This window comes from Streptomyces sp. x-19 (genome assembly GCF_046549115.1).
In the GTDB taxonomy this organism is placed as follows: domain Bacteria; phylum Actinomycetota; class Actinomycetes; order Streptomycetales; family Streptomycetaceae; genus Streptomyces; species Streptomyces albulus_C.
The window spans coordinates 280,152-336,645 of sequence record NZ_JAJPWK010000004.1 but is presented as its reverse complement, the minus strand read 5'-3'; the positions used below and the strand labels follow the sequence as shown (position 1 = coordinate 336,645).

47 protein-coding genes and 4 pseudogenes (2 of these 51 only partly in view) are annotated in these 56,494 nt (G+C 70.9%); 25 read left to right on the top strand and 26 right to left on the bottom strand.

What is annotated here, in order from left to right; genetic code table 11:
- The 3 genes from ACLJT4_RS14085 to ACLJT4_RS14075 all read left to right on the top strand — a co-directional run.
- Positions 1–708: the 3' portion of an MFS transporter gene (locus ACLJT4_RS14085; RefSeq protein ID WP_411122643.1), read on the top strand. It extends 576 nt beyond the left edge of the window; 708 of the gene's 1,284 nt are visible here — the last part of the coding sequence; the start codon falls outside the window, past its left edge; it ends in the stop codon at positions 706–708.
- A 547-nt stretch (positions 709–1,255) separates the two neighbouring features.
- Entirely contained in the window at positions 1,256–1,504 is a 249-nt protein-coding gene (locus ACLJT4_RS14080; RefSeq protein WP_411122642.1) for a hypothetical protein, read from the top strand.
- A gap of 355 nt (positions 1,505–1,859) precedes the next feature.
- A complete protein-coding gene (locus tag ACLJT4_RS14075; protein ID WP_233660133.1) occupies positions 1,860–2,087 on the top strand; it encodes a DUF6458 family protein in 228 nt (75 codons plus the stop codon).
- A 403-nt stretch (positions 2,088–2,490) separates the two neighbouring features.
- Here the strand turns inward: ACLJT4_RS14075 and ACLJT4_RS14070 are convergent, their stop codons facing one another.
- Positions 2,491–2,715, bottom strand: coding sequence for a hypothetical protein (locus tag ACLJT4_RS14070; protein ID WP_411122641.1), 225 nt, complete (start codon positions 2,713–2,715; stop codon positions 2,491–2,493).
- A gap of 585 nt (positions 2,716–3,300) precedes the next feature.
- A pseudogene (locus ACLJT4_RS14065) lies at positions 3,301–4,357 on the bottom strand (glutamate synthase-related protein); the annotation flags it as partial.
- A gap of 163 nt (positions 4,358–4,520) precedes the next feature.
- Here ACLJT4_RS14065 and ACLJT4_RS14060 point away from each other — a divergent pair.
- The gene (locus ACLJT4_RS14060; RefSeq protein WP_411122640.1) at positions 4,521–4,697 is read left to right on the top strand and encodes a hypothetical protein; all 177 of its coding nucleotides are present in this window, start codon (positions 4,521–4,523) and stop codon (positions 4,695–4,697) included.
- A gap of 194 nt (positions 4,698–4,891) precedes the next feature.
- Here ACLJT4_RS14060 and ACLJT4_RS14055 read toward each other — a convergent pair whose 3' ends face one another.
- From ACLJT4_RS14055 to ctaD, 3 genes are all read right to left on the bottom strand, one after another.
- Positions 4,892–5,455: a type 1 glutamine amidotransferase domain-containing protein gene (locus ACLJT4_RS14055; protein WP_411122639.1), complete on the bottom strand. Its 564-nt coding sequence runs from the start codon at positions 5,453–5,455 to the stop codon at positions 4,892–4,894.
- A gap of 428 nt (positions 5,456–5,883) precedes the next feature.
- Positions 5,884–6,273 carry a cytochrome c oxidase subunit 4 gene (locus tag ACLJT4_RS14050; protein WP_411122638.1) on the bottom strand — a complete coding sequence of 130 codons (390 nt, stop codon included), beginning with the start codon at positions 6,271–6,273 and terminating at the stop codon, positions 5,884–5,886.
- Complete coding sequence (ctaD, locus tag ACLJT4_RS14045; RefSeq protein WP_411122637.1) at positions 6,270–7,988, bottom strand: cytochrome c oxidase subunit I; 1,719 nt, start codon at positions 7,986–7,988, stop codon at positions 6,270–6,272. Before ctaD ends, ACLJT4_RS14050 begins: the two co-directional genes overlap by 4 nt.
- 764 nt (positions 7,989–8,752) lie before the next feature.
- On the opposite strand from ctaD, the gene ACLJT4_RS14040 reads away from it, so the two are divergent.
- Positions 8,753–9,655, top strand: coding sequence for a Rieske 2Fe-2S domain-containing protein (locus tag ACLJT4_RS14040; protein ID WP_411122809.1), 903 nt, complete (start codon positions 8,753–8,755; stop codon positions 9,653–9,655).
- A 117-nt stretch (positions 9,656–9,772) separates the two neighbouring features.
- Here the strand turns inward: ACLJT4_RS14040 and ACLJT4_RS14035 are convergent, their stop codons facing one another.
- From ACLJT4_RS14035 to ACLJT4_RS13990, 10 genes are all read right to left on the bottom strand, one after another.
- On the bottom strand, positions 9,773–10,900 hold the full coding sequence (locus ACLJT4_RS14035; RefSeq protein WP_411122636.1) for an enolase C-terminal domain-like protein: 1,128 nt from the start codon (positions 10,898–10,900) through the stop codon (positions 9,773–9,775).
- A gap of 11 nt (positions 10,901–10,911) precedes the next feature.
- Complete coding sequence (locus tag ACLJT4_RS14030; RefSeq protein ID WP_411122808.1) at positions 10,912–12,705, bottom strand: thiamine pyrophosphate-requiring protein; 1,794 nt, start codon at positions 12,703–12,705, stop codon at positions 10,912–10,914.
- Positions 12,706–12,748: 43 nt separating this feature from the next.
- Positions 12,749–15,865, bottom strand: coding sequence for an FAD-binding and (Fe-S)-binding domain-containing protein (locus ACLJT4_RS14025; RefSeq protein WP_411122635.1), 3,117 nt, complete (start codon positions 15,863–15,865; stop codon positions 12,749–12,751).
- A gap of 346 nt (positions 15,866–16,211) precedes the next feature.
- The gene (locus ACLJT4_RS14020; protein WP_411122634.1) at positions 16,212–16,988 is read right to left on the bottom strand and encodes a glycosyltransferase; all 777 of its coding nucleotides are present in this window, start codon (positions 16,986–16,988) and stop codon (positions 16,212–16,214) included.
- Complete coding sequence (locus tag ACLJT4_RS14015) at positions 16,985–17,602, bottom strand: class I SAM-dependent methyltransferase (protein WP_411122632.1); 618 nt, start codon at positions 17,600–17,602, stop codon at positions 16,985–16,987. Before ACLJT4_RS14015 ends, ACLJT4_RS14020 begins: the two co-directional genes overlap by 4 nt.
- A complete protein-coding gene (locus ACLJT4_RS14010) occupies positions 17,599–18,366 on the bottom strand; it encodes a PIG-L deacetylase family protein (protein WP_411122631.1) in 768 nt (255 codons plus the stop codon). Before ACLJT4_RS14010 ends, ACLJT4_RS14015 begins: the two co-directional genes overlap by 4 nt.
- Positions 18,363–19,397, bottom strand: coding sequence for an acyl-CoA dehydrogenase (locus tag ACLJT4_RS14005; RefSeq protein WP_411122630.1), 1,035 nt, complete (start codon positions 19,395–19,397; stop codon positions 18,363–18,365). The genes ACLJT4_RS14010 and ACLJT4_RS14005 overlap by 4 nt, the downstream gene beginning before the upstream one ends.
- Before the next feature lie 404 nt (positions 19,398–19,801).
- Positions 19,802–20,017 carry a CBS domain-containing protein gene (locus ACLJT4_RS14000; RefSeq protein WP_411122629.1) on the bottom strand — a complete coding sequence of 72 codons (216 nt, stop codon included), beginning with the start codon at positions 20,015–20,017 and terminating at the stop codon, positions 19,802–19,804.
- 206 nt (positions 20,018–20,223) lie between these two features.
- The gene (locus tag ACLJT4_RS13995) at positions 20,224–21,861 is read right to left on the bottom strand and encodes a cytochrome b (RefSeq protein ID WP_411122628.1); all 1,638 of its coding nucleotides are present in this window, start codon (positions 21,859–21,861) and stop codon (positions 20,224–20,226) included.
- 345 nt (positions 21,862–22,206) lie between these two features.
- A complete protein-coding gene (locus ACLJT4_RS13990; RefSeq protein WP_411122627.1) occupies positions 22,207–23,163 on the bottom strand; it encodes a TIGR03557 family F420-dependent LLM class oxidoreductase in 957 nt (318 codons plus the stop codon).
- Positions 23,164–23,632: 469 nt separating this feature from the next.
- On the opposite strand from ACLJT4_RS13990, the gene ACLJT4_RS13985 reads away from it, so the two are divergent.
- The 6 genes and pseudogenes from ACLJT4_RS13985 (at position 23,633) to ACLJT4_RS13960 (ending at position 27,549) form a co-directional block, all read left to right on the top strand.
- Positions 23,633–24,190, top strand: coding sequence for a hypothetical protein (locus ACLJT4_RS13985; RefSeq protein ID WP_411122626.1), 558 nt, complete (start codon positions 23,633–23,635; stop codon positions 24,188–24,190).
- A gap of 43 nt (positions 24,191–24,233) precedes the next feature.
- Complete coding sequence (locus ACLJT4_RS13980; RefSeq protein ID WP_411122625.1) at positions 24,234–24,692, top strand: hypothetical protein; 459 nt, start codon at positions 24,234–24,236, stop codon at positions 24,690–24,692.
- A gap of 140 nt (positions 24,693–24,832) precedes the next feature.
- Positions 24,833–25,399 carry a hemerythrin domain-containing protein gene (locus tag ACLJT4_RS13975; protein ID WP_411122624.1) on the top strand — a complete coding sequence of 189 codons (567 nt, stop codon included), beginning with the start codon at positions 24,833–24,835 and terminating at the stop codon, positions 25,397–25,399.
- On the top strand, positions 25,396–26,088 hold the full coding sequence (locus tag ACLJT4_RS13970) for a UdgX family uracil-DNA binding protein (RefSeq protein WP_411122623.1): 693 nt from the start codon (positions 25,396–25,398) through the stop codon (positions 26,086–26,088). Before ACLJT4_RS13975 ends, ACLJT4_RS13970 begins: the two co-directional genes overlap by 4 nt.
- A gap of 152 nt (positions 26,089–26,240) precedes the next feature.
- Positions 26,241–26,939, top strand: a pseudogene (locus ACLJT4_RS13965) (ATP-binding protein); the annotation flags it as partial.
- A gap of 298 nt (positions 26,940–27,237) precedes the next feature.
- The gene (locus ACLJT4_RS13960; RefSeq protein WP_411122622.1) at positions 27,238–27,549 is read left to right on the top strand and encodes a hypothetical protein; all 312 of its coding nucleotides are present in this window, start codon (positions 27,238–27,240) and stop codon (positions 27,547–27,549) included.
- An 85-nt stretch (positions 27,550–27,634) separates the two neighbouring features.
- On the opposite strand, the gene ACLJT4_RS13955 is transcribed toward ACLJT4_RS13960, so the two are convergent.
- The 3 genes from ACLJT4_RS13955 to ACLJT4_RS13945 all read right to left on the bottom strand — a co-directional run bounded on the left by ACLJT4_RS13955 (position 27,635) and on the right by ACLJT4_RS13945 (position 37,226).
- Positions 27,635–28,522: a thioesterase II family protein gene (locus ACLJT4_RS13955; protein ID WP_411122621.1), complete on the bottom strand. Its 888-nt coding sequence runs from the start codon at positions 28,520–28,522 to the stop codon at positions 27,635–27,637.
- Positions 28,519–36,237, bottom strand: a complete 7,719-nt coding sequence (locus ACLJT4_RS13950) for an SDR family NAD(P)-dependent oxidoreductase (protein WP_411122620.1) — start codon at positions 36,235–36,237, stop codon at positions 28,519–28,521. Before ACLJT4_RS13950 ends, ACLJT4_RS13955 begins: the two co-directional genes overlap by 4 nt.
- Positions 36,238–36,380: 143 nt before the next feature.
- Positions 36,381–37,226, bottom strand: a complete 846-nt coding sequence (locus tag ACLJT4_RS13945; protein WP_411122619.1) for a class I SAM-dependent methyltransferase — start codon at positions 37,224–37,226, stop codon at positions 36,381–36,383.
- Between the two features lie 253 nt (positions 37,227–37,479).
- Between ACLJT4_RS13945 and ACLJT4_RS13940 the strand changes: the two genes are divergently transcribed.
- The 6 genes and pseudogenes from ACLJT4_RS13940 (at position 37,480) to ACLJT4_RS13915 (ending at position 40,655) form a co-directional block, all read left to right on the top strand.
- Positions 37,480–37,650, top strand: coding sequence for a helix-turn-helix domain-containing protein (locus ACLJT4_RS13940; protein ID WP_411122618.1), 171 nt, complete (start codon positions 37,480–37,482; stop codon positions 37,648–37,650).
- Positions 37,651–37,701: 51 nt separating this feature from the next.
- Entirely contained in the window at positions 37,702–37,974 is a 273-nt protein-coding gene (locus tag ACLJT4_RS13935; RefSeq protein WP_411122617.1) for a helix-turn-helix domain-containing protein, read from the top strand.
- Positions 37,932–38,252: pseudogene (locus ACLJT4_RS13930) on the top strand (transposase); the annotation flags it as partial. The gene ACLJT4_RS13935 and the pseudogene ACLJT4_RS13930, both read left to right, overlap by 43 nt.
- 83 nt (positions 38,253–38,335) lie before the next feature.
- Positions 38,336–38,482: a PmrA gene (locus ACLJT4_RS13925; RefSeq protein ID WP_411122616.1), complete on the top strand. Its 147-nt coding sequence runs from the start codon at positions 38,336–38,338 to the stop codon at positions 38,480–38,482.
- Between the two features lie 249 nt (positions 38,483–38,731).
- A complete protein-coding gene (locus tag ACLJT4_RS13920) occupies positions 38,732–39,667 on the top strand; it encodes a zinc-binding dehydrogenase (protein ID WP_411122615.1) in 936 nt (311 codons plus the stop codon).
- 70 nt (positions 39,668–39,737) lie between these two features.
- Complete coding sequence (locus tag ACLJT4_RS13915; RefSeq protein WP_411122614.1) at positions 39,738–40,655, top strand: cupin domain-containing protein; 918 nt, start codon at positions 39,738–39,740, stop codon at positions 40,653–40,655.
- 994 nt (positions 40,656–41,649) lie between these two features.
- Here the strand turns inward: ACLJT4_RS13915 and ACLJT4_RS13910 are convergent.
- Positions 41,650–42,486 carry a HipA family kinase gene (locus ACLJT4_RS13910; protein ID WP_411122612.1) on the bottom strand — a complete coding sequence of 279 codons (837 nt, stop codon included), beginning with the start codon at positions 42,484–42,486 and terminating at the stop codon, positions 41,650–41,652.
- Positions 42,487–42,612: 126 nt separating this feature from the next.
- Between ACLJT4_RS13910 and ACLJT4_RS13905 the strand changes: the two genes are divergently transcribed.
- Positions 42,613–42,831: a hypothetical protein gene (locus ACLJT4_RS13905; RefSeq protein WP_411122611.1), complete on the top strand. Its 219-nt coding sequence runs from the start codon at positions 42,613–42,615 to the stop codon at positions 42,829–42,831.
- A 99-nt stretch (positions 42,832–42,930) separates the two neighbouring features.
- Here ACLJT4_RS13905 and ACLJT4_RS13900 read toward each other — a convergent pair whose 3' ends face one another.
- The gene (locus tag ACLJT4_RS13900; protein ID WP_411122610.1) at positions 42,931–43,944 is read right to left on the bottom strand and encodes an NADPH:quinone reductase; all 1,014 of its coding nucleotides are present in this window, start codon (positions 43,942–43,944) and stop codon (positions 42,931–42,933) included.
- 670 nt (positions 43,945–44,614) lie between these two features.
- Between ACLJT4_RS13900 and ACLJT4_RS13895 the strand changes: the two genes are divergently transcribed.
- The 3 genes from ACLJT4_RS13895 (at position 44,615) to ACLJT4_RS13885 (ending at position 47,929) form a co-directional block, all read left to right on the top strand.
- A complete protein-coding gene (locus ACLJT4_RS13895; RefSeq protein WP_411122807.1) occupies positions 44,615–45,676 on the top strand; it encodes a S8 family serine peptidase in 1,062 nt (353 codons plus the stop codon).
- A gap of 229 nt (positions 45,677–45,905) precedes the next feature.
- The gene (locus ACLJT4_RS13890; RefSeq protein ID WP_411122609.1) at positions 45,906–47,201 is read left to right on the top strand and encodes a C2 family cysteine protease; all 1,296 of its coding nucleotides are present in this window, start codon (positions 45,906–45,908) and stop codon (positions 47,199–47,201) included.
- A 119-nt stretch (positions 47,202–47,320) separates the two neighbouring features.
- The gene (locus ACLJT4_RS13885; RefSeq protein WP_411122608.1) at positions 47,321–47,929 is read left to right on the top strand and encodes a GNAT family N-acetyltransferase; all 609 of its coding nucleotides are present in this window, start codon (positions 47,321–47,323) and stop codon (positions 47,927–47,929) included.
- A 315-nt stretch (positions 47,930–48,244) separates the two neighbouring features.
- Here ACLJT4_RS13885 and ACLJT4_RS13880 read toward each other — a convergent pair whose 3' ends face one another.
- From ACLJT4_RS13880 to ACLJT4_RS13865, 4 genes and pseudogenes are all read right to left on the bottom strand, one after another.
- Positions 48,245–49,303, bottom strand: coding sequence for a tartrate dehydrogenase (locus ACLJT4_RS13880; RefSeq protein WP_411122607.1), 1,059 nt, complete (start codon positions 49,301–49,303; stop codon positions 48,245–48,247).
- A gap of 73 nt (positions 49,304–49,376) precedes the next feature.
- The gene (locus tag ACLJT4_RS13875; protein WP_411122806.1) at positions 49,377–50,279 is read right to left on the bottom strand and encodes a LysR family transcriptional regulator; all 903 of its coding nucleotides are present in this window, start codon (positions 50,277–50,279) and stop codon (positions 49,377–49,379) included.
- A gap of 66 nt (positions 50,280–50,345) precedes the next feature.
- Positions 50,346–50,531 (bottom strand): annotated as a pseudogene (locus tag ACLJT4_RS13870) (TetR family transcriptional regulator C-terminal domain-containing protein); the annotation flags it as partial.
- 259 nt (positions 50,532–50,790) lie between these two features.
- Complete coding sequence (locus ACLJT4_RS13865) at positions 50,791–52,029, bottom strand: MFS transporter (protein WP_411122606.1); 1,239 nt, start codon at positions 52,027–52,029, stop codon at positions 50,791–50,793.
- A gap of 72 nt (positions 52,030–52,101) precedes the next feature.
- On the opposite strand from ACLJT4_RS13865, the gene ACLJT4_RS13860 reads away from it, so the two are divergent.
- Complete coding sequence (locus ACLJT4_RS13860) at positions 52,102–52,857, top strand: DeoR/GlpR family DNA-binding transcription regulator (protein ID WP_376557969.1); 756 nt, start codon at positions 52,102–52,104, stop codon at positions 52,855–52,857.
- A gap of 103 nt (positions 52,858–52,960) precedes the next feature.
- On the opposite strand, the gene ACLJT4_RS13855 is transcribed toward ACLJT4_RS13860, so the two are convergent.
- Positions 52,961–53,953, bottom strand: a complete 993-nt coding sequence (locus tag ACLJT4_RS13855) for a LysR family transcriptional regulator (protein WP_411122605.1) — start codon at positions 53,951–53,953, stop codon at positions 52,961–52,963.
- A gap of 83 nt (positions 53,954–54,036) precedes the next feature.
- Between ACLJT4_RS13855 and ACLJT4_RS13850 the strand changes: the two genes are divergently transcribed.
- Positions 54,037–55,008: an EamA family transporter gene (locus ACLJT4_RS13850; RefSeq protein ID WP_411122604.1), complete on the top strand. Its 972-nt coding sequence runs from the start codon at positions 54,037–54,039 to the stop codon at positions 55,006–55,008.
- A gap of 57 nt (positions 55,009–55,065) precedes the next feature.
- Here the strand turns inward: ACLJT4_RS13850 and ACLJT4_RS13845 are convergent, their stop codons facing one another.
- Positions 55,066–55,563, bottom strand: a complete 498-nt coding sequence (locus tag ACLJT4_RS13845; RefSeq protein ID WP_411122603.1) for a MarR family winged helix-turn-helix transcriptional regulator — start codon at positions 55,561–55,563, stop codon at positions 55,066–55,068.
- 130 nt (positions 55,564–55,693) lie between these two features.
- Between ACLJT4_RS13845 and ACLJT4_RS13840 the strand changes: the two genes are divergently transcribed.
- Complete coding sequence (locus ACLJT4_RS13840) at positions 55,694–56,320, top strand: UbiX family flavin prenyltransferase (protein ID WP_411122602.1); 627 nt, start codon at positions 55,694–55,696, stop codon at positions 56,318–56,320.
- Positions 56,321–56,379: 59 nt separating this feature from the next.
- On the top strand, positions 56,380–56,494 hold the start of the coding sequence (locus ACLJT4_RS13835) for a UbiD family decarboxylase (RefSeq protein WP_411122601.1). It continues 1,397 nt past the right edge of the window; the window shows 115 of its 1,512 coding nt (coding positions 1–115); its start codon is at positions 56,380–56,382; its stop codon lies beyond the right edge, outside the window.

The window sequence follows — 56,494 nt, the reverse complement described above, 5'->3', positions numbered from 1 at the left end:
GCCCCGCCCCCCACCGCGACCTTCTCCGACAACGGGTACATGCGGCACCTCCGCGACGGCTTCCGGTTTCTGCGGCACGACCGGCTGCTGTTGGCGCTGACCGCCATGCTGCTGGTCACCAACGCCATGGACGGCGGGTTGAACGGTGTCCTCTACCCCGCCTACGGTGCGCGCGTGCTGCACAGCAGTACCCTGCTCGGTGCATTGATCACGGCGTCCGGTGTCGGTGCGCTGACGGGTGCGACGCTCTACGGCTGGACCGGCCACCGGTGGTCGCGCAGAGCGGTCTTCGCCCTCTGCTTCGCCGTCGTCGGTGCCCCCCGCTTCCTGCTGCTGGCCGTCGGCCCTCCGCCGGCGCTCCTGCTGCCCGCACTGGTGATCTGCGGCCTCGGTTCGGGGATGCTCACCCCCGTCATGATGGCCGTGGTCTACGACCGGATTCCGTCCCGACTGCAGGGCAGAACCCTCAGCCTCATCGTCGCCTGCGCGCTGGCGGCCATCCCGGTCGGTCAACTGGCCGCGGGCGTCCTGCTCGACCACGTGGGACTGGCACCCGCTCTGCTCGTCTTCGGTTGTACCTACCTCGTCGCCACGATGTTCCCGTTCACCTTCCCCGTCTGGCACGAGATGGACACCCGACGTTCCCCCCAGGGACCCGAAGCGAACGACGGCGGTGCGCGGGCGACGGCGCAGTCCCGCCCGGACTGATGGCTCAGGACCGCCGATCCCGCTCCGCCGCCCAGCACGGCGAGGACGCGGGCCACGGCCACGGCCGCTGGCGCCGTTGGCGAATCCCCAAGAATGAACGCGATATTGACCTCATTGACCTCAGCGATCTCCAGGCCCAGTACGTACAGGGAGCGCAGGCACAGGTTGGCCGCGTCGTAGCCGACGGGGGCGCTGCCCCAGCCCTCCCAGTCCACCAGGGTCAGGGTCGGGCCGGTGAGGTTGGCCCAGTGCAGGTCGCCGTGGGCGGTGCTGAAGGTGATCTCGTCGGGGTGATGCTGGTGTATTCGGGCACGCGGCGGCGGATGTACTGCTCGCGGACCGCCCGGCGGGGGTGGGAACGACTGCGAAGTGCTCCAGGGCCTGGTGCAGGCCCTGCCACCACACATCCGGCAACTGAACGTCGCCGACGGCAACGGGGCTGCGAGAGATCGGCGGTGCGGTGAGGAGTTCGGAGAGTTCGACGCGGTAGGAGAAGCCGTCGGCAGACCAGTCGGCCACGTCGATCAGTCGCGGCCGCGGCCGCGCCATGACGGCTGGCACTGACACCTCGGCTTCCTTCGGGCCCTGCCACAGCTTCCCGCCGGCTTTGCCTGCCGGCTCGCTGACCAGCCGCAGCCATGCGGGGCCGGGCGGGGTCGACTGCGACGTCCTCATCGTGCCCGGCGCGGACCTGCGCATGGTCACCTACACGGCAGCGACCGGAAGCAGCGACGCGGGGAAACTGGACCTTCTTCGCGTCACAGCTGGCCGCCGTACCGCCACCGCGCTCCCCTGACCGGCACTCCCGAGCCGTTTCGCCAAGCCGACGGGCGAACCTCACCGCTGCCGCCGGCCACTACGTAGTAGTGCTTTGTCAGGTGGTGTCGTAGGGCTGCCAGGGGGTGGGTTGGTGGCAGGTAGGGATATCGGGCGCGAGTCCGTCGGGTGACCAACGATCCGTATAACGTCACCGGCGGCGGCCGGTACGTGCGGTGACGGTTCGTCAATACTGTGGGCGACCAGGGGAGCGTCGGTGCTGTGCCTGCCGCCCCAGGCGTCGGCCGTCCACCCGCGCGGACATGGACGGCCCACGCACGGGTATGCGGAGTGCCAGCGCACAATCGTCACCAACGGAGAGGGAGGCAGTCACCATGGGTGTCGGTGGGTGCATAGTTCTGCTGGCTGTGGGCGCGATCCTGACCTTCGCCGTGGATTGGGACATGCCGGGAATGAACGTCCACCTGGTGGGCGTCATCCTGATGATCGTCGGCTTCATCGGCATTCTGACCTACGTGAGCATCTTCAAGCGGCGGCGTACCCAGCCACCGTCGCCCGCCGCCCCCGTGGTCGACGTGGAGGAGACCCGGCGCTACCGGTAGGGGCTTTCGTTTGAGTCGACGAGCAGTTCGACGGCTCAAAGACACGTCTTGCTGACGGGGGGCCTCCAGCGCGCCCCCGAGGTCCGCGTGCATGTCCGCACCGTGCTCCTGGTCTCTCCGCGGCCCTGCCGGTGGGCGACCGTCCGGCTGAAGCGGAGTAACTGCGCCGGGCGCTGGTGGAGGCCGATGAGGTGGACCTCGCCGGACGCCGCCAACAGCCGGCTGACTGACGAACCCGGGCCCGGGCGTCGGCCGGGTCGACGGCATCGTGGAGCGGCTCGCCTTCTGACTGTTGGGTGGTGGGGCTGGTCTCCGCTGCTGCCCGAGATGCTGCTGGCCGGCTTGCCCCGCTACTGGCCTTGGTGCTGCTGCGCCAACGCGTGCGCATGGCCTACCCGTCCGGTCACAGCGCTGCCGCCCACCCGAACATCGCGATGATCCGGGCCGTGCTGGCCGGCTCGCCCACGATGTCGCGCTGGTGCCCGAGGCGTCCCGACCGCTCGTCTTCGGTGGCAACCTCGACCTGGTGCAGCCGGAGGCAAGGCCGCCTGCGATGGGCCCCAGCTGGCGTCGCGCACGACTTGGCCGCGGCGAACGTGGACGCCGGCGTGGACTTGGCGCTGCGCACCCGCGTCTCCTCTCGGCTGGCCGCCGTCGACGCACCGCTGCACGACCTTGGGCCTGGGGCGTCCAGCCGTCCTCGTCGTCGCCCCACGATTCCGGGCGGCTGTAGGCGGCCGGCCCGGCGTGTCCTGGGCGCACGCGAGGAACTCCTTGATCGCCTGCAGCTGCTCAGCCCGGCGTGCCTCGGCGGTCGCCGCCGCCTGTCGCCGCTCCTCCGCCCGTTCAGCCGACCGCTGGGCGGCGCGCCGGGCGAACGCCGTCAGTGCACCACCGAGCACGAGGGATGCCGCCAGTTCCCCGCCACGCCGATTCGCTTCCTTACGACAAGTCCTTGCACATCAGCGTGCACACGGTCTCGTACCGGCGGATTCATGTCCTCATCCCAGCAGTGCAAGAGACGGCTGCACCACGGAATTTCGAACTGGCCGGTACCCAGCGGTGGTTGTAGCCACGGCGGACTGTACCTGGCCACAGTTACCAACGGCTGGTGCCCGTCGAACTCGGGCTCAGGTGCTTGACCTGGCTGCCTGGCGCCTCATGCATCGGAAGTCGCCTACGAGTGGAAGGCGGCCGCCGTGCTCGCCGTCCAGTCGCGGAATTCCAGCGGTGCGGCCCCGGTCCCGCCCTCCGCGCCGTCCACGATGATGAAGTCAGGCGTGACGTCCTCGGCCAGCATTGCCTTGCAGATCGCCAGCACTTCGCACCGGCTGCCGACGCACAGTTTGAAGCCGACGGGTTTCCCGCCCGCGAGTTCACGCAGCCTGCCAAGGAACAGCACCAGTCCATGCGGCGTGGAGAAAACGCGGTGGTAGGAGGGGGGAGATGACGGTGCGCCCCTGTTCAACCCCACGGGCCCGGGCGATCTCGGCATTTACCTTTGCCCCGGGGAGCACGCCACCCTTCCCGGGCTTTGCCCCTTGGGAGAGTTTCAGGGAAATTCCGCGCACGCTCTCCCAAGCTGCCTTTCGGGCGAATTCCTCCGCGTCGAAATCCCCGTCCGTGGTACGACAGCCAAAATATCCCGTACCCACTTCCCAGATCAGATCACCACCATAACGCGTGTGGTATTCGGAGATCCCGCCCTCGCCCGTGTCGTGTGCAAAACCCCCCGCTGCGGCGCCCCGGTTCAGAGCCAGGATGGCGTTGGCCGACAGTGAGCCGAAGCTCATGGCGGACACGTTCAGCAGCGCCATCTCGTAGGGCCGGCTGCATCCGGGCCCGCCGACGGAGACCGTGATGGGACTGTCGGGCACGGGACAGGGTGCGACGGAGTGCGTGCAGTACTCGTAGCCGACCTCGTACACCGACCGTTCCGTTCCGAAGGGATCCAGATCGGAGGCTCCCTTGGCTCGCTCGTAGACTGTGGAGCGGGTATCTCGATCGAATGGACGTCCGTCGTAGTTCCGCTCGACAAAGTACTGCTGGAACTCTGGCCTGATGCCCTCCATGAGGTAGCGCAGATGCCCGATGACCGGGTAATTGCGGAGCACCGAATGGCGCCTCTGCGTGAGGTCGTAAATGCCGGTCAACGCTGCCGCGAGCAACGGACCTGCTGCGTACCACCACCATGGCGAGAGGACCAACGCAGCGAATCCGCCAAGGGCTGCGGTCAGGGTCAGAGCGAGTACGGCGATTCCGCGGCTCATGGTGCCTCCCACTCGTGCTGTCGCTATCGATTCTGCGCGCAGTCACGTGATCACGCCGGCCCATGCCTGTGATCTCAGAAGGGCTCACCCTTGGTGGCTTGGGCGGATGCGCAGGGCGGATGCGGGTGCCAGGGCGGACGAACCGGAGAAAGGGACGATTGCTGTGAGCACTCCTGAGGACAGGGACGACCCGCGGGTCGACGAGCAGGCGTGGGAGCGGTCCGCCGAGCAGCGGAACATCACCGCGCCGACCCCGCCGGATGTGCGGGCCAAGGGCGAGGACGACGAGGATGACGGGGAGGAGCCTGATCCGCCGGCGACCGAAACCCGGGCGCCTTGAGCTTCAGGGCAGCGGGGTGCCGCCGGTGGCGTTGCTGGCTGTTGCGGTGACGGTGTGCCGGGTGTTCGGCTGAGCTCGCGCTTGCGCTCATGGTCGAGCCGTCGCCGGTCGTAGCTGTCCCGCTCCGGGCCACTCAGGCTGTAGGCCGGTTGTCCGGCCACCCGTAGTCGGCCATCGTGAGCCCCTGCAACTCGTCAGCTGGGAACGGGGTGGTGGGCGCGGGCGAACTGCTCCACGATGGCGACGCAGAACGCCGGGAGGTCGGCGGGGCTGCGACTGGAGATCAACTGCCCGTCGATGACGACCTCTTCGTCGACGACCTCGGCGCCCGCGTTGCGCAGATCGGTGCGGATGCTCGGCCAGGACGTCAGCCGGCGGCCGCGCAGCACGTCGGCTTCGGCCAGGGTCCACGGACCGTGACAGATCGTGGCGACCGGCTTCCCGTTGGTGACGAACTTCCGGACGAACTCGACCGCTTGGCGGTCGGTACGCAGCTGGTCGGGGTTCATGGTGCCGCCGGGCAACAGCAGGGCGTCGTACTCGTCCACGGAAGCGTCGGCGATCTCGCGGTCGACGGTGAGGGTGCCCGCCGCATCGAGGTCGGACTGCCGTGCCTGGATCTCGCCCGAGTGCAGAGAGAGGAGCTCGGTTTTGGCGCCGGCGCTGGTCAGGGCGCCGCGGGGCTGCTCGACCTCCACACGTTCCACGCCGTCGGTCGCGAGGATCGCGATCCGCATCCCCGCGAGTTCCTGTGTCATGGTGCGCTCCCTTTCGGCCGGGTAGGGCACGTCAGCGCGGGCGCCTCGCCGAGCCCGCCATACGGGACGTCCGGGCGCGCACTGGCGCAGTAGGGGCGGGTGCGCCCGCTGCCTCATCCAGGCATCTCCGTCTGCGCCCGACGGACGCCGCGGGCGGGCCTCTTCCCACCCTCCCATGCCGCACGCTGCTGTCAACCGCCGCTCGCTCCGGCTGGCTCTGCCGAGTGTCCCCACCGCGACCTGATGCCAAGCCACGGTGGAGGGCTTGGCGCGACGCGGTCGGGTCTTGGTCCAGTGCAGCGCCGTTGCGGCACCGGGGGCTCGCGAGGTCCACAGTCGGGCCGGGCCGCGGGTTCGCGGTGGACGACCGCCTACCGGCCCGAGGGGAACGGTCGGTGGCCGCCCCCCCCCGCCGTGGTGCGGCCCGGTCAGAGCTCCCGTTGGGCGAACTGGAAGACCATGCCGAAGACCGAGCCGCCCGTGACGCCGACGCCGATGAGGAAGACCCACAGGCCGTACACGAGGCCGAGGGCGAGCAGCGCCACGCCGAAGGCGACCAACGCCGGATAGCCGCTCTGCGGCGGGAAGAAGTCGACGGTCCCGGTCCGCTCGTGGACCTGCGCCCCGCCCCGGTCCTCCGGCCGTTCGCCCTTGCGTCGGTAGTTCATGGCGCAGAAGAACGAGATGACCGCGGACATCCCGAAGGAGACGGCGAGGGCGGCGGCACCCGCCGGTTCGCGCGCCAACCAGATGTAGAACGTGTCGGTGATGAGGAAGAACGCGGCAACGCCCGCGAACAGGAGGGCCTCCGGCTTCATGAACGCTGCTCTCCGAGGGGGTCCGGGGTCGGTTCGATGCTGCCGCGGTCTTCCGCCGGCAGTTGCAACACCTTCGGGTGGTGCAGGTCGAACGCGGGGGAGTCGGAACGGACGCGGGGCAGCGTCACGAAGTTGTGCCGCGGCGGTGGACAGGGAGTGGCCCATTCCAACGACCGGCCGAAGCCCCAGGGGTCGTCGACCTCCACCTTGTCCGCGTACCGGGCGGTGTGCCAGACGTTGTAGAGGAACGGCAGAGTGGACAGGCCCAGCAGAAAGGCGCCGGCCGAGGAGAGCGTGTTGAGGGCGGTGAAGCCGTCGGCCGGCAGGTAGTCGGCGTAGCGGCGGGGCATCCCGCTCTCGCCCAGCCAGTGCTGGACGAGGAAGGTGCTCTGGAACCCCGTGAACAACGTCCAGAAGTGGATCTTCCCCAGCCGTTCGTCGAGCCGCCGACCGGTCCACTTCGGCCACCAGAAGTAGAAGCCGCCGAAGGTCGCGAAGACGATCGTCCCGAACAGCACGTAGTGCAGGTGCGCCACGATGAAGTAGCTGTCGGTCAGGTGGAAGTCCAGCGGTGGCGAGGCGATCAGAACCCCGCTGAGACCACCCAGGAGGAAGGTCACCATGAAGCCGATCGCCCACAGCATCGGCGTCTCGAACGACAGGCTGCCCCGCCACATCGTTCCGATCCAGTTGAAGAACTTCACGCCGGTCGGTGCTGCGATGAGGAAGGACATGAGGGAGAAGAACGGCAGCAGCACGCCGCCCGTGGCGAACATGTGGTGCGCCCAGACCGTCGCCGAGAGCATGGTGATGGCGATCGTCGCGCCGACCATGCCGACGTAGCCGAACACCGGCTTGCGGCTGAAGACCGGGATGATCTCGGTCACCACTCCGAAGAACGGCAGGGCCACGATGTAGACCTCCGGGTGGCCGAAGAACCAGAACAGGTGCTGCCACAGCAGGGCGCCGCCGTTGGCCGGGTCGTAGACGTGGGCGCCGAACTTGCGGTCCGCGAGGAGCGCCAGGAGCGCGGCCGTCAGCACGGGGAAGGCCAGCAGGGCGAGGATGGAGGTGAAGAGGATGTTCCAGGTGAAGATGGGCATCCGAAACATCGTCATGCCCGGCGCGCGCAACGTGATGATGGTGGCGACGAAGTTGACCGCGCCCAGGGTGGTGCTCAGACCGGCCACCACCAGCCCGGCGGCCCACAGGTCGCCGCCCGCGCCCGGCGTGTGGATCGCCCCGTTCAACGGCGCGTAGGCGAACCAGCCGAACGACGCCGCCCCACCGGGGACGACGAGCCCGGACACGACGATCAGGCCACCGAAGAGGTAGAGCCAGTAAGTGAGGGCGTTGAGCCGGGGGAACGCGACGTCCGGTGCCCCGATCTGCAGCGGCATGACGGCGTTGGCGAATCCGGCGAACGTGGGCGTGGCGAAGAGCAGCATCATCACGGTGCCGTGGATGGTGAACAGCTGGTTGTACTGCTCGTGGCTGACGAACTGCATTCCGGGACGGGCCAGTTCGGCCCGCATGAGCATGGCCAGGACCCCGGCGAACAGGAAGAAGCCGAACGACGTGACCAGGTACATGTTCCCGATCACCTTGTGATCGGTGGTGGTCAGGTACTTCCGGATCCGGCGTCCCGAGCGCACCCGAGGGTTTTCCGGAGGTTGCGGTGCAGCGGGGAGGTACGGCTGGACCGGTTGCGACATGCCCCCTCCGGAGGACTCTGGACGACGACGCCTTCGAGCAGCACGCCACGTGTGGCGACGAGTTGCCCCGGCACCGATGCGAACGGCGCGACGTCACCATGCGCCACGCGGAGCGGATGACGGGGATCGGTGACGTCCGCCACGCCGTGGACCATCCGTCCTGGTGAACCGGGCATCGTCGGATTGGCAGGGACGCGCCGTGAACCTTCCGTCGGTCGGCTGATTCGCCATCGGTTGTCCCATCGGTGAAGCTGAGTGGGGAAGGAACGGAGGAGGGAGGCTGCGATGCCTGGCTCCGAGACGCCGGAAGAACCTCCGAAGCCCAACAACCCGCCACCTCTCACTGGGCCCCCGACACTGCCGTACGCGGAACGTGGCCATGTCGGAGCAGGCAGTTCCGGCGCCGCGAAGTTCGTCGACATGGCCCGCCGCAAGGCCAGGCACGTGATGGACCGGGCGCCCGGGGCCTCGGCGGGGAGGACCGTTCGAAGGTCGGCATTACGCCGCAGGCAGGATGACACGCGGCAATCGGGGCAGTGCGCGGGTGCGGGTCAGGTGCCGGTGCCAGCATGGGCGCATCGAGTGCCGCGGCGGTCGGGCCGTGGTAGGTCATCGCGTTTTCGGCACGGGCGCCCGCTCGCCTGGGCGACCATCGCAGGCCCGTAGTGGCTCCGTCGGTGCACGGGGTCGCTCGCACCGGAAACGTGCCGCGTCGAGAGGATGCGAAGGTGCGATCGACGGCGTTGCAGACGTTCTTCGGGGCGATGGGGGAGAGGCGGTCGGGGCCAGGGGCGGTGGCGTCCGCGACGACAGGGCTGCGGCGCGCGCTCGACCGTGTGGAGAGACTGGAGCCGCTCGACGTGGTGATCCGTCCCGTGCAGCGTGTCGTGCGCGGGGTGCCCCTCGGTCGGTGGCGCGACGTCCTGCACGGGCTGCCGATCGGTCATCCGCTGCACCCCGTCCTGGTGCAGGTGCCGATGGGGGCCTGGTTGTCCACCGCCGTCCTGGACGCCGTACCCGGGACCGGACGCGGTGCCCGGGTGTTGGTCGGGGTGGGGGTCCTCACCGCGATCCCGGCCGCCTGGGCCGGCTGGGTCGACTGGGCCGAACAGCACGAGGAGCAGATGCGTACCGGCCTGGTCCATGCGGTGTCGGTGGCCGTGGCCACCGGCTGCTACGCCGGTTCCTGGGTGCAGCGCGGGCGCGGCCACACGGCTCGGGGGAAGGCGCTCGGTTGGGCCGGGCTGGGCGTGGCCGCCCTCGGCGGTCTGCTCGGCGGGCACCTCGCGTACCGACAGGCCGCCGGCCCGAACAAGGCTGAGCCGGTCCCGCACCTGCTGGAAGACCGCTGGTACTCCGTCGGCAGGGTCGAGGACTTTCCTGTGGGGGAGGCGGTACGGCGGGAGGTCGGCGAGGTGCCGGTCGTTGTCGTGCGGCAGAGTGGTGGGCTGATCCACGTACTGGCCGACCGGTGCAGCCACCTCTCCGGCCCGTTGTCGGATGGTGAGGTCGCCGACGGTTGTGTGGTGTGTCCCTGGCACGGCAGTGCGTTCCGCCTGTCGGACGGCGCCAACCTCCGCGGGCCGGCGACGGCGCCGCAGCCGTCCTTCCGGGTCGACGTCCAGGTGGACGGCACGGTACGGGTGCGGCTGCCCGGCGCCGGGTGACGTGCCGGGTCCGCGGGCACCCCGTATCAGTTGAGCCCGGGGGCCTGGGGTGGCGCTACCCAGGGTGGTTCGTGGGGGCTGGTCACGCGGGGTGCGATGTTGCGGTCCGCCGCGTGGTCAGCCCACCCGGTACGGCGCGGCCTCCGCCTCGCGGAGCGACAGGCCGTGTCCGGGCGCGCCGTCGGCGCCCGGCCGGACGGTTCCGCCCGTCGGGTCGAGGGTGCCGTGGAAGATCCGGTCCTCGATCCGGACGTGGTCGTGGAACCACTCCAGGTGGCGGAGATTGGGCACCGCGGCCGCGGCGTGGGCGTGCAGGTGGGGTGCGCAGTGGCCGGAGATCTCCAGGCCCGCGGCCTGGGCCAGTGCCGCGACGCGTAGCCAGACGGTCAGGCCACCGCAGCGGGTGATGTCTGCCTGCAGGCAGTCGACCGCCTGCGCGCTCAGCATGTGCCAGAAGTACGGCAGTGTGTAGCCGTATTCCCCGGCCGTGACGTCGGTGGTGGTCGCGGCCCGGACCTGGGCGAGGCCCGTGAGGTCGTCGGAGGAGACCGGTTCCTCGAACCAGGTGACGTGGTTCTCGCCCAGGCAGTCACCGAGCCGCACCGCTTGTTTGCGGGTGTACGCACCGTTGGCGTCGACGTAGAGTTCGGCCGCCCCGCCGATGCTGCGGCGGGCCTGCGCGATCCGCCGTCGATCGCGGGCTTCTTCCGTCCCCCACGCCCCGCCGATCTTGATCTTGACGCGCGGGATGCCCAGTCCGTCGGTCCACCGGTGCAGTTGGTGGTCCTGCTGCTGGGCGTCGTAGGTGGTGAACCCCCCGCTGCCGTACACCGGTACGTCGGTGCGACTGGCGCCGAGGAGGCGTACCAGCGGGAGCCCGAGCAGCCGGGCCTTGAGGTCCCACAGTGCGGTGTCGACGGCGGACACCGCGCCGGCGACCAGGCCCGGACGGCCGGCGTTGCGCACCGCCCGGCTCATCGCCTCGTTGGCGGCTGGTACATCGAGGACGCAGCGGCCGGTGACGACGGGAGCGAGTTGGTCCTCGGCGATCCGGGCGGTCGCCGGTGCGCCGTAGGTGTAACCGAGGCCCGTGGTGGAGCCGGAGTGGGCGTGCACGACGACCAGAGTGGTGGCGTCCCAGGACAGGGTGCCGTCCGCCTCGGGCTCGTCGGTGGGGACGGTGTAGACGGCGGTGGTCACTTCGTCCAGCAGCGGTTCGGTGGACCTGGCCGGCGTGGCGTCCATGGCCGGGCCGGTCACTTGTCGTGGTGACGGTGTCCGGGGAGCATTTCCTGGACCTTCGCCTTGAAGCCCTGTTTGACCATCGCGGCGCGGTCGCTGTCGCCCTTGAGCACGGAGGCGGCCGCCGCCTCGATCTGGTCGAGGGTCGCGTGTGGAGGGATGGGCGGGACGGCGGGATCGGTGCGGAAGTCGAGTACGCACGGCCGGTCGGCTTGCAGCGCCCGGCGCCAGGCCGACTCCACTCCGCCTGGTTCCTCTATACGGACCCCGTCGAGGCCGATGGACCGCGCGAAGTCGGCGTAGTGCACGTCCGGGAGTGACTGCGAGGCCAGGAACTGGGGAGCGCCGGACATGGCACGCAACTCCCAGGTGACCTGGTTGAGGTCGAGGTTGTTGAGGACCGCGACGATCAGCCGGGGGTCGGCCCACTCCTGCCAGTACTTGGCCACCGTGACGAGCTCCGCCATCCCGTTCATCTGCATGGCGCCGTCCCCGACGAGGGCCAGCGCCGGCCGGTCCGGGTGGGCGAACTTCGCCCCGATCGCGTACGGCACTCCGGGACCCATGGTGGCCAGCGTTCCGGACAGCGAACCGCGCATCCGGCCGCGCATCCGCAGGTGGCGGGCGTACCAGTTGGCGGCCGAACCGGAGTCCGCGGACAGGATGACGTCGTCGGGCAGCAGCGGATCGAGCGCATGGGCCACGTACTCGGGGTTGATCGGGTCGGCGTCGACGGCGGCGCGGCGTTCCATGACCTCCCACCAGCGCGCGGTGTCCCGCTCGATCTTCCTGCGCCAACCGCCGTGCTTCTTGTGCCGTAGCAGCGGCAACAGGTGCTTGAGGGTCCCGGCGGCGTCCCCGACGAGGTTGACCTCGAACGGGTAGCGCATCCCCACCATGTGGGGGTCGATGTCGATCTGCACGGCCCGGGCCTGGTCGAGGTCGGGCAGGAACTGGGTGTAGGGGAAGTTGGAGCCGACCACGAGCAGGGTGTCGCAGTCCCGCATCATCTCGTACGAGGGCCGGGTCCCCAACAGGCCGATCGCCCCGGTGACGTACGGCAGGTCGTCCGGGAGCACGTCCTTGCCGAGCAGGGCCTTCGCGACGCCGGCGGCCAGCACGTCGGCGGCCTCCTCCACCTGGTCCCGGGCACCGCGCGCGCCCTGGCCGATCAGCATCGCCACCTTGTCGCCCGCGTTGAGGAGCTCCGCGGCCCGGGCGAGTTCGCGGTCCGCCGGAACCGGCGCGTAGGACGACATGCCCAGGCTGGAGGGGACCATCTTGAAGGCGTGGGTGGGCGGCGAGTAGTCGAGGTCCTGGACGTCCGCGGGAACGATGACCGCCGTGACCGAGCGTCGCCCGTACGCCGTGCGCATGGCGCGGTCGATGGCGTTCGGCAGTTGTTCGGGCACCGTCACCGTGTCGCAGAAGTCCGAGGCGACGTCCTTGTACAGGCTCTGGAGGTCGACTTCCTGCTGGTAGGAGCCGCCCATGGCGCTGCGGTTGGTCTGGCCGACGAGTGCCACCACGGGTACGTGGTCCAGCTTGGCGTCGTAGAGGCCGTTGAGCAGATGGATCGCGCCGGGGCCGGACGTCGCCGCGCAGACCCCGACCCGGCCGGAGAACTTGGCGTAACCCGTCGCCTGGAAGGCGGCCATCTCCTCGTGTCGGGCCTGGATGAAGCGCGGCCGGTCGCCGGCCCGCTCCCAGGCCGCGAGCAGCCCGTTGATGCCGTCGCCCGGGTACGCGAAGACGTGCTCGACTTCCCATTCGCGCAGGCGCTGGAGGATGTAGTCGGAGACCTTCATCGACACGGTGCTTCCTCTTTCCAGTCGCGGGAGGATGGTCGGGTCAGGAGCTGCGTGGGAGGGGGCCCGGGCTGCCCGGGCGTCGGCGGCGCAGCGCGGCGCCCGCGGCGGCCAACCCACCGAGCACGCCGAGCGCGGTGAGTGTGCCGGTGGCCAGCCGGGCGTCGCGCGCGGGCACCCGGGGGCGGTCGACCGCGCGCTCCGGATGCTGGGCCGGCAGGGGGTCGTCCAGGCCCAGGGCGAGCGCCTCGGCCAGGTGCAGCGCGGTCCGGCCGGTCCCGCCGGCCTCGATCTGGGTCCGGCAACTGAACCCGTCGGCGATCACCAGGTCCGGCGGCGCCGCTCTGCGGACGGCGGGAAGGACACCCAATTCGCCGATGTCCATCGAGAGTTCGTGGTGTCCTCGTTCGAAGCCGAAGTTGCCGGCCAGGCCGCAGCAGCCGGCGTCCAGCACGTCCGCTTCGATGCCGGCCCGGCGCATCAGTTCCCGGTCGGCGTCGTCCTTGAGCACCGCGTGCTGGTGGCAGTGGGTCTGCACGGTCGCCCGCCGGTTCAGCGCGGGCAGCCGCCAGCCCTCCGGGGCGTGCGCGACGAGGTGCTCGGCCAGCGTGCGGAACAGTCCGGCCAGTCGCTCGACGTCCAGGTCCTCAGGGAACAGCTCCGGCGCGTCGGAGCGGAAGACCGCCGTGCAGGACGGCTCCAGGCCGATGATCGGCGTACCGGCCTCGATCCAGGGCCGCAGGGTGTCCATGGTCCGCCCCAGTACGTGCTTGGCGGTGGTGAGTTGGCCCGTCGAGATCCACGTCAGGCCGCAACAGACCGGCCGGGCGGGGACGGCGACCCGGAACCCGGCGTCCGTCAGCAGGCGCACCGCCGCCCGAGCGACGGCGGGGTGGAAGTGGTTGGTGAAGGTGTCGGGCCAGAGCACCACCGCGCGTTCGTCGCCGGGCCGCGGCGGCGTGCCGTCCCTGGCCGCCCACCACTGGGTGAACGACTGCCCGGCGAACGGCGGCGCGTCGCGCTCGGCGGCCACGCCCGCCAGCCGCTTGCCCAACCGCCCCAGGGCCGGGGCGTGCAGGACGGCGTTGACCGGCCGTGGGGCTGCCTGGGCCAGGCTCGCCCACAGCGGCAGCCAACCCATCGAATAGTGGGCCGCGGGGCGGAGCCGGCCGGCGTAGTGGTGGGCCAGGAACTCCGCCTTGTACGTCGCCATGTCGACGCCGGTGGGGCAGTCCGACCTGCACCCCTTGCAGGCCAGGCACAGGTCGAGCGCGTCCCGGACCTCCGTGGACCGCCAGCCGTCGGTCACGGGAGTGTCGGCGTGGCCGTCGAGCATCTCGAACAGCAGCCGGGCCCGGCCGCGGGTGGAGTGTTCCTCCTCCTTGGTGGCGCGGTACGAGGGGCACATCACCCCGCCGGTGTGGGAGCGGCAGTTGCCGATGCCGACGCAGCGCATGACGGCGCGCCGGAACGAGTGGTTGTCGTTCGGGTAGTCGAAGTGTGTCGTGCTGCCGTGCGGCCGCCAGTGCGCGCCGAGTCGGAGGTGTTCGTCGACGCGGTTCGGGCGGACGACCTTGCCGGGGTTCATCCGGTCGTCCGGGTCGAAGAGCGCCTTCATCTCTCCGAAGGCCGCGACGAGTTCCGCACCGAACATCTTCGGCAGCAGCTCGCCGCGCGCCTGCCCGTCACCGTGCTCACCGGAGAGCGAACCGCCGTACGAGACGACCAGGTCGGCCGCCCGGAACAGGAACCTGCGGAACTCCGCGACGCCCTCCGCCTGCTTCAGGGCGAAGGGGATCCGGGTGTGCACGCACCCCTGCCCGAAGTGCCCGTACAGGGAGGGGTGGTCGTAGTCGAACTCGGCGAAGAGGCCCTTGAGGTCGCGGAGGTAGTCACCCAGCCGCTCGGGCGGCACCGCGGAGTCCTCCCAACCCTCCCAGGTCTCCCTGTCGTCCGGAGGCCGGGCGGTGACCCCGAGTCCGGCCTCCCGGGCCCTGAGCATCTGCTGCTCGCGTGCCGGGTCGTCCGAGAAGGCCACCGATCCGTCCGCCTCGCTCCGCCCCAGCGCGCGCAGCAGGTCGCGGCCCTGCTCGTCGACGTCGTCCGGGCTCTCGCCGCTGAACTGCACCAGCAGCCAGCCATCGCCCCGCGGAAAGCGTTCCAGGGAGTCGAGATAGGCGTGCTCCTCCCGCATCAGCTGCGCCATGCGGCCGTCCAGGGCTTCCAACTGCGTCGGACGACAGTGCTCCAGCAGGCGCGGAACGTCGTCCGCGGCCGCACAGATGTCGTCGTAGCCCAGCACCACCATGGCGTCGTGCGGTGGGACCGGCACCACGTCCAACTCGGCGTGCAGCACCGTCACGAGGGTTCCCTCGCTGCCCACCAGAGCCTTGGCCAGGTCGAAGTGGTTCTCGGGCAGCAGGGAGTCCAGGTTGTACCCGGAGACCCGGCGGGGGATGCGGGGGAAGCCGCGTCGGACCTCGGCCAGGTACCGGTCGACGAGGCGTCGTAGCCCCTGGTAGACCTCCGCGCGGCGACCGCCCTCGCGCGCGATCCGCGCGAAGTCGTCCTCCGAGGTCGGCCCGACCCACATGCGGGTCCCGTCGTAGGTGAGGACTTCCAGGCGCCGTACGTTGTCCACCGTCTTGCCGTACGCCTGTGCCGAGGCGCCGCACGAGTTGTTGCCGATCATCCCGCCCAGCGAACAGTGACTGTGCGTCGACGGTTTGGGGCCGAACTTCAGCTTCACCCGGTCGAGTTGACGATTGAGGTCATCCAGTACGATGCCCGGCTCGACCACACAGCGGCGTCGCTCGGCGTCGAGCGACACCAGCGCGTCGCAGTACTTCGTCCAGTCGATGACGACCGCGGTGTTCGTGCACTGTCCGCCCAGGCTCGTCCCACCCCCGCGGGAGAGCACCGGCGCACCGAACTCGGCGCACACCCCGACGGCCGCCACCCCGGCCTCGACGGTCCGGGGCACCACCACGCCGATGGGCACCTGACGGTAGTTCGATCCGTCGGTCGCGTAGGCGCCGCGACTGCCCGCGTCGAAGCGCACCTCCCCGTCAACACCCGCAGCGAGGGCCTTCGCCAGCGCGCTGACGTCCAACTCGACGCCCTGCGGGGCCACGGGTCCGGGATCGTTGTTCGGTGTCATCGAAGCCCTTCCCGTCGATGAAGAGAAGGCGGTTGGCGCAGCACGGCCTGCATTCGCTCGGCCCGTGCTGTTCAGGTACGGGATCTGTGCTGCCACGGGCCGGGTACCCGGGCCGAACTCGGTGACACCCCGCGTCGACCGACAATTTCAGGCTGCGAGACGACGGGCGGATCCGCATCCCGGGGAAGCGTGCGGGCCCGGGACGCAGGGTAACCGTGCGAACGCGGCACCACCCGCCCGCATCGAGCGGCGGCGCCAGTGAGGAGGGCGAACGAGGTACCGGAGCGGCCCGCGAACGTCCTACGCGGCGGATACCCGCTCCGACATCGCAGGCATGTCGATGGCTTCACGCACGCGGAGCCCCGCTCCGCGGCGGTGCCTCGGAGGCTCCGGCCGGCTCCTCCAGCAGGCACCGCAGGGCCACGCCGAAACCGTGCGGGGCCCGGGGGTCCAGACGTCCCGACGTCCACACCGGACAGGCATCCGTGCGCAGCACCTGGTGACCGAGCCGGTCGAGTGCGGCGACCAGGGCGCGGTCCTCGCCGTGGGTGAGCGCGGGAAAACCGCCGGCGGCCCGGTAGGGACCGGCTCCGATCCCGAGGTTGGCGCCGTGGACGTGCGGATGCCCCCAGGGCAATGGCGGGACGGGGCGACCGGCGAAGTACCGCGCCTGCGCGCGGGCCACGGCGCGGGCACTCAACTCCGGTCCGCGGCGCAGCCGCACCGTACCGACGACGCCGTGCCAACCCTGCCGTGCGTGGTGCAGGTGATGGGCCAGCCATCTGGGCGGTACGAGGGTGTCGGCGTCGGTGGTCACGATCCAGGCCCGCTCGCCTGCGGTCCCCAGCACCTCCAGCGCCCGGGCGACGCCGGCCGCGCGGGCCGCCCCCACGTTGCGGGACCGGATGTCCACGACCGACGCGCCCCACGCGGTGGCGACAGCGGCCGTGGCGTCGTCGCAGGCATCTGCCACGACCACCAGCACCAGGGGGAGCCCGACCAGTTCGGGGTGGTCGGCGGCACGCCGTAGGGAGCCGAGCGCGGCCGGGAGTTCCGCCGCCTCGTTGTGCGCGGGGACGACCACGGCGAGGGCCGACGGCCGTCCCGCGTGCCAGGTGTTCACACCAGTCCCTCGGTCACGGCGGGGGAGTGGGGGAGACTGCCGTCCCGGTGCCTGCGAGCGAAGGTCTGCAACGTGAAGTCGGCGTCCCGCACGTCACACAGCAGGGACAGCTCCGGCACGGCGGCGAGTTCGGCGGCGAGTTCGGTCCCGGTGCGCAGGTGCTCGGCAACCCGGTGGTTCCAGTGCGCGGTGACCACCGTGCCGCCCGGTGCGAGACTGCCGACGGTGCGGTCGAGGACGGCCCACAGCGTCGCGTCGTCGAAGTAGTAGAGCAGCTCCGACAGCACTACGAGGTCGAAGGCGCCCGCCGGCCACTGTCCCGGAACGGCCAGGCAACGCACCTCGACGTGGGGAAGGTCGCGGGTGCGGGCCGTCGCGGTGGCGACGGCATACGGGACGGCGTCGGCGGCGAGCAATCTGTCGCAGCGTCGCGCGAGGTGACGGGTGAGCACCCCCACCGAACAACCCGGCTCGAAGGCCACGCGGTAGCGGGGACGCGGAAGAGCAGCGAGGGTCAGGGCGTACTTGCGGTGTTCGTACCAGCGTCGGGTGAGCTGCCACGGGTCGGTCGCGGCAGCGTACTGGGCGGCGAAGTAGGCGGCCGGCGTGTTCACCGGAACACCACCTCGTACGACCTGAGGTGGTGCGCGACCTCCGACGGCGGCAGGATCGCGGCATTCTCCTCGCCGTCACCCAGCGGATGGATCTGGCTGACGAACTGCGCGACGGCGAGCGATTTCCGCTCCGCCGCATCCGTCGACAGCGACAGGTGCGCGGCCAGATGCCACGGCACGCGGGGGTCCGCCGGCCGCGCCCAGTGCCACATCCACACCGGATACATCCACAGCGGTACGCCGGTGGCTCGGCAGGCATCCAAGGCAGCCCGGCCCGCGGCCTCGTGGTCGCAGTGCAGGTCGCCCACCCAAGGCGCGACGCACCGGGCGGCGTTGACCTCCCGCAGCAGGTCGGCGACGGCCCGTGACACCGTCGACCGATGGCGTTCCACCTGGGTGTCCGGGATCCCCAACCGCTCCACACGCACCTGTGGGAGCCCCAACAGCTCAAGGGCGTTGAGGAGTTCGCGATGGCGCCGGTGGGCCAGCTCGTCCGCGGTGATCAGCGTGCTGCGGGGGTGGGAGCCCTCCCCGTCCGTGACGGACACGAGGCGCACCTCGGCGCCACCGGACGCCAGCAGGGCCAGGCTCCCGCCGAAGCCCAACACCTCGTCGTCGGGGTGGGCCGCGACCACCACGACCGGCCCGTCCGGCGGTGGGACGGGCGGAAGGTGCCGGGGGCCGTACCAGGACGCCCAGATGCCCTCCGGTGTGCCGGGTGCGTCGATGGCATCGGCGGCTGCTCTGCGGTGGACGCTCGTCATGGCGCTCTCCCGTCGCCGGCCAGCAGGTTGCCGAGTACCGCGTAGTCGCGTTCCGCGTGGTGCTGCCGCAGGTAGACGGTGAGGTCCGCCACGGCCCGGGCGTGCGCGGCGTCCCGGCACAGCGGCCCGGCCCCCGTCGCCCTGCCGACGTGTTGCAGGACCTCGGTGCAGACCAGTTCCACCAGGCCCCGGACTCGCAGGCTGCGTACCCGCGCACCGCCGTGCCGGTCGTCCGGATCGCCGTCGATCTCGTCCGCCGCGTGACCGAGGAGGACCTCGGCCGTGTGCAGGAGCACGTCTGCCCGTCCCAGGTGCGCGGCGGCGTGCTCGTCGAGGCCCCGGCGGCCGGACTCCGTCGCCAAGGTGGCCGTCACCGCCTGAGCGCCTCCCAACCAACACGCCGCGACACCGATGCCACCGTGTTGGAAGCCAGGTCGTCGCACATAACCGCCCACGTCGCCGACGGGTTCCGCCGGCACGTCGTGGAACGTCACGTCGAGCGAGTCACTGCCCGCCATGCCCACCGCCTGCCAGGTGCCGGGCACCGCCAGCACGCCACGGTCACCGACGGGCACGGCGAAGAGGCGCCGCCCTTGCGCGGTGTCAGCCGTGACCAGCGCGTGGGTGCAGGTGCGGGCGCCCGAGCAGTACGGCTTGACGCCGGTCAGCCGCCAGTCAGCGCTCCTTCCGACCGCCTTCAGCCCCGGGCCCGGGGGGTGCGCCGCCCACACGCCCCACCGTTCGCCCGGCTTCACCTTGGGCCCACCCAGCTCCGCCAGGATCGCCACGGCGTCGACGTGCCCCTCCGCGAGGCGGGCGACGCACAGGTCGTGGCGGCCGAGGCGGCACAGGGTGTGAAAGCGCTCCCGGGTCCGGCCGGAGCCGGGCAGGGGAAGGCGCAGCGACCCGCCGTCCACGAGCGCGACGAAGCGCTCGGCGGTAGCCCGGGAGGCATCCTGCGGGTGTGCGGGGCCCGGCGCGGTGTCGGAACTCGTGCCGACGCCGACGGGGGATGCGGGAGGAGGTTCCACGACGGCTCCTCTCAGCCGTGGGCACGCGCTCTCTCAGCAGTCTGCTGCGTCGGGCCGGTCTTCCGCATGTCGTGCGCACGCTCGGTCCGCGGCCGCTGGCGTTCCGTCGGGAAGCACGGCGGGACGGTGCCTGGCGGCGGTCTCCTGGCTGGTCGCAAGTGTTTTCGGGGGACCCGGCTGCAGTCAGGGCGGCGAGCGGTTGAGCAGGCAGGGCGCGCGTGCCAACGTGGGAGGAGAAGCAACTCGCCGACGAGCTCGGAGCGGACTTCACGGTCCGCTGCCCGCCTACAGCTTCGTCTGAGGAGGCCGGACATCGGACTGCTGACGCAGATCGCGATGCCTGGGCACGAAGCCGATGCATCTCTCTGCACTCTCGCATGAGTGCACAGATGGCACAGCGCGGATCAGGGTGTCGAGAGCGCTTCGAGCAGGTCGCCGACCTGCGGGTCCGGCAGCGTGCGGGCCACGTCCGCCAACGCCACCATGCCGACGAGGCGGTTGCCGTCGATGACCGGGAGGCGCCGCACCTTGTCGGTGAGCTTGCGCACGGTGTCCAGGACACTGTCCTCGGCCCCGACGCACTCCGCGCCGGGGGTCATGATGTCGCGTGCCACAGGCATGGTCGTCCCTTTCGTCGCGTGGGTCGGCCCGGCTCGGGCCGCTGTTTTTGGCCCTCACCCCACGCGTTTTCGAATACTGCCCCCGGCGCACTGGTACGCGACGCGTTGTCCGTCCCGATCCGGACCGACCGGAACGCCAGGAGGCAGGACGGTGTCGAGGCTGCCCGCCCGGCCACCTCGTGCAGCGCGGACCCGCAGCGGTTTCGTCACCGCGGGGTGCCGCGCTGCTCGACCGGGCTGCGTACGGTCTCCTCGATCTCGCGCCGCTCTGTGAGGGTGACCGGCAGTTCTACCCGGTCGCCGAAGTACCACGAGCTCAGCGCAGCGCGCAGCCGGGCCAGTAGGGGGGCGTCCGAGGGGGCGGGCGGCAGCGGCGCCGGCACTTCCTTGGCGAGCACGCGGTAACGGCGGGCCGTCGACACCGGCCGGTGCGTCTCACGCAGCCCGCCGTACACGCTCTGCACCACGTAGCCGGATTCCTGCCCCTCCGTCAGCAGTTGCCGTTCGTGGTCCTGCAACGCCAGGCAGATCCGCTTGGTGACCAGGAACGCCACGATCGGACCGAGGACGAGCCCCACCCGGAAGATCCACGTGAGCGCCCCCACAGAGACCTGGAAGAGACTGGCGAGCACGTCGTTCCCACCTGCCGCCAGCAGGTCCGCGTAGCCGACGGCGGCGGCCACGCCCAGCGCAGTCCGGGTGGGGGCGTCGCGTGGGCGGTCGCAGAGGTGGTGTTCGGCCAGGTCACCGCTGACCCATCGCTCGAAGAACGGGTAGGCGTAGAGGATCAGGAACAGCAGGCCGGGCAGGACGACCGCCGGGACCAGGACGTTCCACATGAGGGTGTGGCCCGCCACGTCGGTCTCCCACGGCGGCATCAGGCGCAGGGCCCCTTCGAGGAAGCCCACGTACCAGTCCGGTTGGACGTCCGTGGAGTCCTGGTCGCCGCGGTACGGCCCGAACGCCCAGATCGGGTTGATCTGCGCCAGGCAGCCGAGGAGGGTCAGTACCGCGAAGACCATCATGAACAGCCCGGTCGACTTGGCGATGAAGTGTGGGAACATCGGCTGCCCGACGGCGTTGCGGTTGGTGCGGCCCGGGCCCGGCCACTGCGTGTGCTTGAGGTACACCACCAGCAGCAGGTGCAGCCCGAGCAGGGCGATCAGCAGTCCGGGGACGAACAGCACGTGCACCGTGTAGAGCCGGGACAGCAGGATGTGGCCGGGGAACGACCCGCCCCAGAGGAAGTAGCCGAGATAGCTGCCGACGAGGGGCAGGGACAGCACGATGGTGTTGGCCGTCCGCAGACCGGTCCCGGACAGCAGGTCGTCGGGCAACGAGTAGCCGCCGAACCCCTCCAGCAGGGACAGCATGAACAACGTCACGCCGATCACCCAGTTGCCCTCGCGGGGCCTGCGGAACGCTCCAGTGAAGAAAACCCGCAGCAGGTGCACCCCGAGCGCGGCGAGGAAGACCAGCGCTCCCCAGTGGTGGATCTGACGGATCAACAAGCCGCCGCGGACGTCGAAGCTGATGTGCAGGGTCGAGGCGTAGGCGCCGGACATCCGCAGGCCCCGCAGCGGCGCGTAGGCCCCGTCGTAGATCCGCTGGGACATGCTCGGCTCGAAGAACAAGGTCAGGTAGCTGCCGGTCAGCACCAGCACCACGAGGCTGTACAGGGCGATCTCACCCAGGAGGAACGACCAGTGGTCGGGGAACGCCTTGCGCAGGAGTGCCTTGACGGCCTCCGAGACCGGCGCACGACCGTCCACGGCGGTACAGGCGGAAAGAGTGGCGTGGCGGGCCTTCCTCTCGACCCGTTCCGTCGTCTTCCGGAACAACATGCCCGGGCCTCCTCGACGCTGTGGTGCGCGGGCACACCGGCGGTGCCCGCTCACGGCACCCTGCCTGGCAGGGCATCGAAGGCGGTTGCATTAGGCAGATCGGGGGCACGGTTGGACTGGGCGTGGCGGCGGGCCGTGGTGCGGGAAGCGCGTTTGCCTCCGGCCGGGGCCAGGGGGAGAGTGACGGGAAGCGACGTCGCAGGCCACGGTCAGGAGGAGACCATGACGGCAGACGCACCTCGCGCCGCCGTATTCGACGTGGACGGCACACTCGTCGACAGCACGTATCTGCACGCGGTGACCCGGTGGGCGGGTTCCGTTCGCCGCCGGGTGGCACATCGCCTGTCAGCCGGGCAACCGAGGAAGTATCTCGGCGGCGTAGAACTCGAAGAACTTCTCCTGGTCCGGGCCGATCTGGCCGATGTAGACGCTGTCGAAGCCGGCCTCGACGTACGAGGTGATCGCGGAGACGTGGGTGTTCGGATCGGGCCCGCAGGGCACGGCGTCGGCCACCTGGTTGAGGGTGACCAGATGGTTGGCCTGCTCGAAGTGGCTTGGGGTGGGCAGGATCTGGGGCAGTTCTCCGGGAAGTTGTTCGTTCGCCCACAAGTGGTGGGCTGTCTTGACACCCTGTGCGCGGTCGGGCGCCCAGCACACTTTCAGGCCGCCTCGGACGGTCTTCGTCTTTCCGCCGGCTCGTCGGAACCGCTCGACCGCGTCCTCGTCGGGCGTCATGGTGATGAAGCCATCGCCGATACGGCCTGCCAACTCCGTGGCGGCGGGGCCAAAACCGGAGACGTCAACCGGAACGGGCTGCTCGGGGACGGTGTACAGGCGGGCGTTCTCGACGGTGTAGTGCTTGCCGTGGTGGCTCACCTCCTCGCCGGTGAACAGCTTCCGCATCACTGCCACAGCCTCTTCGAGCATCTCCAGGCGTACCGCTGCCTGGGGCCAACGGTCGCCGAGCACGTGCTCGTTGAGGGCTTCGCCGGACCCCACTCCCAACCGGAAGGTGCCGCCGGTCTGGACGGCGGCCGTCGCGGCCGCCTGGGCGGTGACGGCGGGGTGGAGCCGGATGGTCGGGCAGGTCACAGCAGTCTCGATCGGCAGTGAGGTGGCCTGGGACAGGGCCCCGATGACCGACCAGACGAACGGGCTCTGGCCCTGCGCTTCGTTCCAGGGATGGTAGTGATCGGATATCCAGAGCGAGGTGAAACCTGCCTCCTCTGCCATCCGTGCCTGGTCGACCAGGGCGGCTGGGCCGTGTTCCTCGCAGGCCAGGAAGTAGCCGTACTCGGCCATTGCTCCTCCACATGTGTGTCGGGCGTGCCGGCTCCTCTCGACCGTACGGATTTGCGGGCCGAGACGCCAGGCCGACCCCGCCCCGCGACCGGCGCTTGCCGCACCGTCGCGGGCGTGTCGCGGCCGCCTCGGAGCCACCAGGCGGTCGGACGGCAACCACGGGTACCGACCTTCCTGGCCTATGCCGTGGCCGTGGCCCTATGGCGACACGCGACGCGCGACGGGGTCGCACACGATCACGGGGGAGCAAGCCGAGGGTGACTGGCCGCGACCCAACGGTTGCGGTCGGTCGCCCGGTCCCAGTCGCCCGGTTCCGACAGTGCTGTGCATTCCTCGCACGCCCGTCGGCATGCTTCCTCACCCTCTCGCACGGAACCGACCTCGCAGCCCGTGAGCCGTGAGGCACTCAAAGTGCCCGATGAATGCTTGGCCTTATGCTTGACGAGGGGCCTTCAATGAGGAGGTTGCCTTGTCAACAGGAACCCTTCTGGCGATCGTCATCCCCATCGCAGTGATCATCGTGCTGCTTGCCGTGGGGATAGCGCTTGCCCTACGTCGCCGGCGTCTTCAGGATCGCTTCGGCCCGGAATATGAGCGTACGGTCGAAAACGCCGATGGGCGCATGGCCGGGGAGCGTGAACTGCGGGCCCGCGAGAAGCGGCACGATGAGTTGGACATCAAGCCACTCGCGCCGACTGCGCGGGAACGCTACAGCCGCGAGTGGACGGGCGTGCAGGACGACTTCGTCGACCACCCCGAGCGCGCCGTCCACGAGGCGGACCTCCTGGTCACTTCGCTGATGCACGATCGGGGCTACCCGACCGAAGGCTTCGAGCAGCAGATGAGGGACCTCTCGGTCGAGCACGGCCGCACGCTGGAGCACTACCGCGAGGCCCACAAGATCGATGCCCTACGCACCGAACACAGCGCCACCACTGAACAGCTGCGCGGCGCGATGATCCACTACCGCAGCCTGTTCGATGAACTGCTCTCCGATGGCGGCTCGACACGACACGCACACGCCTGAGTACGCCTCCGACTTACGCCTACCCGCGAGGACAGGAGGAGTTATGCAGCACGATCACATACCCGACGCCGGACAGAGCGGACTGTCCACGGAAGACCTCGCCGCACCACAGCGCCCTCCGGCGGACGAACCGCAACAACCACCCCCGGAATCCACGGTCTTGGACGCCAGCGCCCCCGAAGCAGCGGCGCAGGCGCCTGCTCACGGATCGGGGGCGGACGGTGAGGAACCGGTCCCGCAGCTGCTTTCAGCCGATCAGGCCCAAGACTTCCAGGCACGCTGGCAGGACATCCAAAACGGCTTCGTGGACAGCCCCCGTGACGCCGTACACGCCGCCGATGCCCTCGTGGCCAAGGTGATGCAAACGCTGGCCCAGACCTTCACCGAGCACAAGCACAGCCTCGAAGAACAATGGAACCGCGGCGAACAAGTGGACACCGAGGGCCTACGCATGGCCCTTCGCCGATACCGTTCCTTCTTCAACCGGCTGCTCGTCGAATAGTGCTGCACGTTCGGTTCAGAGGCCCGACTCGACGCCTGATATTTCAGCGGACGCCAGCGTTGATGTCTCGTGCGCCTGGCCACTCGTGGCGGGCCGGGCGCACGGTCGCTCTCCACCACACCAGACGGAGGCGCACGCGTATGGAACACGGTGGCGACGTCATCGCCGAGTTGATGTCCGACCACAGGACGGTCGAAGCGCTGTTCTCGCAATTCGAGGGAACACCCCCTGGATCCGACGCCCGCAAACGGCTCGCGGACGACATCACGATCGAGTTGGTGCGGCACGCGGTAGCGGAGGAGGAACACCTCTACCCGGCGGTCCGGGACCACCTGGAGGGTGGCGAGGCCCTGGCTGACAGGGAGGTCGCCGACCACGAGCGAGTCGAACAGCTCCTGAAGGAGCTGGAGGGCTGCGAACCTCAAGCCCTGGACTTCAACCGGCTCATGGTGAAGGTACGGACCGAAGTCACCGCACATGTTCGTGACGAGGAGAGGACGCTGTTCCCTCTGCTCCGTGAGGGCGTTCACCCTTTCATCCTGGAAAGTCTGGGGAGGAAGGTTCGTGAGGCGAAGAAGACGGCCCCCACTCGACCTCACCCCTCGGTGCCAAGCACCCCGCCCGCCAACAAGTTGCTTGCTCCGGGGCTGGGCCTGGTGGACCGGACACGAGACTTCCTGTCGGGACGTGGTCAGGGGCGCCCGTGACCACGTCGGATGGGTCGGAGTACGACGCCGGCCCGTACCTGCCTCGACGCGGAGGGCTCCCGGCCCATCGACGTGCAGCAGCAGATTGCCGTGGCTGCCCGCTGTTCCGAAACGCCTCACAAACGGTGTTCGGTGTGGGTACGGCTCGCGCCCGCCTCATGCTCGTTGGCGAACAGCCGGGTGACCAGGAAGACCGCCAAGGGAAGCCGTTCGTCGGACCAGCCGGGGGTTTGCTGGACAGGGCTCTGCGGGAGGCTGGCCTCGATGCGGACCAGTCGTACTTCACCAATGCCGTGAAGCATTTCAAGTTCTCCGTGGCGACGCGGAGCAAGCGTCGTATCCACAAACCGCCCAGTCTGCGGGAGATGGCCGCTTGTCGCCCCTGGTTGGCCGCTGAACTGCGGCTGGTGGCCCCTGAGGTGGTCGTGGCCCTCGGGGCCACGGCCGGCAAGGCCCTGCTGGGCCCGTCGTTCCGCGTGTCGAAGGACCGCGGCATGCTCATCCCGCTGGTGCTGGAGAAAGCGGCCCGTGATGGCGCCGGGACGGAAACGAGCTTGCACGAGCGGGCCATGGTCGTCGCCACGCTCCACCCCGCGGCGGTTCTGCGTGCCGAGGACCGCGAAGCGCCCTACGCGGGGCTCGTTTCGGATCTGCGGGTGGCTGCCGAGGCATTGGAGCGGCATTCCTAGCCGGCACATCTGCCGGCACCGCCAGGGGCGGGTGATCTCCGGGAGCGGCAGTATCACCCGGGCGACGCCTGGCCTGGTCCAGAGCGGGTGTGGCGTTCACCGGTGGCCGGACGCCGATACTCCCCCCACACAGAAGCCTGCCGGTCCGACAGTTGCCCCCGACACCGAAGAGCGTGGTGTTGGCCCGGCAGTTCGTCTGGACGGCTCTCAAGGGCACTGCACCCGAAATGACGCCTACCGCCGAGTTGCCGGCCGGTGAGCTGGTGTCCAACGCGGTGCTGCACGCGCGTACCGAGATCGAGGTGCGTGCCTGGGCGGACGACGGCCGGGTCGCCGTGCGGGTGTCCGACCGACGCCCGGAGCGCGGCCTGGTGCCGCACGAACGGCATCCGTACGCCTGCACTGGGCGCGGCCTGGCCCTGGTGGAGGAGTTGGCCTCCAGTCACGGCGTGCGCATCGGGGAGGACCACAAGACGGTCTGGTTCGAGCTGTGGCCCGAGGCGCCGGCGCCTCCCGCCTCGGCCTGGGAGGCCGCGGTCCCCTCTGGACGCACCGCCACCGTGACGTTGATCGACCTGCCGTACGCGCTCTACCGGGGTGCGCAGCAGCATGGGGAAGGGCTGCTGCGCGAACTACAGTTGGCCGCGGCCTATGGGGCGTGCCCCTTGCTCGACGTGGTGGCACCTGCGGCGAAGGCGGCGATCCGCGCGCTGGGGATCACCGCCGGCGTCAGCCACGTCGAGATCCGCCTGGTCGACGGCCGCCCCCGCATTGTCGAAGTCAACGGTCGCCTGGCCGGCGACATGATCAGCCATTTGGTCCACCTCGCAACGGGCGGGGATCGCCCCCGTCGGCGGTGAGCAAGAGACGGTCGCCTGGAGCGCGGTGGAAGTGGACGCGCTCAAGCCACGGTGGGTGCGGGCCGTCGTAGTGGAGGTGGGTCAGGGTGCCGGAGGTGTCGGGGTAGATCAGGTGGATCACGGCGGCCGAGGTCCTCGTGGGGGTGAGGTCGGGGGTGCGATCGCAGGCGATCGCATCGGCTACCTCATCACCACCGCCCCACCGCCGCCACGCGCATCGAGACCGCACTCGACCACCTCAGCGTCCGCGTCGAGTCGGCCTCGCCCGCCCGCGACCTTCCGGACACACATGGCTGACCACCACACCATCGACGGAGACGTCTACGTCTCCCCGCGCTACCTCGCCCCCGTCGTCCGCTACACGGAGCACCTCCACCGCAGCCTCGCGCAACGGGCCCACCTCACCCCCATCCAGCCACCGAAACCCCCGGCCCCCACCCCGCTCGACGTTCAACGCGCCGCCCGCCGCCTCCCACCCGCACCGCGCACGCGCAGCGTGCCCCGCTGGAGCACCACCACGCGCTGGCACGGCTACGGCCGCCGCCGAGGCCGACCGAACCTCTCACCACCACCTCGCTCATTCCGGCCGAGCGCGACGTAGTGGACGTCGGCGCCGGCGCCGACGTCCACTACGTTCTCACTGGTCAACGGCGCGTCTTCCTCGATCGGACGTCGCGCGAAACGGTTTACCGTCTCCCGTGCTCCGTTCCGAGGTTGCTGACCGGACACTCCCCCGCATGTGAGCCGGGGCCGTTGACTGGACAGACCCACCCTCGCAGGGAGGTGACGATATCGGCGGAGAGTCGGGAGCTGAGGGCTTCGACCTCGTCCAGGGGGTAGGTGTGGTTGCCGGGAAAGAGGCGCGGTGCGGCCGGTTGGCTGCTGATGTCGTTCCAGCCGGCCAAGGCCTCCCGGGAGATGACGGGGTCGTCCTCGCCTCCGTAGAGGGCGAGTTGGGTGTCCAGGGGTGGCCCCTGGTGGGGCGGGCACTGCAGGGCGAGCAGGAGGTCGGCCATCATCGGAATCCAGGTGTTGATCAACGCCCTGGGGTCGCGCTCGGCGTGGTCGGGCAGGCGGCCGAAGAGCTTCTCGATCTCCTTCCGGCCGCCGAGCAGGACGTCCGGGGCCCGTGCGGTGAAGTCGGGGTGGTGGGGGGCTGCCATGGCGGACAAGGCGAGCAGAGTGGGCGGGCGGCGCCCCTGCCGGGTGAGGCATGTGACGGTCTCGTAGGCGATGAGAGCGCCCACGCTGTGACCGAACACGGCATACGGGTGGCCGTCGTCGTCCCGGTCGATGCGTTCCGCGAGGAGCTGCCCGAGGCGGTGCGGGTCGGTGTGCACCGGCGTGCCGGTGGCACGTCCACGTCCGGGCAGTTGCAGGGCGAGCAGGCTGACGGCCGGCGGCAGGTAGGAGGTGAAGGCTTGGAAGTAGGGGGCGCTCATCCCCGCGGGCGGCATGCAGTAGAGGCGCAGGAGGTGTTCGTCGCCGGAGGCCGGGCGCAGGGCCACGAAGTCCGGCTGGTCGATGGAGGTGGTGGGGCGGGGTGCGCTGTGCGTCGGGATGCGGGCGTTCATGCCTGGTCACTCCGCTCGGGGCCGGAGAACGTCTCGGTGGGCTCGGGGGAACCCGGCTGCTGGATGCGGTGCAGGGCTCGCTTGGCTATGTCAGAGAGGTGGGGGGCGCCCATCAGTTCCAGCGTGGGGATCTCGCAGCCGAGATGTCTGCGCAGCGCCGTGGAGAGTTCGAGGAACATCAGGGAGTCGATGCCGAGCAGGTCCAGGCGGCAGGTGCGGTCGAGGCGGTCCACGGGGGTGTGCAGGACGGCGGCGGCAAGCTCGGCGACCTTGTCCTCGATCAGGTCGATGGCCTCGCCGTCGCTCATCGCGGCCAGTTTGCCGCGCAAGGTGGTGAGACTGTCGGTGCTCACCTGATGCCGCTGGAGCAGTGCGCCGGTCCTGGGCGCCGCGAGGCGGGGCAGGACGCGGCTGATGCTGTCCCAGTCGAAGCGGCCCAGTGCGACGACGGGGCCCGTCCGAGTGTCGAGAAGCCGGTCGAGTGCGGTGAGCGCGTCGGTGGCGGTGACGGGTGCCATGCCGTAGGAGGCCATCTCCTCGATACGTCCGGTGCGGTGGACGAATCCGGCGTCCGCGATGACACCCCATTGGACGGAGAGGGCGGGCCTGCCGCGTCGGTGCCGCGCTCGGATCAGCGCTTCCGTCGCGGCGTTGGCGGCCACGTAGGGGGCTTGCTGGATGTTGCCGTCGAGGGCGGCTATCGAGCTGTAGGCGAGGAAGAAGTCGGGATCGTGTTCCTCCGCGAAAGCTTCGAGCACATGAAGTCCCGTGATCTTGGGGGTGAGAACGGTTTCCAGGTGGGTGTCGGTCACGTCGACCAAGGGAGCGTCCTTGAGAACCATGGCGGCGTGCACGACACCGCCCAGACGCCGTTCCCCCAGGGCGGTGCGCACGGAATCGAGGGCACCGGGCCGGGTGATGTCGGCGCCGTGCACGGTGACCTCGGCCCCCGCGGTGCGAAGCTCGTCAAGAAGTGTCGCGGCACCGGGCGTTCGAGCGCCACGGCGTCCGATGAGATGGAGATGGCGGGCGCCGCGTGCGGCGAGGTGTCGAGCCGTGGCGGCGCCGAATCCTGCCAGGCCACCGGTGACGACGTAAGCGGCGTCGGCGTCCAGTGCGCTCGGCGGCCCGCAGTCGAGGACCGGCGGCGGGGCGTCGAAGCTTATGACGATCTTCCCGATGTGCCGGGCGTGGTGCAGCAGGCTGAACGCCTCACCGAAGCGGTGCGCGGGGAAGGTGTGATGGGGCGCCGGCCTCCAGCGGCCCGTGGCGACGGCTTCTGCCAGCTGAGTGAAGTGGCGCCGGACCACGGGCGTCCGCCGGTCGTGCAGGTCCAGGGTGTCCACGCCGAAGAACGAGACGTTGCGGGCCAGGGGGGAAACGGGCACTGGTTCGTCCCGCTCGGCATCGCGTCGGCCGAGTTCGATGAAGCGTCCCTGCGGGGCGAGCAGATGCAGGCTGCGCAGGCGGGCCTCGCCGGGCAGAGAGTTCAGGACGACGTCGACACCGCGGCCGTCGGTCAGGTCTGCGACCTGCTCGGCGAAGTCCAGGGTGCGCGAGTCCAGCACGTGCTCGACGCCCAGCAGGCGCAGCAGGCTCCGTTTGGCGGGGGTGCCGGCCGTGGCGATGACGTGCGCGCCGGTCCGCTGGGCGAGTTGCAGGGCGGCCAACCCCACGCCCCCGGCGGCAGCGTGCACGAGGACGGTGTCGTCCTCGGTGAGGCCGGCGCACTGCTGGAGAGCGTGGTGGGCGGTGAGGAACGCGGTGGGCAGGGTGGCTGCCGCGGTGAATTCCATGGTGTCGGGCAGCGGTATGACGTGATCGCTGGAGGCGAGGACGTGGGAGGCCAGGGCGGTGTGGGCCATGGCAGCGACACGGTCGCCCGGTGCGAGACGGGTGACGCCGGGGCCGACCGCGGTGATGGTGCCCGCGCAGTCCAGGCCGAGGCCGAGGAAGCCGTGGCGCCGGGCTGCGGGCAGGGAACTGTCACCGGTCGCGGTCAGCAGGTCGTGGTGGTTCAGCGCTGCCGCGGCGGTTCGGATGAGGACTTCTCCTGCGGCCGGGCGGAGCGCGGGGGCGGCGTGCCAGGTGAAGAGGGGATGCCGTCCGGGGGCGTCCACGTGCAGGGCGTAGTGGGACTCGGATCCGGAGGTGGCCTCGGTGTCGGGCAGTGAGGTGACACGCGTGGCGAAGCGCCCGTGCGGCGTGAGGACCACCTCGTCGTCGACGAGCTCCTCGGGGCTGCCCGCCGCGGCTGCGCTGCCCTCGAGGTGGTGCAGTTCGTGCAGGAGCCGCTGCAGGGTGCCGTCGTCGCCGGGATCGGTCAAGGCGATGCGCCGTACGCTCAGTGCGGGATGTTCGTTGGCCAGGCTTCGCGCGGCGCCCCACAGGGGGGCGGCATGGGGGGAGGGCGGCGGGGTGGGTGGCAGCTGACCGCCGGCGTCGACGATCCAGACGCGCAGACTTTCTTCGCGGGTCTGGGCACTCCGGGTCCAGGCACGGGTGAGGTCACGCAGTGCGGCAAGCTGCCGGACGCCGTGGTCGGTGTGTTGCTGCGGCCCTGTGTGGTCGGCTGGCTCAGCGAGGAGGATCACGTCGCTCACCGGTCGGGCGGGACGGAGGCCGTCTGCCGCACCGGTCAGTTCACGGGTCCAGGAGTCCGCACCGCTTGCCTCGGTGATGTGCTGGACGCGGCCGTCGGGGCTTGAGGCGAGCAGCGCTCGGGTCAGCCGGGTCACCAACTCGGTGGGGGCGTCGGCGGTGGGTGTGCTCAGCAGCCAGGACCGGTGCGTCGCGTTGTCGAGAGTCGCCTGGGCGGCGGAGGGCCGTCGCCCCTCCGATGCGGTGGGAGGAGGAGTACGGTCCGCCGTCTTCTCGGGGACGGAGTGGGCGGTGCGCTCTGCCACGATGAGGGACACGTAGGGCCGGTCCGCTGCGGTGTCGTCGTACTGCCCGGTGGTTGCGAAGCCGCAGTCGGCGAGGAGTTCGGGCCAGCGGTCGTAGGGCACCAGTGGGCCCTCGGGGCGGACGCCCTGGTCGGTGGAGAGCCAGAAGGAGTCCAGCAGGCCGAACACCGGGGCCAGGAGTTCCACGCTGTGGGTCTCCAGGGCGATCAGCTGGCCGCCGTCGGCGAGCAGGGTGGCCGTGGAGCGAAGGGCGCGGGAGATGTCGCTCGTGGCGTGCAGGATGTTCGCGGCGATGACGAGGTCGTAGACGCCTGGTTCGAAGCCTTGGGCCACGGGGTCACCGTCTGCGTCCAGCACCTGGTGGGTGAGGAAGTCGTAGGCGTGGAAGCGCTTCTGGGCGGCGGGGAAGAAGGCGGGTGAGACGTCGGTGAAGGTGTAGTGGACACGCTCGGACGGCAGGTGCGGCAGGAGGGCGGCGGTGGTGGCGCCGGTGCCCGCCCCCACTTCGAGGATGCGCAGCGGCCGGTCGGCGGGCCACCGCTCGACGATGTCGCGAACCCAGCGGACGAGCGCATGGGTGTGCGGAGCGAAGAAGGTGCTGGCCTCGTAGAACCGTTGGACGAGGTTGTCGGACTCGGAGAAGAGCAGTTCCAGAGGGTTGGCGTCACCGGTGAGGACATCGGCGAGACGGCCCGCGCACACACCGTAGGTGAGGACGGTGACGGCCTGACCGGGAAAGTCCTCGAGCAGACGGCTGAACAGCTCTTCGGGGCGTGGCGCGGCCGGAATGCTCCAGGCGTCGGGCCCGGTGGCGGTGAGGGTGCCGTGGCTGACGGCCTGGAGCAGCAGGACGTCGAGGAGCTTCGCGTGCCTGGGCTCGACTCCCGCGTCGACGAGGTCGGTCAGGCCGAACGAGGAATGCTTCCGGGTCGGGAGCAGGTGGCGCACGGCCTGGGCCGTGAAGTGGGCGCAGACTTCGAGCAGACGGGGCCGGAGCGCGTCGCTGATCCGGTGCAGCCGACTCAGGTCGGCGTCCTCCTCTGCCCTGACGACTGCCGGAAGTGACCGCGGGTCAGGAAGCGGGCTCCGGGCGGGTCCGGGCTGGCCGGGTACGGGCGCCGCGCGCAGGACTTCGGTGAGGCGGTCCAGCTCGTCCGCGGTCGCGGTCTCGAACCGTCGCAGTTCGCAGCCGAGCAGTTCCATGCACACGTCACCGTCGTCGTTGCACACGGTGATGTCCCACCGGGCGTCGGCGCCGGTGGCGCGGGTGACGTGGGTGAAGCCGGAGGAGGGCAGGGCCTGCCAGCTGCGGACGGTGGTGATGCGGGCAGGCAGGAACGGGGCAGGCCGGGCCGCGGTGAACATCAGCGGCAGGCAGGTCTGCAGGGCGCCGTCCACCAGTGTGGGGTGGGCGATGACTCCGTGTCCGGGCTCCGTCGGCGCGGTGGACTCGTAGCGTGCCAGGCTCTCGTCCGGCCCGGTGTACAGGTGTGTGACGGTCCGGAACGCCGGCCCGTAGTCGAGCCCGGCCCGGCGGGCGGCTGCGTAGTGCTCAAGGCCGGGGCGCTTGTCCGGCAGGCGGCGTTCCAGGGCGGCGATGTCCAGGCAGGGAGGCTGCGGGCGTAGCAGACTCCGCACACCGGCGCGGACGTGCTCGGTCCAGTCCTGTTCACCCGTGCGGCTTCGGATGGTGAGCCTGCCGTCCTGGGCGAGGTGGGTGGCCAGGTGGACGTCGTCCGAGTCCGAGGGGCTCGCCGAGCCGGCGCTCCAGTCGAGGGTCAGGGCCCGGTCGATGGCCAGGCCGGTGATTTCGAGTGGTGCGTCGTGCCGGCTCCGCGCGGCGGCCAGGGCCATCTCCACGAAGCCCGCGGCGGGCCAGACGACAGCGTCTGCGACCCGGTGGTCTTCGATCCAGGACAGCCGGTCGGTGTCCAGACGGTTCAGCCACGCAGCTTCCGGCCCGGCCTGGCGGGCTCCGAGGAGGGGATGGCCACCGGTGGTGTCCCCACCAGGGGTGTCCTCCTGCCACCAGGACTGGTCGCCGTTCCAGTGCCGCTCGCGCTGCCACGTCACCGCCGGCAGGTCGGCCACCGCGCCGGGGCGGGGGAAGTAGCTGTCCCAGTCCACCGCCGCCCCGGCGGCGAGTACCCGCAGGACGGTCTGTCGCAGTGCGTCCGCGTTGGCGAACGTCCGGGACAGTGTGGGGACGATGACCCCGGGGGCGTGGGCTTCGCCGGTGGGACGTCGCAGATAGGCGGTCAGCACGGGGTGGGGGCCGATCTCGACCAGGACGTCGCAGGCGGCGTCGCCGGCTGTCAGTACGGTGGCGGCCTCGTGGAAGCGGACGGGGCGGCGGATGTTGGCCCACCAGTATGCGGCGTCCAGGTCGTCTCCTGAACCGGTGCGGCCGGTCACCGTGGAGATCATGGGTATACGGAAGGACCCCGGGGCCAGGGATTCCAGTGCACGGGTCAGCTGGTCGCGCACGGGGTCCATGGCCGCCGTGTGGAAGGCGTAGTCCAGGCCCAGGTCGCGGAAGAAGACGCCGTCGGAATCCAGTGCGGCGCCAAGGGCCGCGAGGTCCTCGTGCGAGCCTGCGAGGGTGACGTCCTGGTCGGAGTTGATCGCGGCGATCTCCACGCGGTCGTGCAGCCGATCCCGCTCGAGCCGTTCCCTGGCGGCATGTTCGCTCAGGCCCACCGCGGCCATTCCCCCCGATCCTGCGGTGGCGGCCTGCGCCAGGCTGCGGGCGGCGATGACACGGCAGGCCTGGGCCCGGGTGAGGCCGCCTGCGCAGTACGCGGCGGCCACTTCCCCGACGCTGTGTCCCATGACGGCGTGCGGATCGACGCCCCGGGCGGACAGTGCGGCGACCAGACCCGCCTGCACGGCGAACAGCACCGGCTGCGCGACTTCCGTACGGTCCCAGCGGGAGGCGTCGGGACGGGCCAGCTCCTCGCGCACACTCCAGCCGAGCAGGGGCTCAAGTTCGCTGCTGACGGCTTCGACTTCCGTGGTGAAGGCGCTGTCCTGGCCGAGGAGTTCGGCCCCCATGCCCGCCCACTGCGAGCCGTTCCCGCAGAAGACGAAGCCGATCCGGCCTCCGCCCACGAGGCGTTCGGTGGCAGTGTCGATCCCCTGGCCTCGTGCCGCCCGGGCCAGGACTTCGGCGGCCTGGGTGAGGTCGGTCGCGAAGAAGGCCGTGCGGTGGCGGCGCCGGGTCCGTCGTCGGCACGAGGTGTAGGCGGCGGCGTACAGGGCCTCGGGCCCCTGTGAGGGATCGGCGGCCAGTGCGGTGAAGTGCTCCGCCCAGGACTCCAGGGTGGCGGTCAGCGCCTGGGGCGTGTGCGCGGAGACGATGACCGGCAGCGGCCGTGCCGCGGTGCTGACGGCCGGCACCGCGGCGACCTCGCCCACCCCGGCGTTGTCGGCGGCATCCGCCAGGGCTGGTGCCGCGGCCGGTACAGGCGGTGAGGCGAGGACGGCGTGCGCGTTGGCACCGCCGATGCCGAAGGAGTTGATGCCGACCACGACACGGCTGGTGCCGGGGACGGGACGGGCGGCGAGTACCGGTCGCAGACCGAGGCGGTCGAAGTCGATCTTCGGGTTGGGGGGATCGGCGTGCAGAGTCTGCGGTATGGAACGAGATTGGATCACGACCAGCGACTTCAGGAGCCCCGCCATCCCGGCCGCTGCCTCAAGGTGCCCGAGATTGGACTTGATCGAACCGATCGGAAGCGGTGCGTCGGCACGGTGGCTGCCGAGTACCTCCCCCAGCGCCGCGGACTCGACGGGGTCGCCGACCAGGGTTCCGGTGCCGTGCGCCTCCAGGTAGGACACCTCACGCGGGTCGATGCCGGCGGTGGCGTACACGCGGCGCAGGAGTGCTGCCTGGGTGCGTGCACTCGGCGCGGACAGGCCCACGGTGCGCCCGTCGGAGTTGAGTGCGGTGGCCAGGATGACGGCGTGCACCCGGTCGCCGTCGGCGAGCGCCGCGGCCACGGGTTTCAGGACGAGCATCACAGCGCCCTCGGAGCGTACGAAGCCGTCGGCGGCGGCTCCGAAGGGGTGGCAACGCCCCGTCGGGGAGAGCACTCCGGCCTGCTCGAAGCCGACGAAGAGGCCCGGTGACAGCATCAGGTTCACCGCGCCCGCCAGGGCGAGCGGGCTGCGTCCGGTACGCAGGTGCTCGCATGCCTGGTGCAGCGCGGTCAGGCCGGAGGAGCAGGCGGTGTCCACGGCGTTGGACGGGCCGGTCAGATCCAGTTCGTACGAGACGCGGTTGGCCGTGGTCGACAGGAATCCGCCGGTCGCGGTGTAGGGGTTGCTCGAACGCAGGCGGCGGGCCTGCAGGTCGGCGTAGTCATGGCTGGAGACGCCGGTGACGACGGCGGTTTCGCTGCCCGCCAGGGAATTGATGTCGAGGGCGGCGTCGTCGAGGGCCTCGACCGCGCACTCGAGCAGCAGACGCTGCTGCGGGTCGATACGGGAGGCTTCCCTGGGAGTGACGCCGAAGTACGAGGTGTCAAAGCCGGTGACTTCCGGTTCGGGCAGGAAACCGCCCGCCGTGGAGTGGAACTTACCCGGTTTCCCGGGACCACGGGCTTGATGGGCGCTGAGGTCGAAGCGGTCCGGGGGCATGGTGCCGACCAGGTCGCGCCCTTCGTGCAGGGCCTGGCCGAGCTGGTCCAACCGGTGGATGCCGCCCGGCAGGCGCAGGCCCACCCCGACCACCGCCACCGCATCAGCAGGCAGGCAGGCTGGATCGGAGGCGGTGGTGTACGCAGAGGAGGGACGGGGTTCAGCCATGGGGGTCTCCGTGTAAGCGGTGCAGGTCCGGGTCTCAGTAATGGTGACGCAACAACTGGGGATGTTGGTTCGGCAGTCACGTACTGAGGCGATTGTTCGGACCAGGCCGCGGTGTCCACTCCCGGAGCCGTCAGGCCGAGGCGCTACCCTGTCGGCCGCACGGGCTTCCGGCCCCATACGGAGACGGCGTTCATGCCGAGATCCGTGAAGCCCGGATGGTCGATCAGAGACAGCGCCGCGTCCAACTCGCCGGCCAGGGCGGCACTGCTCAGGGCCGCGAAGTCGCGGAGTTGGGCAAACGACAGACGCCAGAACTCATCCGCAGGACCGCCGTCACCGATCATCACCGGCTGCACCCTCATGCCGCCGAAGGTGAAGCCGCCGTCGGTCACCAGGGCTTGCAACCGTCGGCCCAGGCGGAGATCGCTGCCCTGGGAGACCCCGAGGGTCTGCTCGGCAAGGCGCAGCCCCTGACGCATCACCGGGTGAGGGGAGGCATCGGCGGGCCCCAGGTCGAGGTCCTCGACCAGGAGGAGACCACCGGGACTCAGCCACTCGGCCATGGCGGCCAGCACGTGTGCGGGGTCGGCCAGATGACACAGGACCATCCGGGCGTGGATCACCTCGAAGGAGTCGGCGGGAAAGCCGTCCTGGGTCACATCGTGGCGCAGCACGGTGATGCGCTCTTCGGCCGCAAGCCTCTCGAAGAAGCGGGTGTCGATATCCGTCGCGGTGACGTCACCGTTCGGACAGACCCGGGCCAGTATGCGGGCCACCGACCCCGCACCTGCCCCGACTTCCAGACAACGGGCCGTGGCGGGCACGCCTGCCTGCCTCAAGTATCGCTCGGTGAGCGGATCCCACAGGTCCTCCAGTGCACGCAGCCGGCCCTGCTCACCGGCCTTCTGATGCCCGAAAGCCCCGGCCTCGTAGCCGGGCGCCGTCTCGGGACCGGGCCGGCGCCCGGTGACGGGGGTGAGTCGGGTCATGGAAAGGCCTCCCTGGGCCGAGTATCGAATGTGCTGGTCACAGCCACTCGTCGAGGGTCGCTACACGGGCGGCCGCCTCCGCGGCCGGACCGCGAGCCTGACGGGTCTCGTGGCCACGGAACGGTACCTCTTGCGGTGATCAATGCCGCACCCGACCGCCTGCGAGGCTTGCACGCCCAGCGGGACCTCTACTGAGGCTTGATATGGGGGTTGACGGCCCGTCGGGTGGTGCTATCTCACGGATATGGAGGAGATGGGGCTGACGTGTGAGGGGCGTCTGCAGCGGGAGAAGCTCCGGTTGCAGGCGGCCGAGTGGTTCGAAGAGGGCATCGCCCAGGCAGAGACAGCCCGGCGGTTGGGGGCTTCCCGGCAGGCCGTGCACGTCTGGCGGAAGAAGTGGAGGAACGGCGGGATCCAGGCATGACGTTCCTCAGGGCCGTCGGGCAGGCGCCCGCTGGTCTCCGAGGACGAATTGATGCAGGTCGCAGAGGCGTTGAAGCAGGGACCTGCCGCACACGGCTTCACCGGGCAGGTGTGGACCCTGGCTCGGATCCGCCCGGTGATCAAGGAGACGACCGGTGCCGAGTACACCAGCCCGTCCGGGGTGTGGCGACTGCTGAAGCGACACGGCTGGCCACGTCAGATCCCCAGGCACCGGGCCTATGAACGCGACGAGAAGGCGGTGATGACCTGGCGGAGCGAGGTGTGGCCCCAGGTAAAACCACAGCCGAGCACCGCAAAGCAGTGATCGTCCTCTCAGACGAATCCGGTCTGTCGCTGCTGCCACCGGTGCGACGGACCTGGGCACCCGCCGGCCAGACCCCAACTTCGGAGATGCGGACGGGGCAGCGGCCCAAGGTCTCCGTCGTCGGATGGTGTTGCTACAGCCTCGGTCAGCCAGCCCGTTACTTCTACCGGGTCGTACCTGGATCAGTCACCGACCGCATCCTGATCCGCCAGTTACGCCAGGTGCACCGGTCTCTCGGCCGCCCGATCGTCTTGATCTGGGACAACCTCAGCAGCCGTCGCAGCCGCCGGATGCGCGTTCGCCGCCCGCAGCCACTGGCCGAGGTCCTGCCGCGCTGTGGCGGGAAGCCGATCTCCCGCAGGTGGACTTGGAGACCGCCACCCCGATGCTCCTGGCCCGCTACCGCCACGCCTTCGTCCTCTCCCTGGGGCGGTACGCCCGCCCCGGCGTTGACGCGGTCGCCTGGTACGTCGCCCAGCGTGTCCCCGCCGCCCGACGGAAGCGCTGACGCCTCAAGGTCATTACGTTGCCGGGCATGTCTGTGCCCGGCGCAGCGTCATCCACCGGACGGGTGCAGGGCTCGACGTGCCGCGAGTCGCGCTGACACAGATCGTCAACTGATTGATTCTCACTGGTCTGGTCACTGTTCCGGTCCTGCGTAGGGTTCCAAGAAGGCGGCAGTGAGGCATGTGCGCACTCGATCTGTTGCCGCGCCGAGTGTTCAGGCACGTCCAGGAGAGAAGGGAACACACCCCCTATGCGCGCCCTTGTGGTCGATCACAGTGAGGCCGGACCCATCCGGTTCGCCGATGTCGATGAGCCCGTACCGTCCACCGGCGAGGCGTTGGTGGAGATACGACACATCGGTCTCAACTTCGGAGAGCTGAATTACGTGCACCAGTGGCCGGCCGGCGTCGTGCACGGTCACGACGCGGCCGGCGTCGTGGTGCGCGCCGCGTCCGACGGCTCGGGGCCGCCCGAAGGTACGCGCGTCGCAGTGGGGATGGCTCCCCACGCGTGGGCGGAGCGGGTGGCGGTCAGCCCCGCCTCGCTCGGCACCGTCCCCGAGGGCGTGGACCTGGCCGACGCCGCCGCGCTGGGGATCGCCGGAGTCACCGCGTTGCGGGTGCTGCGCAAGCGTTCCCTGCTGGCGCGCGACGTTCTGGTCACCGGCGCCAGCGGGGGCGTGGGGCACTTCGCCGTCCAGTTGGCGGCGCTGGGGGGCGCCCGGGTGACGGCACTCGTCGGTTCGCCGGAGCGGGCCGCCGGACTCCGTGAACTCGGCGCCGACAAGGTCCTGACCGACCTGGCCGAGACCGGGGACAGGTTCCACCTCGTCCTGGACACGGTCGGCGGGCCGCTGGTGGCCCAGGCGTGGAGTTCCCTCGCCGAGGGCGGCACCATCCACCTGGTCGGTTACTCCTCGGGGCAGGAAACGACCTTCCCGTCGGCGGGCCGCTCCGGCGAACCGACGAGTGCGGCCTTGTTCGGCTTCGGCGAACCCCGCAGCATCACCACCTACGGCGACATGACGCCGACCAGCGGGGAGTTGACAGACCTGCTGGGCCTCATGGCCGCCGGGAGACTCTCGGCACCGGTCGGACTGCGCGGCGACTGGCAGGACGTGGACGACGCCGTGCAGGCGCTGTTCTCGCGGAAGGTGCACGGAAAGGCCGTTCTCGACGTTGTCTGAAGCTGTGGACGAGGACACATGCGCCTCACCTGCCGGTGGGCGGTTCGCGGTGGTGGGCGAGAATGGACCCATGGACGTGCTGGCGGAGGTCTTGCGTGTTTCGGGTGCGCGTGGGGCGCTCGGGGTCATGCTGAAGGCCGGAGGGACCTGGGGCATGTGGCTGGACTCCTCTCCGGGAGCGGCACTGCACGTGGTGTCCCGCGGCACCGTGTGGCTCCACGTCACGGGCGAGAAACCTCTTCAGGTGCGGGCCGGAGACGCCGTCCTGGTATCGCCGGGCACCGCACACGGGATAGCCGGCGGCGCCAGCATGACGATGGGTTCCTGCGACCGTGAGGCGGCGGCCCGGGCTTTTGGCGATGGCCGAGCCCTGCGGCTGGGCTCGGCGCCGGTGCAGACGGAGGTGATCGTCCTGCGCTACGAGCAGGACCCGGAGGTGCGCACCCCGGTCCTTACCTCCCTCGCTCGGCCGATGCACGTCACAGCCCGGGAGAACGCGCAGCTCAGAAGGACCGTCGAACTTCTCGCTGCTGAGCTCGCGCAGCCGCAGATCGGCACCACCGCGGCCGTCAACAGCATCGTCGACCTTCTGCTCGTCCAGTTCGTACGCGCCTGGCTGGCCCGCCACCCGCAGGAGCAGTCTGGCTCGTGGTTGGGAGCGATGCGTGATCCGGTCGTGCGCGACGCCCTGGCATGTGTCCACGCCCAACCGGAACACCCCTGGACCACGGAGACCTTGGCCGCCGCGACGAACGTCTCCCGGGCGACGCTGTCCAGGCGTTTCCGGTCCGCCCTCGGACAGACGCCGGGCGCGTACGTGACGCAGTGGCGCATCGACCTGGCGTCCGTCCGACTCCGCGACACCGACGAGCCGGTCGAGTCGATCTCCGGCGCGGTCGGCTACGCCTCTCCGCACGCTTTCAGCCGTGCCTTCAGGCGTGCCCGAGGCACGTCCCCAGGCGAGTACCGTTCCCGACTGCGCAAGTGATCCGGCCTCGGGACTGATGAGCTCGCATGTGCGGAGCCGGCCTGGACAACACCGGCGACACTGGTGGAACCACGCTCCTGCAGGCCCTCCTCGCCGCACGGGAGCCGAGTTCGCAGCTGAGCCGGTATGGCAAGGGCGCCATGCTGTGCTCGCGCCCCAGAGCGGCCCGAGGCATCAACGAGCTGGGCCCGCTTGCCGGCTGGGGTGGCATCAGCTTTGCATGTAGCCCATTTCTGGAGCTCTGCGACGACCTCGGGGGCGGCCGGTTTTGTGATGCGAGGTGGGCTGCGAGGTCCACGGTCGTGGCGTCCGGGTGGTCGGCGAGGCAGCGGAAGGTGTAGCCGTGCTGGGACGTAGCCGTTCGTCCACGAGATCGGCCAGGCGGCGTGGAAGTGCTCGGTCGTCGAAATCGCCGCGCGAGCCGGCGGCAAGCTGTACTTCGCGCTGCCCAAGGGCGCGAAGACCCGTCCCGCCGACCTGCCTGGCTCGGTGGCGGAGGAGCTGAAGGAGCACGCAGAGGCGTTTCCGTCGGCAGAGGTGGAACTCCTGTGGGGGAGTCCGTAGTGACTGTCGCGCGGTGGCTCGGGCACTCATTCCCGGCCATCATGCTCGGTTGCTATGCCCACTTCATGCCGGTGGCCGGAAGTAAAGGTCGAACCGCCATTGACGGGCTACTTGGGCGAGAGGGGTGATCTGTGTGCCTGTCGATTCTCCCCAGATTCTCCCCAGGGCCGATTTCGGGGTGAGTGCCTCCCGCCGTAGTTGGCGCGAGCAGGCAGCGGCGGCCGTCTGGTCGGCCTCCCTCGCGGGCGGCTGACGCCCGGCTGAGCGTGCCACACCCACTGCTCTTTCGCAGTGAGGAGGGCAACCCTGCATCGGACCCGACTCGCGGCGCTCGCCATCACGGTGCCGCTCGACCACCGTCACGCCGACGGGCGAACGATCGACGTCGAGGTGTCCCGTCTGGCGAGCACGAAACCCTGCACTCATCCGGTCACCCTCGTCGGCGGCCCGTTCGTCCGGTCGGTGGGGGGAATTCCGTCGGGAGCCAGTGGGTGGAGGCTTTGGCTCGGGCTGTGAGGTGGGTGACGTAGGCATTGCGGACGTCGGCTGTGGTGGTGAAGCCTGGTTCGTCGGTCAGCCAGGCGTCGGGGACGGTGGAGACCACTTCGTGTAGGAGTTCGGTGGTGATGCGTGGGGTGAACTCGGCGTTGGCTGTGGCCATTTCGGGTTGGTGGGGGCCGAGTGCGTGGTGGCGGAGGTCGTAAGCCTTGGCGGCCGTGTTGGTTGCGGTGTCCCAGCGGTGGTGGAAGACGAGGGCGGCGCCGTGGTCGATGAGCCAGAGGCGGGGGCGCTGGTGGCCGGAGGGCGGCCAGGTCATGAGGTTGGGGCTGTGTGTGGTGCGGTCGACGTTGGCGGTGAAGGCGTCGAGCCAGATGATGCGGGCGGCTTCGATGGGGTCGATGTCGAGGGTGTTGGGTCCGGTGGGGGTGTAGTCGGTGGCTCCTGGGAGGTAGTCCATGCCGAGGTTGAGTCCGGCGCTGGCGTGCAGGAGGTCCTGGACTTCTTGGTGTGGTTCGTTGGCGGCGACCGCGGGGTCGAAGTCGACCAGTACCAGTTCGGGTACCCGCAGTCCCAGGCGTCGGGCCAGCTCGCCCACGATGATCTCGGCCACCAGTGCCTTGCGTCCCTGTGCGGACCCGGTGAACTTCACGACGTACGTCCCCAGGTCGTCGGCCTCGACGACACCGGGCACGGAGCCGCCGTTCCGCAGCGGCGTCACGTACCGGACGGCCGTCACGGTGCGCAGTCCGCCCGAAGGACTCTCCATGCGTGTCCGCCCCTGCCCCGTCGCCGCTCCGGTCGCCCGTGCCGCGCCTCGCCAAAAACTGCAATGCACTGCAAATATACAACGCGCTACAGTTTCTGTGAGCTGCTACGAGAGGGGACGACGGCGATGACGACGCAGGGGCACGACGCCGCGGTGCGGCGGGCCAACGCGGCCCTGGAGACCTACACGCTCTCCGGCGACGGCTGGCGCGACAGCCCCGGCGAGACCTTGCAGCACGTCCTCGCCGACTTGCTGCACTGGTGCGCAGACACCCAGCGCGACTTCGACGCCGCCCTGGAGCGGGCGCGTGCCCGGTACACCGGAGAACGCCCCTCGCGCGGGTAGGCGGGGTGGCTGTGGGCGGTACGCCTCGGCCGGCAGGTCCCCTCCTCGCGTCCTCGCGCGAGGAGGGGACCTGCCTCGTTTCGCCGCGAGGCGGGGTGGTCACGGGACGTCGATCAGGACCTTCCCGACCACGCCCCGTTCGAGCGCGGCGTGGGCGTCGGCGGTGCGCTCCAACGGGAAGCGGTGCAGCGCCAATCCCGCCTCCTCGCCCACGCGCAGGGCGCCCGCGTCCACGGCTGCCGCGACGTCGGTGACCGCCTGCTGTTTCGCCGCGGGCGGCACGGTGTAGACGAAGACGCCCTGCCAGCGCAGGTTCGCCGGCAGGGCGGAGAGCACCGGGACGGTGAGGTGTTCGTCCTTACCGCCCGAGTAGTAGGCCACCACGGCGCCCGGTGCGGCGATCGCGACGTCGAGGGCGGCGTTGGTGCCCGGCGCGACCTCCACGACGATGTCGACGCCCTCGGGGGCGAGGGCGCGGATCTCCGTGGCCGCCTCCTGCGTCCGGTAGTTGACCACCTGGTGGGCGCCGGCCGCGCTCGCCAGCGCGGCCTTGGCGGGACTGCTGACCGTGCTGATCACCTGTGCCCCGGCCCAGCGGGCCAGTTGGACGGCCGCGTTGCCGACCGCACCGGCGCCGCCGGCCACCAGCACCGTCGCGCCGCGCAGCGTGCCGGGCGCGAGGTGCCCGGGGCCGCCGTCGTGAACGGTCAGCGCCCGGTGGGCGGTCAGGGCCGGGATGCCCAGCGCCGCGCCGAGGTCGAACGGCGCGTGGTCGGGGAGGGCGACGGCGTGCCGGTCGGGGACGAGCGTGTACTGCTGTGCCGTCCCCCAGGGGCGTTGCCAGGCGGCCTCCCAGACCCACACCCGCTCACCGACCCGCGTCGGCTCGACCCCCGGACCCACGGCGTCGATCACGCCGGCACCGTCCTGGTGGGGCACCTGCTCCGTGGTGCCGGGCGGTAGCGGGCGCCGACGGCTGCGCCAGTCGGTGGGGTTGACGCCCGAGACGTGTACGCGCACGCGCACCTCGCCCGGGCCGGGCTCGGGCACCGGACGTTCGACCAGTTGCAGGACCTCGGGGCCGCCGGCCGCCGTCTGGATGACGGACTTCATTTCGCACCTTTCCTTCGCTCGACTTGGGGAACCGCCGGCGGGCGCCTGGCGCCACCGTGCGGACACCCGCTGAACTCCGCGGCGGTGCGGAGTATTTCCGGCAGGGGCATTCCCGTCACCGGACCGAGGGCAAGCCTTTGCCGTAGCTCGGTGTCCCTTTGACGCAGGGTTCACTACTTTTCCCTACAGAGCCACCACTCAACGGGGTGGCATCACTGAGTGCACGTGCGCAACTCATCACCGGCAGACTGGGCGCCCTGATGGGGCGTCACCGCCGTTGCAGCATAAATGTCATGTACGTGCCATTCCTTGCGGGGTCTGCCTGTTCGCTTGCGGGTGCGCAGGCATGCGGACGCGTGGGCGGACGTGCACGACACGCAACGCGGTCCCCTCCTCGGCGCGCTGACTGCCGGCCCCTTCCCCCACGGAGGTCGTTCCCTTGCGTTCCCTACGAAAGGGCAGATCGGATCGTGCCAGTGGACTGGCACACCGCGCCGTTCCCGCCCTGCTGTCGGCAGCAACCCTCGTCATCGGCGGCGTGATCGCCGCCAGCCCGTCCGCCGCCGCACCGGCGACGCACACCACCCAAGCCTCGCACTCCGCACCGGCCGGGCCCGGCGCGGAGGTCCACACCCGCCGGCTGTGCGCGCACCCGTCGCACCCCGGTTACATGGCCTGCAACGCGGTGGCCCGCACGGACGTCAAACAGCAGCTCGCCCTGCGACCGCACGCCGCCCCCTCCGGCTACGGTCCCAGCGACCTGCAGAGCGCCTACAACCTTCCCCAGTCGGGCGGTTCGGGGCAGACCGTGGCGATCGTCGACGCCAACGACGACCCCAACGCCGAACAGGACCTGGCGACCTACCGTTCCCAATACGGCCTGCCCGAATGCAGCACGGCCAACGGGTGCTTCCAGAAGGTCGATCAGGACGGCGGCACCAACTACCCGGCCGCCGATGCCGGTTGGGCCGGCGAGATATCCCTCGACGTCGACATGGTCAGCTCCGCCTGCCCCTCCTGCCACATCCTGCTGGTCGAGGCGAACAGCGCCAGCATGGACGACCTGGGGACGGCCGTGAACCGGGCGGTCGCGATGGGCGCCAAGTTCGTCTCCAACAGCTACGGCGGTTCCGAGGACTCCACCGACCCCACCTCCGACGAGCAGTACTTCAACCACCCCGGCGTCGCCATCACGGTCAGCTCCGGCGACAGCGGCTACGGCGTCGAGTACCCGGCGGCCTCGCAGTACGTCACCGCGGTCGGCGGCACGTCACTCCAGCGGGACAGCAGCACGCGCGGCTGGTCCGAAACCGTCTGGGGATCCTCCGCGGGCGGTGAGGGCGCCGGTTCCGGCTGCTCGCAGTACGACGCCAAGCCGTCCTGGCAGAAGGACACCGGCTGCGCCGGGCGCGCCGTGGCGGACGTCGCCTCGGTCGCCGACCCGGCAACCGGCCTGGCGGTCTACGACAGCTACCAGGCCACCGGCTGGAACGTGTACGGCGGCACCAGCGCCGCCGCCCCGTTCATCGCCGGCGTCTACGCCCTCGCCGGCACTCCCGGCGCGTCCGACACCCCGGCCTCGTACCCGTACACCCACGCCTCCGCGCTGAACGACGTCACCAGAGGCGCCAACGGCTCCTGCTCGCCGGCGTACCTCTGCACGGCGGGCGACGGCTACGACGGTCCGACCGGCCTCGGCACCCCGAACGGCACCGCGGCCTTCACGTCGTGACGGGCGCAGGCCGCCGGTCGCGGTGAGCGGGCGATGACCGGTAGGCCCGGCACGGTGCAGTAGGCCGTCATCCGGCCGTCCGGCACGACCGCCCTCCGCAACCGATCGCCACAGTCCGGCAGCCTCCGGGGTGCCGGACTTGTGGCACGGGTACAGGGGTGGCGACGCGGTGGCCCCGCCGGCTGCGTAGGCTCGTGGGACGGGTGGGAGACGGACGGGGGAGAAGCACGTGAACTACCACCGCAACAACTGGCGCCAGGTCGCCGACGTCGCCGCGCCGTTCATTCCGGGCGGGCGCGCACTGATGGACGCCGTGAACGTGGTGCAGGGGTTCAGCGACAACGTCGGACGCGACCGGCTCCAGTACGTGCCGGACGGTCGCCCGGTGGTCGAACTGCCCTGGCAGCCACCCGGCCCGCCGCCGGACCCGCAGCGGGCCGAGGCGGTCGGTCGACAGGCATGGGGCGTGCTGTTCGCCGACGCGCAGCAGTACGGCGCCCGGCCGCTGCTCGACCAGGTCGGCACCCTGCTGGCGCCGCTGCCGCCCACCGAACTCGACCTGGTGGTAAGGCGCTTCGGGACGCAGGGCCTGGACCGCTGGGACGCCCTGACCCACATCGAGGACGAGCACGGCCAACCCGCCTACGACTGGCGTCGGCAGCAGGAACTCTTCAGCTGGCTGCTGCGCACGGTCAGCCCGTACGGCGCCATGCTGGTCGGCACCGGAATGCCGTGCAGTCAGCCCGACTACGACGCCGAGTGCGGCTGCGGCGACCACGGATGGGTACTGCCCGAGGGACCGTTCGCGCAGGTCGACGGGGCGTACGTCACCGAGAACTGGCAGTGGGTCTCGGCCTCCACCGAGGCGATGTCCTGGCAGGACATGGACCAGGGGAGATTCGGTACCTGCTGGCTGTTGACCAGCATGCAGGCCGTGCTCCAGGCCAATCCCCAGTACGCCCCGCGCCACCTCCGGTTGGAGGCCAACGGCACCGTCACGGTCACCCTCTACGACGAGGGCACCCCGATCGGGATCACGCTGGTGCCCGACCTGCCGTACGGGCACGGTGGCCTCTGGGGTGCCAAGGGCCACACCGCGGACGCGCGGTACGCGGAGACCTGGCCGGGCTACTTCGAGAAGGCCGCCGCGCAGTTCTTCGGCAACTACCACGACGTCGCCCACGGCGGTGGGGTCCGCGTCGCGCTCGCCCTGCTCACCGGGCGGGCGGCACAGCCACTCGACCTCACCTCACCATGGCTCGCCCAGGAGATCACCGACCGCAAGGCACGCGGCCAGGCACTCGTGGCCACCACCCCCGGCACGAGTGACCGCGACACCATCGCGGACGGCCGACTGGCCGCCAACCACGCCTACTTCATCAAGGACGTGGACCCGGCCGGCGGTCGGATCTGCCTGGGCAATCCGTGGGGCGACGGGGCCACCCGGCAGATGTGGGAGTGCTGGCTGACACGGCAGGAGGTCGGCCCCAACCTGGTGCGGATCGATGCCGTCGACACATGGTGACGGAGGAGGGGAGCGGCATCTTTTTTGCCCGAACTTCCCTACTCTACTGGCCCGTTGGTCCGCGTATGCGCCGGGGCCCCCGTCGAGCATGCAAGATCATCAGGTGCAGAATGCCCCGTATGCCGAATGCGACCACGCCGCAGCAGACCACGATCGACGATGCGCCGCTGATCAGCCGCACCTTCGCCCGTGCCTTCGACGACGACCCGATGATGCGCTGGTTCTTCCCCGACGCCGCCTCGCGCGAGACGGCACTGGGCCGCTACTTCACCACCCTCTTCACCCGGCAGTACGTCCACCACGGGGTGTGCGAACGCACCGCGTCGGCGGCCGCGTTCTGGGTGCCGCCTGAGGCGCAGGCCAAGGCCGTTCCCGACGCGGAGACCATCAAGGAACTCCAGGACATCCTCGGCGACCGGGCCGAGGCGTTCCGGGACGCCGTGCAGACGGCCGCCCAGCACACCCCCGAGGAACCCCACTGGTCCCTGGCGGTCATCGGCGCGGACCCGGCCGCGCAGGGCCAGGGGCACGGGTCGGCACTGCTGCGTTCGGGACTGGCCCAGGCCGATGCGGCAGGGCTGCCCGTCTACCTGGAGTCCTCCAAGGCGTCCAACGTCCCCGTCTACGAGCACTTCGGCTTCACCGTACGCGCGGAGCTGGCCCTGCCGGGGGACGGGCCCGTGCTCTGGGGCATGTGGCGCCCGGCGCGCCGCCCGGCCGACGCATAGCCGGGCTCCGCACGGCCGCCCGAGCGGCCGTGCCCGGCGAGCCGGGCCAGGCATGGACGCCTCGTGCTGTGCCTGGGCAGCCCGCGCGGCGATCACCTACTGACCTGACACGGCGCGGTGCCCGGCCGCCCGGGCCGTGCCGCCGGGGACGGCCTGGCCGGCCGACGCTGACGTTCCGCCGGTGGGCGACGGGGCGGTCGTGGGCACGCGGAGCCTGCCCGTCGCGGCGAGGACGGCGACCAGCGCGCCCATCCCCCGGACGTGGTGGAGTGCGCTCCACCACGAGTCCGGCAGACGGGTGAACTCCCCTGTGATTCAGAGGAGTTGCAACAGCGCTTCGGTGAAGTGCTCGGTGCTGGCGGTGCCGCCCAGGTCCGGTGTGCGGACGTCCGTCGTGGCCAGGAGGGTCGCGATGGCGTGGGTGACGTCGCCGGCGGCGTCCCGGTGGCCGAGGTGGTCGAGCATCAAGGCCGCCGACCAGATGGCGCCCAGCGGGTTGGCGACGCCCCGGCCGGCGATGTCTGGCGCGGAGCCGTGCACCGGCTCGAACATCGAGGGGAAGGCGCGCTCGGGGTTGAGGTTGGCGGCCGGGGCGATGCCGATCGACCCCGCCACGGCGGCGGCCAGGTCGCTGAGGACGTCACCGAAGAGGTTGGAGGCGACGATCACGTCGTAGCGTGCCGGTTCGAGGACGAGCTTGGCGGCCAGGGCGTCGACGTGTTCCTGCTCCCAGGCCACGTCCGGATGCCGGGCGCCGCATGCGGCGACCAGCTCGTCCCAGAACGGCATGGTGTGCACGATGCCGTTGGACTTGGTCGCAGAGGTCAGTCGGCCACCCCGGTCGGCCGCCAGCCCGAAGGCGTAGTCCACCACCCGGGTCACCCCCGTCCGGGTGAACACCGCTTCCTGGACGGCGAGTTCCTCGGGGAGGCCGCGGTTGAGGCGTCCGCCGATCTCGCTGTACTCGCCCTCGGTGTTCTCGCGGACCACCACGAGGTCCACCTCGCCCGGGAGCGCACCCCGCACCGGGCTGTCGACGCCCCGGAACACCCGGATCGGCCGCAGGTTGACGTACTGCTGGAAGCCGCGGCGGATCGGGATCAGCAGGCCCCACAGCGACACGTGGTCCGGTACGTCCGGGTGGCCGACCGCGCCGAGCAGGATCGCGTCCTTGTCGCGCAGCTGGTCGAGACCGTCGTCGGGCATCATCGCGCCCTCGCGCAGGTAGCTCGCGCACGACCAGTCGTCGTACGCGGTGTAGGCGAGACGGAAGCCGTGCCGACGGCTGACGGCGTCGAGCACGCGCCGCGCCGGGGGCAGTACCTCGGTGCCGATGCCGTCGCCGGGGACGAGGGCGATGTGGTGGGTGGTCATGCGCCTGATTGCACCAAGCGGTGTGGGGATGCGTCCAAGACACGATCGTGATCTGCCTCATCGGCCGCGCCTATCAGCCGCTCGGTGCGGACGTCTCCAAGGCAGCCGCCACGAAGGCCCGCGCCGCCGGGGACAACCCGGTGCGGCGGCTGATCAGGCCGATGCGCAGCGTGGTGCGGGGTTCGATGTCCAGCACCCGGGCACCGGCCCGCTCGGCCAGGCCGCGCCAGGACTCGGCCACCACGGCCACTCCCACGCCGGCCAGGACCAGGGGGAGCACGGACACCCGGTGCTCGGTCTCGGCGGCGACGGTGACGTCGATGCCCTGCTCGCGCAGCCCGTCCACGTACGCCCGCATCCCGGTGCCCCGCTGCCCGACGATCAGGCGTTGGCCGGCCAACTCCTCACCCCGCACGGAGCGTTGACCGGCGAAGGGGCCGTCCCCGTCGGATCCGTCGCGGGCCACCAGCACGAAGCGCTGCTCGCCGAGGGGGTGCGCCGCCACGTCCCCCTCCGGCAGCGGGCCGGGAGTGGCCAGCAACCCCAACTCGGCCGCGCCGGTGCGGACCGCGTCCACCACGTCCTGCGCGGTGAAGGCGGCCTGGATGGCCACCGACACGCCCGGGTACCGCCCGGTGAAGGTCCGCACCAGCGTCGTCAACGGTTCCAATGCCTGGGACGGCATCGACGCCACGTCCAGTCGCCCCTCGCGCAGTTCCTGGACGGCCGCGACGCTCGCCCGGGCGGTCTCCAGGCTGCGCACCGCCGCGCGTGCCGGCTCGATCAGGGCCCGTCCCGCCTCGGTGAGCACCGCCCGCCGGCCGATCCGGTGGAACAGGTCACCCCCCAGGTCGCGCTCCAGCCCCTGGATCGCCTGGGACAACGACGGCTGGGACACGTACAGCGCGGACGCCGCCCGGGTGAAGCCGCCGTGGTCCACGATGGCGAGGAAGTACTCCAACTGTCGGATGTCCATGAAGCGCATTGTCACGCGCGACGCCGGACCGCGCGGCGACCGGGCCGGGTCGAGGGCGAGATCGAGGTCGGGGTGGAGGGCGCCCGTGGCGGCGAGTCGGGCGAGGACGCCGCGCACCAGGCGTCGGGTGCCGGTGACGGCCTTGTGCGACAGGGCGCCGAACGTCGGGTTGGTGCGGGCCGCGGCGTCGAAGTCGAGGAAGACGGCGAGCTCGGCTCGCCGCTCCTCGTCCAGGGGGAGCAGCTCGGCCATGAGGCCGGCGGTGAGCCGGAGTTGTCCCGTGCGGGGATGGCGGCCGAGGTCACCGATCCGGTCGAGGTGGGCGAGCAGACGGCTGCTGACCCGGTCGATCATCGACTCCATCGCGAACTGCATCAGGTCGTGCTGACCGGAGTGTTGCTGCGGCACTCCACCAACCGGTGTCAGTCGTGCGCCCGTGCTGGAGGGCGAGCTCAACTGCCGGTCGACGACGAGGCGTCGGGTCCGCGGGCGGCTCGCGAGGGGGCGCCCGTCACGCTGTCGCGCCGACATCGCCCGGGAGCGTCGTGGTCGGACGGGTGCGCAGGATGCCGGCCGTGGCTGCCGCCACGAGGCAGCACGCCACGGGCAGGAGGAGGGTGAGGTTGAGCGGGGCGAAACGGGTCAGGGGCCCGATGACGGCGGGGCCGGCCAGCATGCCGAGATAGCCGAGGCCGGCGACCCGGGAGACGTTGGTACCGGCGTTGTCGGGGTCGGCGTGGCCGGCGGCGCTGAAGAGTTGCGGCACACACCCGGACAGTCCCGCGCCGAACACCGCCCAACCGGCCAGTGCCAGGGGGATCCAGGGGGAGAGCGCGGCCGCGGTCAGACCGGCGGCGGCCGTGGCGGCGCCGTAGCGGAGGACGGCCACCGGACCGAGCCGCCCGGCCGCCCGGTCCGCCAGCAGTCGGCCGACGGTCATGGCCGTGGCGAACGCCCCGTAGGCGAGGGCGGCGGTGGCGGCGGACGCGTCGAGGACGGTGCGCAGGTGCAACGCGCTCCAGTCGTTGGCCACGCCCTCGCACAGCATGATCATCAGAGCCAGGACGGCGAGGAGCCAGATGCGGCGGGGCGTGGTGCGCCGGGCCGGTGCTGCGCCGTCGACCGTGGGGGAGACGGGGGCCGGGGATCCGTCGGTCGGCAGCAGCGCCGGCGCGGCCAGTGCGGCGGCGGCCAGGCCCAGGAGCGCCACCGCCCCGAGGGATGCCGCCGGGTGCCATCCCCAGGCGAGCGTGCGCGCGCCCACCAGGGAGGCCAGTACGCCGCCGAGGGAGAAGGTGGCGTGGAAGGCCGACATCACGGGGCGCCGGTAGTCGCGTTCGACCTGGACGGCGTGGGCGTTCATGCTGACGTCCAGGCACCCGTTGCCGAACCCGAGCAGCAGCAGCGCCGACCCCAACGACCAGGCGTGCGTGGCCAGTCCGGGCAGGAACAGGGTGACGCTGCACAGCGCCGCACTGAGCGGCACGACGGTGCGGGCCCCGAACCGGTCGGTGAGCGGCCCGACGATCTGCATGCCGACGAAGGCGCCCGCCCCGAGGAGCAGGAGGAGCCAGCCGAGCACGGCGTGACTGATCCCCGCCCGGTGCTCGACGCTCGGGATGTGGACGATCCACATCCCCATCAGGAATCCGTTGAGGGCGAAGTAGGCGAAGGTGGCCGCCCGCCCGGCTCGCAGTCGGGCCGCCGGCGGTGTGCCCGCTCGCGCCGCGGAACGCGTCGATGTCGTCATGTGGCGAACATATCGAACAAGAGTCATGTGCGGAACTTGGCAGTTCGAACAGTCATGATGTTCAATCTGAACATGACTGGTACGGAACGACTACGACGGATCACCGAGGCGGTGCGCGCGGCGGGGCGCCTCGGCGTGGCCGAACTGGCCGCGCTGACCGGCGCCTCGGAGATGACCATCCGCCGTGACCTGGAGGCGCTGGCCGCCCAGGGGGTCGTCGAGCGCTACCGAGGGGGAGCCAGGAGCCTGCTGCTGCGGGGCGAGGAACCGCCGTTCGCGCTGCGTGCCCAGGAGGGGCTGGAGGTCAAGCGACGGATCGCCGCCGAGGTCGCCGGACTGATCGCGGACGGCGAGTCGGTGGTCCTCGACAGCGGGACCACCTGTCTGGAAGTGGCCCGTGCGCTGGCCCACCGCCGCCTGACCGTCATGCCGTTGTCCCTGCACGCCGTCAACGCCCTGACCGACGCCCCGCAGCTCACCCTGCTGGTGCCGGGCGGTCGGCCGCGGCCCGGTGAACTCGCGCTGACCGGCCCGTTGACCGAGGCGTCGCTGACCGCCCTGCGCTTCGACACCGCGGTCATCGGCTGCTGCGGGCTCACCGCGGAGCACGGGCTGACCGCTTACGACCTGGACGACGCCGCCATCAAGCGCACCGCGATCGGCTGCGCCCGGCGCGTCATCGCGGTCGCCGAGGCCGACAAGCTCTCCCGCACCGCCCTCGCCCACGTCGCCCCCGCCACCGGCCTTCACGCCGTCGTCACCGACGCCGCCCCGGACGAGCGAACGGACCGGCTGGCCGCAGAAGGGGTGACCGTCCGCACGGTGTGACCGCCATCGACCGGCGTCCGCCGTGCCCGACGGGACGCCGGGGTGCGGTGCGGACGCCGGGCCGCGAGGGCGGGTCCGTCGGCCCGTCCTCGCGTCCCGCCCGCTAGTCGTCGCCGGCTGTGCTCCGGTCGCTCGGTGCTGCCGTCCCACGGTCGCCGGTGGGTTCCGTGGCCTCCGGCCCGGGGGTGGTCGCCCCGGTGGCGTCCGGTCGGGTGGACCGCTCGGCGAGGAGATCGGTGATCAGGGCGAGCGGCGGCCAGTTCAGGCGGCCGTGGCGGGCGACGGCGTAGGCGCGCAACACCACGTCGGGGGCGGTCAGCGGGAGGAGGCGGACGTCGGGGAAGGTGGGGGTGCCGGCCGGCAGCAGCCCCACGCCGAGTCCCGCCGTGATCATGCCTTGCACCAGGTCGAGGTTGTCGGCCCGGTGGGTGATGCGCGGGGTGAAGCCGGCCATGGAGGCGAGCGTGCGGATGACGGTCTCGTCGGCGGTGTTGCGGGAGTTGACGATCCAGTCGTGTGCGGCGAAGCGGGCGAAGACCTCGACCGTGGTGCCGTCGCGGTGGGCGTCGTGGGCGGCGACGCCCAGGCCCCACGGCGCGGTCCACAGCGGGCTGGCGCGCACCGCGGGGTCGAAGGTGGCGGGCGCCAGGTTGTAGTCGTAGGTGAGGGCCAGGTCCGTGTCGTCCGTGGTCAGCAGCGACAGGGCCTCGTCGGGTTCGTGCTCCCGGATGAGCAGGTGGACCCGCGGGTGGCTGGTGGCCAGCTCGCTGACCAGGGGCAGCAGGTGGGCCCGGATGGCAGTGGCGAACCCGGCGGTGCGCAGGGTGCCGTTCGGTTCGGCGCCGGGGGCGAGGTCGAGGTGGGCGGCCTCCACGGCGCCCAGGATGGTCACGGCGTGCTCGGCCAGGCGTCGGCCGGCGGGGGTGAGGCGGACCCGGCGGCCGTCCGGTTCGATCAGGGCGGCGCCGGTCTCGCGGGCGAGCACGGCGATCTGCTGCGAGACGGTGGAGGTCGTGGTGCCGGTCGCCTCGGCGACCGCGCGCATCGACCCCAGTCGGGAGAGCTCCACCAGTAGTTGGAGCCGGCGGGTTTCCATGCTCCCATTGTTCGGGATTGGCGAACGGAATGTCCACGATCGGCACGTGGACACGAACGATGCCCAGGGCATCTACTGTCCCCATGAGTGCGTTCGAGCCACAGCGTCCCCAGGGCGGTTCCCCGCCCCGACTCCGCACCGCCGCCGGTGGCCGACTGCGCCGCGGCGGTGCCGAGACCGGCTTCCTCATGGCGGTCGCCTCCATGACCTCCGTCCAGCTGGGGCTGGCCCTGGCCGTCCCGCTCTTCGGGCAGCTCGGCGCGATCGGCACGGCGGGGCTGCGGCTGGCGTGGGGCGGCCTGCTCATGCTGGTCCTCATACGCCCGCGCCTGCGCGCCTTCACCCGGCAGGACCTGCTCGCCTGCACCATGCTGGGGGCGGCGACCGCCGGCATGATGCTGTTCTTCATGCTCTCCGTCGCGCACCTGCCGCTCGGCACCGCCAGCGCACTGGAGTTCCTCGGCCCGCTGGCCGTCTCCCTGTACGGACCGGGCGGTGGCCGGAAAGTGTGGACGGCGCTGGCCGCGCTGGGCGTGGTGCTGCTGACCGAACCCTGGCACGGCGGCCTGGACGTCGTCGGACTGGTCTGTGCGCTGGCCGCCGCGGGCTGCTGGGCCGCCTACATCCTGCTGACCCAACGCGTCGGCGACCGGGTCACCGGGCTCAGCGGTCTCGCGGTCTCCATGCCGGTCGCCGGCCTGCTCGGCACGCTGATCGCCGCTCCCGGCCTGTGGGGGCACGTGACCTGGCGGGCGGTCGGGATCATGCTGGTGCTGGCGGCGGTGAGCCCCGTCCTGCCCTTCGCCCTCGAATTCCTCGCCCTGCGCCGCCTGACCACCGCCGCCTTCGGCACGCTGATGAGCCTGGAACCCGCCATCGCGCTCCTGATCGGGCTGCTGGTGCTCGGCCAGACGCCGGACCTGGCGCCCGCGGCCGGCGTGGTCCTCGTCGTGATCGCGGGGGTCGGTGCCACCCGGACCGGCGCCCGCACACCGGACCCGGCCACCGGGAGCGCCGAGCCCGAGCCGCGGCCGGGCGTCGTGGAAGCGGTCTGAGGGGACCGTATCGGCCGTGGCCCGCCGGGGAACCGGCGGGCCACGGCCGTTTCCGGCTCAGCCCGACGGTTCGGTGGTGTCGGGGTGGACCCCTGGTTCCGTCGCGGTCGGGGCGCCCCGGACCGCCCGGCGGAGGAAGCCGAGGAACTGCTCGCGCTCCGCGGGGGAGAAGTCGGCCAGGACCTCTTCGTTCACCCGGAGGACCGCCGGGGCGAGGTCGACGGCCACGGCCCGCCCCTCGTCGGTGAGGCGGATCATCTTGCGGCGGCGGTCGGTCGGATCCTTGGCGAGTTCGACCAGGCCCCGCCGCCGCAGGCGGTCCAGCAGGGGAGCGGCGGTGGACTTGTCGAGGCGGGCGCGGGCGCCGAGGGTGCCCTGGTCCATGTGCCCGTGGGTGTGCAGCAGGCTGAGGACGGTGAACTGCGGGCCGGTGAGTTCCCGGTCCACCTGCTCGTGCCAGAGCCGGGTGTGCAGTTGGTTCAGCTGGCGCGCCAAAGGTCCGACTCCGCCGATCGCGGCGGCGACGTCCCGCGCGTCCCCGTGCTGTGGTGCCATCGCTCCCCGTATCCCTCCGGCGCCGGCCACCCGGCTTGATTAGGACGTACACGTACTTTATCGTGGAAGCAGATAGGACGTGTACGTCGTAAATGGTTGCGGGGGCGGAAGAAGGAGAGGAGACGGTGCCGTGCGCCTCGTCGTCGCGATGACCGGTGCCACCGGTGCGCCCCTGGCCGTGCGCCTGCTGGAGGCGTTGCGGGAACTGGAGGTGGAGACGCACCTCGTCGTCAGCCGCTGGGCCCGCGCCACCCTCGCCCGGGAGACCGGCCGCTCGGTGCGCGCCGTGGAAGCCCTGGCGACGGTGGCCCACAACCCCGCGGACCAGGGCGCCGCGCTCTCCAGCGGCTCGTTCCGGGTCGACGGCATGGTGGTCGTGCCGTGCAGCATGAAGACCCTCGCGGCAATCCGGACCGGCTACGGGGAAGGACTGATCGCCCGGGCCGCCGACGTGACGCTCAAGGAGCGGCGCCGCCTGGTGCTGGTGGCCAGGGAAACCCCGCTGTCGGCCGTCCACCTGGACAACATGCTGGAACTGACGCGCCTGGGCGCCGTCGTGCTGCCCCCCGTCCTGACCTTCTACAACCGCCCCGCCGGCATCGACGACCTGGTCGAGCACCTGGTCGTCCGCATCCTCGACCAGTTCGGGCTGGACCTCCCCACGGCCCGGCGCTGGCACGGCATGCAGGAGGGCCCGGCCGAGCGGCCGTCCCCGCCGGTCGGCCGGGACCGCGGCCCCGCGGGCCGACCGGCCTGACACCGGAACGCCCCGCGCCGCACCTCCCGCTTCCCTCCCCGCCCTACGAAAGGTTCGCCATGACCCAACGCGGCAGCGCGCTCAACTTCCGGGACTTCGTCGACGAACTGCTGGCCGTCGGCGACGCCGTGGACGTCCACCGCCCCGTCGACCCCCTCCTGGAGGCCGCCGCCG

Excerpts from the sequence above, each read along its gene's own strand:
- ACLJT4_RS13950 (WP_411122620.1), bottom strand. The coding sequence starts at position 36,237 with ATGGCTGAACCCCGTCCCTCCTCTGCGTACACCACCGCCTCCGATCCA.
- ACLJT4_RS13995 (WP_411122628.1), bottom strand. The coding sequence starts at position 21,861 with ATGTTGTTCCGGAAGACGACGGAACGGGTCGAGAGGAAGGCCCGCCAC.
- ACLJT4_RS13850 (WP_411122604.1), top strand. The coding sequence starts at position 54,037 with ATGAGTGCGTTCGAGCCACAGCGTCCCCAGGGCGGTTCCCCGCCCCGA.
- ACLJT4_RS14025 (WP_411122635.1), bottom strand. The coding sequence starts at position 15,865 with ATGACACCGAACAACGATCCCGGACCCGTGGCCCCGCAGGGCGTCGAG.
- ACLJT4_RS13875 (WP_411122806.1), bottom strand. The coding sequence starts at position 50,279 with ATGGACATCCGACAGTTGGAGTACTTCCTCGCCATCGTGGACCACGGC.
- ACLJT4_RS13910 (WP_411122612.1), bottom strand. The coding sequence starts at position 42,486 with ATGGAGAGTCCTTCGGGCGGACTGCGCACCGTGACGGCCGTCCGGTAC.
- ACLJT4_RS14080 (WP_411122642.1), top strand. The coding sequence starts at position 1,256 with ATGACGGCTGGCACTGACACCTCGGCTTCCTTCGGGCCCTGCCACAGC.
- ACLJT4_RS13860 (WP_376557969.1), top strand. The coding sequence starts at position 52,102 with ATGACTGGTACGGAACGACTACGACGGATCACCGAGGCGGTGCGCGCG.
- ctaD (WP_411122637.1), bottom strand. The coding sequence starts at position 7,988 with ATGTCGCAACCGGTCCAGCCGTACCTCCCCGCTGCACCGCAACCTCCG.
- ACLJT4_RS13945 (WP_411122619.1), bottom strand. The coding sequence starts at position 37,226 with ATGACCCGACTCACCCCCGTCACCGGGCGCCGGCCCGGTCCCGAGACG.
- ACLJT4_RS14030 (WP_411122808.1), bottom strand. The coding sequence starts at position 12,705 with ATGAAGGTCTCCGACTACATCCTCCAGCGCCTGCGCGAATGGGAAGTC.
- ACLJT4_RS13980 (WP_411122625.1), top strand. The coding sequence starts at position 24,234 with ATGCAGCACGATCACATACCCGACGCCGGACAGAGCGGACTGTCCACG.
- ACLJT4_RS13920 (WP_411122615.1), top strand. The coding sequence starts at position 38,732 with ATGCGCGCCCTTGTGGTCGATCACAGTGAGGCCGGACCCATCCGGTTC.
- ACLJT4_RS13940 (WP_411122618.1), top strand. The coding sequence starts at position 37,480 with ATGGGGCTGACGTGTGAGGGGCGTCTGCAGCGGGAGAAGCTCCGGTTG.
- ACLJT4_RS14035 (WP_411122636.1), bottom strand. The coding sequence starts at position 10,900 with ATGGACGCCACGCCGGCCAGGTCCACCGAACCGCTGCTGGACGAAGTG.
- ACLJT4_RS14075 (WP_233660133.1), top strand. The coding sequence starts at position 1,860 with ATGGGTGTCGGTGGGTGCATAGTTCTGCTGGCTGTGGGCGCGATCCTG.
- ACLJT4_RS13905 (WP_411122611.1), top strand. The coding sequence starts at position 42,613 with ATGACGACGCAGGGGCACGACGCCGCGGTGCGGCGGGCCAACGCGGCC.
- ACLJT4_RS13865 (WP_411122606.1), bottom strand. The coding sequence starts at position 52,029 with ATGACGACATCGACGCGTTCCGCGGCGCGAGCGGGCACACCGCCGGCG.
- ACLJT4_RS13975 (WP_411122624.1), top strand. The coding sequence starts at position 24,833 with ATGGAACACGGTGGCGACGTCATCGCCGAGTTGATGTCCGACCACAGG.
- ACLJT4_RS13915 (WP_411122614.1), top strand. The coding sequence starts at position 39,738 with ATGGACGTGCTGGCGGAGGTCTTGCGTGTTTCGGGTGCGCGTGGGGCG.
- ACLJT4_RS13900 (WP_411122610.1), bottom strand. The coding sequence starts at position 43,944 with ATGAAGTCCGTCATCCAGACGGCGGCCGGCGGCCCCGAGGTCCTGCAA.
- ACLJT4_RS14000 (WP_411122629.1), bottom strand. The coding sequence starts at position 20,017 with ATGCCTGTGGCACGCGACATCATGACCCCCGGCGCGGAGTGCGTCGGG.
- ACLJT4_RS13880 (WP_411122607.1), bottom strand. The coding sequence starts at position 49,303 with ATGACCACCCACCACATCGCCCTCGTCCCCGGCGACGGCATCGGCACC.
- ACLJT4_RS13935 (WP_411122617.1), top strand. The coding sequence starts at position 37,702 with ATGCAGGTCGCAGAGGCGTTGAAGCAGGGACCTGCCGCACACGGCTTC.
- ACLJT4_RS14010 (WP_411122631.1), bottom strand. The coding sequence starts at position 18,366 with ATGACGAGCGTCCACCGCAGAGCAGCCGCCGATGCCATCGACGCACCC.
- ACLJT4_RS13960 (WP_411122622.1), top strand. The coding sequence starts at position 27,238 with ATGGCTGACCACCACACCATCGACGGAGACGTCTACGTCTCCCCGCGC.
- ACLJT4_RS14055 (WP_411122639.1), bottom strand. The coding sequence starts at position 5,455 with ATGACACAGGAACTCGCGGGGATGCGGATCGCGATCCTCGCGACCGAC.
- ACLJT4_RS13885 (WP_411122608.1), top strand. The coding sequence starts at position 47,321 with ATGCCGAATGCGACCACGCCGCAGCAGACCACGATCGACGATGCGCCG.
- ACLJT4_RS14040 (WP_411122809.1), top strand. The coding sequence starts at position 8,753 with ATGGGGGAGAGGCGGTCGGGGCCAGGGGCGGTGGCGTCCGCGACGACA.
- ACLJT4_RS14050 (WP_411122638.1), bottom strand. The coding sequence starts at position 6,273 with ATGAAGCCGGAGGCCCTCCTGTTCGCGGGCGTTGCCGCGTTCTTCCTC.
- ACLJT4_RS13895 (WP_411122807.1), top strand. The coding sequence starts at position 44,615 with ATGGCCTGCAACGCGGTGGCCCGCACGGACGTCAAACAGCAGCTCGCC.
- ACLJT4_RS13855 (WP_411122605.1), bottom strand. The coding sequence starts at position 53,953 with ATGGAAACCCGCCGGCTCCAACTACTGGTGGAGCTCTCCCGACTGGGG.
- ACLJT4_RS13955 (WP_411122621.1), bottom strand. The coding sequence starts at position 28,522 with ATGAACGCCCGCATCCCGACGCACAGCGCACCCCGCCCCACCACCTCC.
- ACLJT4_RS13990 (WP_411122627.1), bottom strand. The coding sequence starts at position 23,163 with ATGGCCGAGTACGGCTACTTCCTGGCCTGCGAGGAACACGGCCCAGCC.
- ACLJT4_RS13845 (WP_411122603.1), bottom strand. The coding sequence starts at position 55,563 with ATGGCACCACAGCACGGGGACGCGCGGGACGTCGCCGCCGCGATCGGC.